We start from the raw sequence: 57,441 nt of genomic DNA on the forward strand, positions 1-57,441 counted from the left end.
TTAAGCTGAAGTGTACCTTTACCACATGGGCTTAGGTCGCCTTCGATTACGTTACGTAGGTCTTCTACTTGAGCAAGCTCAACGTCACGACCCCAGTTGATACCGAAGTAGTGCTTACCATCTACGTTTGCACCAGCGCCAAAGTCGCTCATTACAGCAACAGAGCGGTCAACGATGAATGGTAGCTCTAGGCCTACAGGACCAAGTGAACCTGGACCAGCGCCAACGAGTGCACGAATTTCTTCTTCAGAAGCCATCTCTAGTGGAGAAGCAACTTGTGGAAGGTTTTCCGCTTTCACTTCGTTCAGTTCGTGGTCGCCACGGATGATTAGAGCAATGATGTCGGCATCTACTTCATCAGAAGCTTTAACGAATAGAGTCTTAACTGTTTTCTCGATTGCTAGACCGTGTTGCTCTACCAATTCTGCGATAGTTTTCGCGTTTGGTGTATCAACCAGTTCCATCTCTTGAGTTGGTGCAGCAGCTTCTTCAGTTGGAGCAAGTGCTTCAGCTTTCTCGATGTTTGCTGCGTAATCAGATTCTGTAGAGAATGCGATTAGGTCTTCGCCGCTTTCAGCGAGTACGTGGAACTCTTGAGAACCACTACCACCGATAGCGCCTGAGTCTGCTAGTACTGGACGATACTCAAGACCCATGCGGTCGAATGCATTACAGTAAGCATCGTGCATCGCTTGGTAAGACTTTTCTAGGCCTTCTTTGTCGATGTCGAAGCTGTACGCATCCATCATCGAGAATTCACGAGCACGCATCACGCCGAAACGTGGACGACGCTCATCACGGAATTTCGTTTGAATCTGGTATAGGTTTAGCGGCAGTTGTTTGTACGAGTTAACTTCGTTACGAACTAGGCTCGTGATTACTTCTTCAGCTGTTGGGCTAAGAACAAACGGACGAGAATGGCGGTCAGTAAAGCGCAGTAGTTCTGGGCCCATTTTTTCGCTACGACCAGTCTCTTCCCATAGCTCAAACGGCTGCACTACGGGCATTAAAGTCTCAACTGCACCTGCATTATCGATCTCTTGGCGAACGATGTTTTCGACTTTACGCAGTACACGCAGACCGGTAGGTAGCCAAGTGTATAAACCTGAAGCTAGCTTACGGATCATACCTGCACGTAGCATCAGCTGGTGGCTGATAACTTCTGCGTCGTTTGGAGTCTCTTTCAGAGTAGAAAGAAGATAGTTACTGGTACGCATTCTATGGTATCCGTTTCATCATTAATAAAAGTAAATTCACTGCAGCAATTGGCGGCAGCAAATCCGATATAGCCGCATATAATATCAGCCTATTTGGGATCTCAAAAGCGTTCAATGTCAGTTACATTGATGAAAAACGCCTCAACAACGAATTTCACGTTAAGATCGAACAAATTTACCGCATATTCCTTGTTGTCTGGCTTGCCCTTCTTGTAGGCAGGACGAGGATCTTGGCCTAATACCTCTTTGATCACCTGAATAATATGCCGCGCTTGCGGATGCTGTGCCAGCTTGCTTTGTGCTTGTTGGGAAAAGTTAACCTCTAACACCTCTGGCTCTTCGGCGGCAAACCCTCCCAGTGCATCCGGAATGGAATCGGAGTAAGGGATGTAAGGCTTGATGTCGATAATTGGTGTCCCGTCGACTAAATCGACACTGCCAAGGTCTAGCCAAGTTTGCCCCTTTTCTTGAGATACACCTTTTAACTCCACCGCTGACATGCCAATTCCGTTGGGTCTGAATGTGGCACGAGATGCAAAAACTCCAATGCGTTCATTACCACCCAGTCGAGGCGGCCTCACCGTCGGCTTCCAGCCCGCTTCAAGGTTTTTGTCGAATAGAAATAAGAGCCACACATGGCTGAATTGTTCGATGTTGCGAACCGACTCTAGGCAGTTTGCCGCGTCAACAAGCTTTACTTTAGAGGTTGATGTTGGCACCAACCTAGGCTGCCTTGGTACCGCGAACTTCTCTTTATAGGGAGATTCTATAAAGCCAATAGGCTCAATGGAGTACATAGGTAGAAGGTCTCTAATTACGATTTATGGTCGGAAAATATCATAAAACGACTTGTTTTTCTTTTGATAATAATTATCATTTGCAATGTTATAACGTATCAAATAATAATTTAGGGGAAAACAGATGAAACCAAATATCCATCCTGATTACCGCACTGTGGTTTTTCATGACACCAGTGTTGATGAATACTTCTTGATAGGTTCAACCTTGAAAACGGACCGTACGATCGAATGGGAAGATGGCAATACTTACCCTTACTTCACTATCGAAGTGTCTTCAAAGTCTCATCCTTTCTATACCGGAAAACAGAGAGTGCTACATAAAGAAGGTCGTGTGGCGAACTTTACTCGCCGCTTTGGTCAATTGGGTAAGGGAGCTAAATAGATGAAGGTTGTGAAATCACTAAAAAGCGCAAAGAGCCGTCACCCAGATTGTCAAATCGTAAAGCGCAGAGGGCGCCTTTATGTGATCTGCAAAACCAACCCGAGGTTCAAAGCGGTTCAAAAATAAACAGTCAATGTGTTGTGACATACCTGTAAAAAACGAGGGGAAAGTCAAACTTTATTCATTTAACGGTTTCTCTTTTCCTTCATATGCAAGTTGATTAAATACCGAGTGATTGTTTATCGTACGATGAACTTTATTTTTAAACTAATCAAGAGGTTATATCGTAAGTTATATTAATAGTGAATGTATGATTGTGAACTATAAAGCTAGTTTTTGTGTTTATTGTGGTTTTATTTGCTAATTAATTGTTCAAATAGAGTTAAATATCATCGTTTGTTACACATTTTGTAACATTTTGAATTTCTAATTGATAATTTTGTCGCGTACCCTTCGCCTGCAATTTGAACATTTTTGTCACAATTGCATAGGAATCACTACAAGGAGGGAACTGATGAGTTCATCAGCTTCAATAAAAAACAACTCGCCAAAGAAACCTATTTTTACCCGTTTTCTCGATGGTGTTGAGTATTTGGGGAATCTATTACCCCACCCGATCACTCTTTTCGCAATCTTCTGTGTCGCAATCTTAGTGACTTCTGGTATCGCAGGGTACTTTGAAGTGTCTGTTATGGACCCTCGTCCAGAAGGTGCTCCTGGTCGTGCTGCTGACGGCATGATCCACGTTGTAAGCTTACTTAATGCTGAAGGCTTACAACTTATCGTAACTAATTTGGTTAAAAACTTTGTTGGCTTTGCGCCATTAGGTACTGTGCTAGTTGCAATGCTAGGTGTAGCGATTGCTGAGCACTCAGGTCTACTATCTGCTGCGATGCGTGGCATGGTAATGGGCGCATCTAAGCGCATGGTTACTGTAACTGTGGTATTTGCAGGTATCATTTCTAACACGGCTTCTGAGCTAGGTTACGTGGTACTGATTCCACTTGCGGCAATGCTTTTCCACTCTTTAGGTCGTCACCCTCTTGCTGGTCTAGCGGCAGCATTCGCGGGTGTATCTGGTGGTTATTCTGCAAACCTTCTAATCGGTACGGTTGACCCACTGCTTTCTGGTATTACAGAAACAGCTGCACAAATGATCGACCCGACTTACAGCGTTGGTCCTGAATCAAACTGGTACTTCATGTTTGTTTCTACTTTCTTCATCGCAATTACGGGTGCATTCGTAACGGAGAAGATTGTTGAACCAAAACTGGGTAAATACAACGACGAAGAAGCGTCTGAAGATTTATCAAACGATACAATGGGCAAGCTAACAGATGTGGAGAAGAAAGGTCTTAAGCTAGCTGGTATCGCAGTTCTAGCAGTATCAGCTCTTCTTGCTTGGACAATTGTTCCTGAAGACGGTGTTCTGCGTTCTGCAGCTGGTACGGTTTCTGGTTCTCCATTCCTGAAAAGTATTGTAGCGTTCATCTTCGTATTCTTCGCAGTTCCTGGTTTCGTTTACGGTAAAGTTACCGGCACAATGAAAACTGACCGCGACGTTATCGATGCAATGTCTAAGTCTATGTCTTCTATGGGCATGTACATCGTACTTGTATTCTTCGCTGCTCAGTTTGTTGCTTTCTTCAAGTGGACTAACTTCGGTCAAGTATTCGCAGTAGCGGGCGCAAGCTTCCTACAAGACATCGGCCTAACAGGTCCAATGTTGTTCTTCGCATTTATCCTAATGTGTGGCTTCATTAACCTGATGATCGGTTCTGCTTCTGCTCAGTGGGCAGTAACAGCACCTATCTTTGTTCCAATGCTGATGCTTGTTGGTTACGCACCAGAAACGATTCAAGCGGCTTACCGTATCGGTGACTCAACAACGAACATCATTACGCCAATGATGAGCTACTTCGGTCTTATCCTTGCTGTAGCGACTCGTTACATGAAGAACCTAGGTATCGGTACTCTGATTGCGACTATGCTTCCATACTCAATCGTATTCTTGGTGGGTTGGAGCTTAATGTTCTACGTGTGGGTATTCGTATTTGGTCTACCAGTTGGCCCAGGTGCAGCAACGTACTACACGCCATAGAATCTAATCATTGTTTTATGATTACACCGAAAGCCTGCACATTGTGCGGGCTTTTTCTTTATTGGAAGATAGCGGTTACAAGCCCGCAAAACGGTAGGTTAACCCAACCTCCAGCGACCACCCTACATCCCTTTGGATGAGAGGGCTGTTCGAGTCGTGATGAGTCAATTCCATTTTGCTAATAGCAATCCATCGTGGTGTAAATTCATAGAGCCCAATGAGCCCAGCTTGATAAACAAAGGTAGCGCCTGCATCGAACTGATTTAGCCCTGAAGCAGAAGACTCGCGGTTAGCAATGCTGTAGAGGTGATTAGAGAGTTTTTTGTCACGATAATCGACTTCGAGGTAGGGGGTAAAGGTTAACGGCTGTGTCCACGTTTCCAATGTTCTGCCTAAGTGGAGCTGAACTTCGTAGCCGTTATGCTCTGAGGTTACGTCATGTAAGTAGGTGAGCCTAGCGCCTACGGTCCCCAGTGTTATCCCGAGCTCGCCATTGCCATCTCTGTTTTGAATGCCATTGGGCAGGTCAACGAAGGTGTCTGACACTTCAGCGAAACGCCAGTTTCCAGATAGCCCGACAAAAGGTAGCAGTTGCCAGTTTGCTAAACTGCCATCAATAAAGCCTTTAGGACCAGAATAGAAGAGGTTGGATGTCGCACCAAGTTGAGGGGCACTCTTGGTAGAAAAAACACTCTCACCGTAGGTGAGGCTACCGCCAACGATGCCATATTCTTGATTGGCGAAGGACAGTTGAGTGCTTCCTAAAGTGACGGACAACGCCAAAGCGATACGACGAACCATAATCAATACTCCGTTATTGTAATAAATATCAAGAACGGAGTCGGTCGATTAAAATTTCACAGTGCTTACTGTTATTCAAAAGAGGCTCTTTCGGAGCTCTTTGAGGTAAAAGGAAGGATTAACGCTTCGCTAATAGTCGATCAAGGTGGTTGGCGAATTCACGACGGTCGGTTTGAGAAAGCGTGCTTGGGCCACCAGTCTGGATGCCACTTGAGCGCATGGTTTCCATAAAGTCACGAATGTTGAGGCGCGCTTTGATGGTCTCTTTAGTATACAGCTCCCCACGAGAGCTCAGAGCTAATGCGCCTTTAGTGATCACTTCGTCAGCCAGAGGAATGTCTGAAGTAATCACGAGATCGCCTTTCTCTGTGCGTTTTACTATTTCATTGTCGGCGATATCGAATCCGCTTGGCACTTGAATAGAGTGAATGTTGTTTCGCTTCGGTACAGGGACAACGTGATTCGCGATGAAGGTGCATTCAACACCGGTTCGCTCAGCTGCGCGTACGATGGTTTCTCGGATAACCTTAGGACAAGCGTCCGCATCAACCCATATCTTCATAGTGTTCTATTTCTCTGTTAGCTTATTTAACTGTCGATCTATTTATTTGTTAACTGAGCTTCTAGCGTGGCGACGCGAGCTGTAAGTTCCAGGATTTGTTTTTCTAGTTGACCAATGCGATCAAGTTCTGGCTCTTGTTGTGTTGCCACTTCGACTTTAGGAACACGGTTCGCGTTTTTCCAGCTTTTAATGGTCGTGATTAAGGCAGGCATGGGAACTGATGTACTCATACGAGCTTTTACTAGCGCAACGGTTGGCTCTTTGCCTTGTGCTTGCAGTCCTTCAAGCACGGATTTCAACTCTTCAGAAACATCTTTTGTCAGCATGTTGACCTCCATTTTTAGTCTTTGGTTATTTTACTCGCTCCGGTGACTGATAGCGAATCATAAAACATCCTATAGCGTGTGAGAGATCTCTTACAAACGCTGTGAGATAACGCGAATACTTCTCTAGAGAGATTGATGTGCATATGGTTAAGTTTTTGAATTTTAATTGTTTTATATAATTAACAACTTGGTTGAATTCAAAATGTGATGCAAATCTATTGTCCGAAATCCTAAATCGCGTAAATTAAACCTTGTCGGAAGGATTCTGACACGGAACAGGAAAGCACCAAGGAATTGGTTATCTTCAGGACGAAGATTTGGTTACTTAGGATTGAGTGATCAAGCATGGAGCGCAAGGACATTGTAGGGACACAGTCAGTTAACAGGAAGTTAGCTGCAACGGAATGACAATGGACACCTTTAGGATAAAGGGTTGGATTAGCATCAGGATGATGTAAAGGACACCGCTCACGGAACAAGTGATGTGCGCTAACTAGGATTGTTAGCTTTCAGGATGATTGGACACCGCTAGGACGGCGAAGTAAAGGAAAGAGCTGAAGGATTACAGCCACTATTATGGATGATGCATGGAGCATTAATTAGTAGCCGGACTGCTGCGAGTAAGACCCTAGCCCTGACACTTCGGTGTCGGGGCTTTTCTTTATCTGGACATTTCACCCATCTAGAGGCTCTTTATTTAGGAGCAATACATCTGCTTTTCTGCTAACGGTCAACACAAGGAGTGTTTTATGACGATAGCAACCTCAAGAACGCTGTTAGTACCTTATACCGAACAGCTACAGCATGACTTCATTAAGCTCAATTGCTGCCCGATTAATCGAGCAGAGATGAATGGGCCGCATTCTATCGCTTCTGCGAAGCAACTATTTCAAGAGATACTGCAAGACAACGTCGGCTTTTGCCGTGCAATTATCCATAACCAAACCCGTGAATATCTTGGGCATGTTTTTATCTCATCAGAAGAAGGTAAGCACGAGTTGGGCTTTATCTTGGATAAAGAATACTGGAATCAAGGTTTTGCGAGTGAGGTACTGAAACCTTTCTTTAATTTGGTGTGCTTTGAAGAGCGTTTAACCAATGTTTTCGCGACCGTTAATGTCGGTCATAATCCATCGATCAAGCTTTTAGAAAAACTCGGCTTTGTATTTAAAGAGACCAAACAAGATCAGTTTGGCCCCTATCATGAATATCGATACACCGCTTATTGCGACGTTACATTCTATGAGGCTGTAGCTCAAACCGCATAGAACGGAAACCTACCATGGTTAGTTTCCCTTTGTAACAGTCATCCCCTAACGCTGAAAACTCAAATTGGTAAATGGTGTGCCAGCGCCAAATGGTCGTGAGTTCATGGCGCATCTTCAGTTTATGACCACTAAAAGCAACACTTAACAGCTGCAAGTCGAGCTCTTTACACTTTCTCGCAATGGCAGCTTTCGCAAGCTCAGATTGCCTGCGCTGCTGCCAAAACAGAAAGCAAAAGAAGCACAGAAACAAAATAGCCAATAAGTTATCTATCATTTAATCCATACTTCCTTTTACTTTTTCTTCCTATTTAACCTTAGCTATAAGCTGCTTTGTTGAGGCTTATCAGCTAGTTGCTAAAGTATTACTGAGATTTAGTTGCTTGCTGTAACTCGATCAGTGCATTCGCCAATTCTGGCGATGGGTTTGAGTTCAATAGAGGTAAAAATACCATTCTCAGAGCTGGAATCATCACCAGATCAGCAAATAGCTGGTTGAATAGGTTTTGATTGCCCGTTTGTGCGAGGCGCAGCAATAATTGTTCAGCAATTGCTGGATCTTGCAGAGCGTGCCAGCTTCGGCCTGCTAAACCAATCAATACTTCTTGGTGACTTAAACGTGGGCTCGCCAGAACTTGGTTAATCACAGCATTGGTGATGCTTGGCTCTGCACCCGATAGGGCACGCACTAGCGCAGACAATAAGAACAGGTCTGGTTCATCGCTGTTGATCTCGTTCTCTGCCATCTCTTGTAAACGTTGGGCTAGCTTGTCATTAATTTGCGTGTGCTCAAGCGCGCCTAATGTTGCGTAAAGCGGCTCAGAAGGAAGTTTCTTGAAGGCTTTACGAATCGCGACACCGTTTTGTTGGCTGCCGAGACGGGCACACATATCAGTGATGCCTTGAAGGCCAACAGTCTGCCAATTGTCCCAACCTAACTCGCCGGTGAAGTAGTGCTGAGCATGTTCATAGTATTGGCTAGTAGCAAGGTCTAACTCTGCTCTTACTTGGCTATGGAATACCGCCATTTTGTCTTCAGAAGGCTTGAAGGTGTATGGGTTGTTTGACAGCTTCTCTTGTTGCTCTTCGCTGATCTCACCACTTAAACGCGTGCCCATTGCTTCTAAGACGAACTTCAAAAAGTTACCTACATCGGCTTGGTTAAGTAGGCCTCTTTCATCCAACTTGAATTTTAAGAACCAAATCCATGGTTGCTTCTGTTCATTCCAGTAGCTGATCGCTAAGTGAGCTTGTTTCTGAAGTGGAAATGGGTATGGCTGTTTCCCTTGCTCAACATCTGAGAATAAGGTGTTGTCTATTTTTTGGATACGACGACCGAGATCGTAGATATCATATTGGCAACCGCTATTCTTCAATAACTGAGTGAGCGTGTGAATGGTTTCCATAGTAATAAGCTCCTAACTTTCTTTCCTCAATAGATGGTACTCTATGCCCCAATTTCAAGGTCACTAGATAAATAACTTGGTGAAAAATGACTGCTGCCACAAAGTTACCTCCATTACTTCAACAATTAGAACAACAAATGCGCCAATGCTCTCTGTGGAGTAGTGTTGCACCGTCGGATGAAGCTCTGGCGAGCGTTGAACCTTTTGCTATCGATTCACTGCAACCCGAAGAGTGGTTACAGTGGATCTTTATCGTAAAGATCAATGCGATGATTGATGCGCAAATGCCTTTACCTAAAGGGTTTGCTATTCATCCGTATTTCGGTGAAGTGTGGAAAAATGAGGCGGACAAAGCTGAGCTGCTAGTGACGATTCAAAGCATTGATGAGGTATGTGCTTAATGTTAGAGATCATTTATCAAGATGAGTACTTTGTCGCGGTAAATAAGCCCGCGGGCATGTTGGTTCACCGCTCATGGCTAGATAAACATGAGACTCAATTTGTGATGCAGACTTTGCGTGACCAAATTGGCCAGCACGTATTCCCTCTGCATCGCTTAGACCGCCCAACGTCTGGTGTATTGGTATTTGCACTCTCAAGTGAAGTTGCTTCTGAGGTGATGCCGATGTTTGCTAACCATGAAATGCAAAAGACTTATCATGCAATTGTTCGTGGCTGGATTGAAGAGGGCGACACGCTTGATTACGCGCTTAAGGTCGAGCTAGATAAGATTGCGGATAAGTTTGCAAAAGAAGACAAGGAAGCACAAGAGGCTGTGACCGCATATGAGCCATTAGCCAAAGTGGAAGTACCTTACTCTACCGGGCGTTTTCCAACTAGCCGTTATTGCTTAGTTGAGATGCTGCCAAAGACGGGCCGTAAACATCAACTGCGCCGCCATATGGCCCACCTAAGACACCCTATTGTTGGTGATACTTCTCATGGTGATGGTAAGCATAACCGCCTGTTCCGTGAAAACTTGGATTCACGCCGTTTGTTACTGCACGCTTCAGAGTTGCGCTTTATTCACCCTTTCACTAAAAAAGAATTAGTGATGAAGGCAAGCCTCGATGAAACTTGGCTACAGTTATTTGAAGCCTTTGAATGGGATACAAATTTAGTCGATACGCAAGCACGGTCGTCTAAATAAAAGTTCGATAAAACAAAGGGCTGATAGTGATATCAGCCCTTTTAGTGTCTGTATAATCTGAGCCGGTCAACCAACGATAGTCATTAGTTGTCTTGTCTCGGGATCATTTTAGTTTTTCTAGATCCGCTTCGATCTCAGCGATCTTGCTGGACACAACCTTCTCTAAATGACGTAAGTCGGTCAGGATCTTCTGTTTTACATCCATCTCAGTGGTTGGCGTAGGTTTGGTGATCTTATTAAGCTCATCAATCACAAGCGTGAGGTTGCGGTTAATCTCAGTCACTTCTTTGTATTGATTATTGCCACCGCTAACAAGCACACTTTTTACTTGTCGTGGGTACTTAAACTTAACGCTTTTCGCGAACAACTCGCCTTTCTGCTTACGAAAATAAATCTTCAGGATATCTTTGTGTGCTTCTTGGCGAAGGGAGTAACGTTCAATCTGTTTAGGTTCGTGGATACCTAAGCCAGTGAGGTTTGGATACATAAGCGACCTCTAGTTTATGAATGTAATACTTTTATGTAATTGACTTAATCAATGTAGCAGCCTAACGACGAGCTAGATAGTTGATATCTGGGAATTGATTGTAAGTTGTGGGCAAGATCGCTCTCTATCTTTGCCCACACTTATTTGGTTATTAAACCAGCGAGTTGTACTTCATTTGTGTTCTAAGGCGCAAGCTCCGAAACATGCTCGGTTAGCCTCTCTCTGAGGGCTTGTTCTTGCTCTTCAGAAAGTCGCCCACCTGTGTCACTGGTCAGAATAAACAAATCCTCTGCACGTTCGCCGATGGTGGTAATTTTGGCACCATGGAGATTAATGCCTAACTCCGCGAAGGTTGCACCAACTTGAGCCAGCAGCCCCGGTGTATCGAGCGCTCTTAGCTCCATTAAGGTGCGTTTTTTACTCTTGGTTGGTAGGAACTCAACCAGAGTCTTGACCTTAAAGTGCTGTAAGTTGCGTGGTGTGCGACGTGTCTTAATCTTCGTTGGACGACCATCAGCCAAAACATGGGTCAGATGCTTTGCTACGGCCTTGTGTCTCGCTTCGTCAATCGCATTACCATGCTGATCCAGTACGATAAAGGTATCCAGAACATGGCCATCTTTGCTCGCCATAACCTGAGCGTCATGAACGTTGAAGTTACGCCTGTCGAGCTCGGCAACCACGGTAGCAAACAGTGCCGCTTGGTCTTTACAGTAAACGAACACCTCAGTACCACCACGTGTCGCTTTCTTACTGATCAATACTAACGGTTGGCTTGGGTCTTCTAGGCGAAGTAAGTGCTCACAGTGCCAAGCGATTTGTTTATGTGTGTGACGTAAGAAGTAATCGGCTTTAAAGCGTTGCCACAACACTTCAATCTCACGAGCGGTGAAGCCTTCTTTACGCAGCAGCGCGGATGCCATTTGTTGGTTGTGACGAATACGGTCTCGAACGTCGACCGGGTTCTCTAAGCCGCGACGAAGTGCACGCTGCGTGGAGTGGAATAACTCTGCGAGCAGGGTGCGTTTCCAACTGTTCCATAGCTCGGGATTGGTTGCACAGATGTCGGCGACGGTTAGGCAAACCAGCAGCTCGAGTGATTCTTCGTCACGTACCTTTTTGGCGAATTCAGTTATTACATCTGGGTCGTAGATATCACGACGTTGAGCGGTAACAGACATCAACAAGTGGTTTTGTACTAGCCACGCTACTTGCTTGGCTTCGGGCTTTGATAGGCCATGCTCAATACAGAAAGAGTACGCTTCGACCGCCCCAATCTCTGAGTGGTCACCGCCACGGCCTTTACCGATATCGTGGAAGATTGCCGCTAGGATCAACAGCTCTTTCTTTTGCACTCGTGGGTAGACTTCACAACAGATAGGGTGCTTGTCGTGGTTTTCAATTTGACTAAAGCGGTTGATGTGTTTGAGCAGTCGAATGCTGTGCTCATCCACGGTATAAACATGGAACAGGTCGAATTGCATCTGGCCGACGATCTGGCTCCACTGCGGTAGATACGCTGAGAGCACGCCCAATTTGTGCATCAAGCTAAACGCTTTGTGCAATGCATTGGGGTGGCGAACCAGAGTCATAAACTTCTCACGCGCTTCTGGGATAGTATGCAGGAAGCGGTTAAGCCTGCGACGTGCCGTACGCAGTTGTCGTAATGTTGGAGGGCTAACGCCTTCGATGGATGAGTCATTGGCGATATGGATAAACATATCGAGAATGGTTTCCGGCCTCGCCTGGAATAGGGCAGGCTTGCGCGCTTCTATCAATGAGCCTCGGCGTTGGAAGTCATTATCGAGAATTTCAGCTTCTTCTGTCTCACCACCATTAATGATTGCTTGGTCGAATAGCTTGAGCAGCATCTTGTTGAGCTCTGCTACGCGGCGAAGGGTTCGATAAAACTCCTTCATCATCATCTCGACGCCACGGTTACCTTCGCCTGTGTAGCCAAGGTGTTCAGCGACTTGTGCTTGATGGGCAAACGTCAGGCGATTGTCGTAGCGACGCAGCTCAATATGCAGTGCGAAGCGAACGCGCCACAAGAAGTCTTGGCATTCCACAAGCTCACGATACTCAGCATCAGTAAGGAAGCCGTACTTGCTCATTTCAAGTAAAGAGGTTGCACCGAAGTGGCGGCGTGCAACCCAGCTCAGAGTATGGATGTCTCTGAGCCCGCCTGGCGTCGATTTGATGTCGGGTTCAAGGTTGTAAGTGGTATCGTGATAGCGCGCATGACGCTCTCTCTGTTCTTGAATCTTTGCCTTGTAGAAGGTCTCACTAGGCCAAAATGAATCGGAATGAATCTTCAGCTTTAGTTCTTGAAAGGTATCTTCACTGCCACACAGTAAGCGTGATTCTTGAAGGTTGGTTGCGACGGTCAGATCATCGATACCAATATCAATACATTCTGCAATGGTACGCACAGCGTGGCCAACTTCGAGCCTTAAATCCCACAGTAAGGTAATGAACTGACTGACTTTTTCACCGAGGGCTGGTGGTAGTGTTTTTTGAGATACGATTAAGATATCAATGTCCGAAAGCGGGTGTAATTCACCACGACCATAGCCACCCACAGCAACCAACGAGATATGAGGCAGGTTACTAAAACCAAAGTGCTCCCATAATCGTCTGAGCAACAAGTCCATGTATTCAGAGCGGAGCAATACCAAGTCCGTGACAGGATGATGGTTTAGAAATTCATTTTTTTGGTACTGCGTGAAGATCTCGAGCTGATTTTTTAATTCGCAGATTTCAATTTGTTCGTCATTGAACGTAAGAGGGCATTGATAAGGCATAGTCTGCTATCCGTGCAAGCAAATGAGAATATTAAACAATCTACCAGAAGCTGGTGGAAAATCGAAATTGAGCGGATAAAAAAATATCCTCGACAATGCGAGGATATTTTTAAAGGTTTGATGCGTTTAGCTCAGTGAACTAAGCGTTTTTCATAATACGTGGAATAGTATCATCGCTACGCAGTGTTAGAACTTCACAACCTGTATCAGTTACGACCAGTGTGTGCTCCCATTGAGCCGAGTTCTTGCTGTCTGCTGTGTACACTGTCCAACTATCTTGATCATCAAGACGGCAGCCAAACTTGCCTGCGTTGATCATTGGCTCGATAGTGAAACACATACCCGCTTTCAGTACTGTGCGATCGTTGTTTTTGTAGTGTACGACTTGTGGATCTTCGTGGAACTCAGAACCGATACCGTGGCCACAGTAATCTTTAACAATAGAGAACTTCGCACGTGGGTTGTTCTTGTTGTTTGTTTTGATGTACTTCTCGATAGCGGTACCGATTTGGCCAAGTTGAACGCCTGGCTTAACTTGGCGCATACCTTCGTAAAGTGCTTCTTGAGCAACCATACATAGACGCTTGTTTGCTGGTGAAACTTCACCCACAAGGAACATCTTAGACGTGTCACCGTGGTAGCCTTGAGGACGAGTGCTTAGATCTGCATTTTCGTCGTCAGGGATGATCACCGTGATATCTACGTTAAGGATGTCGCCATCTTTAAGTACAGCAGGCTTAAATTGACCTGTGCTACCAGTTTCGTCTTGTGATGCCGGAATACCGTGACACACGATGTGGTTGATAGACGTACAGATAGACTTAGGGAAACCGTGGTAATCAAGTGGTGCTGAGTATGCGCCTCTTTCTAGAGCGTAGTCATGACAGATTTGGTTTAGCTCTTCTGTCGTCGTACCTACTTGGATGTGAGGTTCGATCATCTCTAGAATTTCAGCAGCCAGTTTGCCGGCGACGCGCATTTTTTCAATTTCTTCAGCAGTTTTAATTTTTACAGCCATTGCATATCTCTTAATTTGGTAGCACCTAAGTGTGCATATTGGGGCTATTCTATCAGTGCAGCAATTTAGCGCAACATTACCATGTCCGTACAATACTGGAGGATACTGTTAGCGTGATTAAATAATGTTCGGCTAACAGATGCAGAAGCCGCTTGATATAGACACTATTTTATAGAGGAAATTTACCTTTAGAGATCAGTATAGCAGTCGCCATTTTTCGATTTTTTTCTAGCCATAGATAGACAAAATATGGTATAAAGCGCGCCGGACATCAGGACTGTTTTCTCCAACTGGCGAAACAGGCTTTGGTATCCACTAACTTATATCTTTAAATCACACACATTCCGTCACATGTTCCGGGGTGCTTCAACAACACAGATAACGGCTGAAAAGTGGTTAGTTGTTAGGGGTCGGATTCATGGGGGATGTGGAGGCCTAACCCCATAGAGGATTTTAAAATGGCAACTGTATCAATGCGCGATATGCTTAAAGCTGGTGTTCACTTCGGTCACCAAACTCGTTACTGGAACCCAAAAATGAAGCCATTCATCTTTGGTGCTCGTAACAAAGTACATATCATCAACCTAGAAAAAACTGTACCAATGTTCAACGAAGCTCTAGCAGAAATCGCTAAAGTTGGTGAGAAGAAAGGTAAAGTTCTTTTCGTTGGTACTAAGCGCGCTGCATCTGAAGCTGTTAAAGAAGCTGCTGTAAACAGCAACCAGTTCTACGTTAACAACCGCTGGTTAGGCGGTATGCTAACGAACTACAAAACTGTTCGTCAGTCTATCAAGCGTCTGAAAGAACTTGAAGCGCAAGCTCAAGACGGTACTTTCGACAAGCTAACTAAGAAAGAAGCTCTAATGCGCACTCGTGAAATGGAGAAGCTAGAGAAGTCTCTTGGTGGTATCAAGAACATGGGCGGCCTACCAGACGCTCTATTCGTAATCGATGCTGATCACGAACACATCGCAGTTAAAGAAGCAAACAACCTAGGTATCCCAGTTTACGCTGTAGTTGATACTAACTCTAACCCAGACGGCGTTGACTTCGTTATCCCAGGTAACGACGATGCAATCCGTGCAGTACAGCTTTACCTAAACGCTGCTGCAGACGCGGTTAAAGAAGGTCGTAACAAAGACGTTGCTGCTGTAGCTGCTGAAAAAGATGGTTTTGTAGAAGCTGAATAATAGCGGCTCTGAATCACGCTTGGCTTAGCTAATATAGATTTTGAAATCTTTATTAAATGTAAGCTAAGTTATAGTTAGATCGGGGGCCTCATTTTGGCCCCTGATTTTTACCTTATTTTCGAATCAACCGAGGAATAGAGAATGGCAACTGTAACTGCTGCTCTAGTTAAAGAACTTCGCGAGCGCACTGGCGCTGGCATGATGGAATGTAAGAAAGCGCTTGTAGAAGCAAACGCTGACATCGAACTAGCAATTGAAAACATGCGTAAATCTGGCGCAGCGAAAGCAGCTAAGAAAGCTGGTAACGTTGCTGCTGAAGGCGCAATCATCATCAAAGAAGAGAACGGTGTAGCTGTTCTTCTTGAAGTTAACTGCCAAACTGACTTCGTAGCAAAAGATGCTAGCTTCACTGCGTTTGCAGAAGAAGTTGCAGCTGCAGCAGTAGCTTCTAAAGCTTCTGTAGAAGAGCTACAAGCACAGTTCGAAGAAACTCGCGTTGCTCTAGTTGCTAAAATCGGCGAAAACATCAACATCCGTCGCGTAGCTTACGTTGAAGGTGCTGCACTAGCTTCTTACCGTCACGGTGAGAAAATCGGTGTTGTTGTAGCTGGTGAAGGCGAAGCTGAAACTCTTAAGCACGTTGCTATGCACGTTGCTGCTTCTCGTCCTGAGTTTGTTAACCCAGAAGACGTACCAGCAGACGTAGTTGCTAAAGAGAAAGAAGTTCAAGTTGAAATCGCTATGAACGAAGGCAAGCCTCAAGAGATCGCTGAGAAAATGGTTATCGGCCGTATGAAGAAATTCACGGGCGAAATCTCTCTAACAGGTCAAGCTTTCATCATGGAACCTAAGAAAACTGTTGGCGAAATCCTTAAAGAAAAAGGCGCTGCAGTATCTAACTTCGTACGTCTAGAAGTTGGTGAAGGTATCGAGAAAGCTGCTGAAATGAGCTTCGCTGACGAAGTTGCAGCGGTACAAAAAGGTTAATCCTTAGCGTATTGTTTGAAAAAAGACCGTGGCAAATGCTGCGGTCTTTTTATGAATAGTGAACTATTTTTGAAGGCAACGTTAGTGGTTATGAATGCAAACTGACTTACTCAGTTTTTATCCATGACTGTTAATCATCAACTCTTTGGAAGGTAAACTCCATGACTACGAACCCTAAACCAGCGTATCAACGTATTCTGTTAAAACTTAGCGGTGAAGCGCTACAAGGCGAAGAAGGTTTTGGTATTGACCCAACGATCCTTGATCGTATGGCTCAAGAAGTAAAAGAATTGGTTGAACTAGGCGTTCAAGTTGGTGTTGTTATCGGTGGCGGTAACTTGTTCCGTGGTGCTGGTCTTGCTGAAGCTGGCATGAACCGCGTTGTTGGTGACCACATGGGTATGCTTGCAACAGTAATGAACGGCCTTGCTATGCGTGACGCGCTGCACCGTGCTTACGTAAACGCACGTGTAATGTCTGCAATTCCTCTAAAAGGTGTGTGTGACGATTACAACTGGGCAGATGCAATCAGCCAACTACGTCAAGGTCGCGTTGTGATCTTCTCTGCTGGTACTGGTAACCCATTCTTCACTACTGACTCTGCTGCATGTCTACGTGGTATCGAAATCGAAGCTGACGTAGTTCTAAAAGCGACAAAAGTAGATGGTGTATTTACTGCTGACCCAGTAGCAAACCCAGACGCAGAGCTGTATGATACTTTGTCTTACAACACAGTTCTTGAGAAAGAGCTTAAAGTAATGGACTTGGCTGCATTTACGCTAGCACGTGATCACAAAATGCCAATCCGTGTATTTAACATGAATAAGCCAGGCGCACTACGTCGCGTGGTTATGGGTGAAACTGAAGGTACATTAATCAGCGACGCTGACTAATTTTTCGGGCTTACTGGGGGCTATACTCTGGTAAGCTTTATCCTTATCACTCCAAATAAAAAGCTTTCTTGAAGAAAGAACATAATCAAGGTGAAATTGTGATTAACGAAATCAAAAAAGACGCTCAAGAGCGCATGGAAAAAAGTGTTGATGCACTAAGAAACAGCCTGCAAAAGATTCGTACAGGTCGTGCACACCCAAGCCTACTTTCTGGCCTTACAGTAGAGTACTACGGTGCACCAACGCCTTTGACTCAAGTTGCTAACGTTATTGCTGAAGACGCACGTACTCTAGCAATCACAGTGTTTGATAAAACGCTAACGCCTCTAGTTGAAAAAGCGATCATGACATCTGACCTAGGTCTAAACCCTATGTCTGCGGGTACGGTTATCCGTGTTCCACTTCCACCGCTAACAGAAGAGCGTCGTAAAGACCTAGTTAAAATCGTTCGTGGCGAAGCTGAAGGTGGCCGTGTTGCTATCCGTAACATCCGTCGTGACGCGAATGGCGATCTAAAAGCACTTCTTAAAGATAAAGAAATCTCTGAAGATGAAGATCGTAAAGCACAAGACGAAATTCAAAAGCTAACTGACGCTGCGGTTAAGAACGTAGACGAAGTTCTAGCAACTAAAGAAAAAGAGTTGATGGAAGTTTAATTTTCCATATTCTTTTCTTTCCGGAAAAACGCTGTACTCACTGTTCAGCGTTTTTTTATGCTACTCTGTTCGACTATTAGAATTTGATTCACTCTTTTATGCATAATTCTCAAGCGTTCACAGACTCTCTTCCTAAACACATTGCTGTCATTATGGACGGTAATGGTCGCTGGGCAAAAGCTCAGGGCAAGCCTCGCGTCTTTGGTCATAAAAACGGTGTTCAAGCCGTTCGCAAAACCATCTCTTCTGCTGCCAGACTCGGCATCAAAGCCGTTACACTTTTCGCATTCAGTAGTGAGAACTGGCGCCGACCAGAGGAAGAAGTGGGTATTTTGATGGAACTCTTTATCTCCGTGCTTTCAAGTGAAGTGAAAAAGCTCCATAAAAATAATCTACAACTTCGTGTTATTGGTGATAAAAGTCGTTTTAATGATCGACTACAAAAGAAAATCGAAGAAGCGGAAGCTTTGACTAGTACTAATACCGGTATGGTTATCAATATCGCTGCAAACTACGGTGGTAAGTGGGATATTCAGCAAGCGATGACTTCTATCGCTCAACAGGTAAAGTCTGGCGATATTAATGTAGAAGACATTGATGAAGCTATGATTACACAGCACCTGACGATGGCGGATATTCCAGAAGTTGATCTACTGATCCGTACCAGTGGTGAATGCCGCATTAGTAACTTCATGCTTTGGCAGTTGGCTTACGCCGAAATGTACTTTACTGAACAATTCTGGCCAGACTTTAATGAAGACAGCTTAGTAGAAGCTGTGACTTGGTTTGTAAACCGTGAGCGCCGTTTTGGCTGCACCGGTGAGCAGATTAAAGCTCTGATGGACAGTTAATAAGGATTTTTTTGGTTTGAAACAACGAATTATTACGGCGTTGATTTTAGCTCCCCTAGTTATTCTAGGAGTTTTCGAGTTATCACTTCCTACGTTTATCCTTTCATTAGCGGTTATCTCGCTATTGGGTTACTGGGAGTGGACTCAATTTGTTGAAAGCAAATCGCGTTATTTAGCGTTGATTCCAACGGTTGTGGTAAGTGCTGCAAGTTTTGCTTTTATCCCTTTTGATGCATTTAGCCTAAATAACTTATCGAGTGCTCACTACGCCATTTTAACGATAGGTTCTATTTGGTGGGTGATCGCAAGTGGTATGGCAGTGACTTATCCGAAGTCTATGCCTGTATGGAAAGACTCATCGTTTCTTCGTCATGGTTTTGGTGTGCTAACTTTATTGCCATTCTTTTGGAGTGTGGTGATTTTGCGCGCTAACGGTATTGACGTGGATCCTTACCATGGCGCAAAACTCGTGATGTTTGTGTGTCTACTGGTGTGGGCTGCAGACAGTGGCGCTTACTTTGCTGGTAAGAGCTTCGGTAAGCGTAAAATGGCTCCGGCCGTTAGCCCGAACAAGACAATTGAAGGCCTGATTGGCGGTATCATCACCGCGGTGATTGTGGCTTGGATTTTTGCTGACTTGTTCAATATCCAATTCTCAAGCCCTCTACACATGATTGTGATTACGCTTGTGACCGTTGTTATCTCTGTTCTTGGTGACCTTGTTGAAAGCATGTTCAAGCGTGTTTCAGGGGTTAAAGACAGCAGTAATCTGATTCCTGGTCATGGTGGTATACTAGATAGAATCGATAGCTTAACGGCTGCATTCCCTGTCTTTGCTCTGCTTTACTTAGCATTCTAATTAAAAGGGCAGTGAATCTGCCCTTTATTACATTTCTACGGTCATATGTGATGCGAAATCTAACTATCCTAGGCGCAACTGGCTCAATTGGTGCAAGTACACTAAAAGTCGTTGAGCAAAACCCAGACCTTTATTCAGTCGTTGCGCTGGCTGCTGGCTCGAATGTTGAAAAGATGCTGGCGTTAGTAGAAAAGTGGCAACCAAGCTATGTTGCTATGGCTTGTCCTGATGCTGCATCTCAGCTTGCTGACACCTTATCTATCAATCACCCTAACGTCCAAGTACTCTCAGGCTCAGAAGGCATGTGCAAGGTTGCTTCTTTGGATGAAGTGGATACGGTGATGGCTGCGATTGTTGGTGCGGCAGGCCTGCTTCCTACTATGTCAGCAGTCAAAGCGGGCAAGCGTATTCTCCTAGCAAATAAAGAAGCCTTGGTGATGTCTGGACAGCTGTTTATCGATGCAGTGGAAAAGTACGGTGCTGAACTTCTTCCTGTAGATAGTGAACACAATGCTATCTTCCAATGCTTGCCGCAAAACGTCCAAACCAATCTAGGTCGCTGTGATTTAGAAGCCAATGGTATAAACCATATCCTACTAACGGGCTCTGGTGGTCCTTTCCGTTATACCGATGTTGCTGAGCTGGAATCAGTGACTCCCGAACGCGCTATTGCACACCCTAACTGGTCTATGGGGCCTAAGATCTCTGTCGACTCTGCGACTATGATGAATAAAGGTCTTGAGTACATTGAGGCGAAGTGGTTATTTAATGCGTCTCAAGAGCAGCTAAAGGTCATTATCCACCCTCAGTCTGTGATCCACTCTATGGTTCAGTACAAGGATGGTTCAGTACTTGCTCAAATGGGGGAACCGGATATGGCGACACCTATTGCATTGACGATGTCGTACCCTGAGCGTACTGAAGCGGGTGTTAAGCCGTTGGATTTTACCAAAGTCGGTGAGCTGACTTTCTTAGAGCCTGACTTTAACCGTTACCCATGTTTGAAATTAGCCATTGAAGCGTGTTACTTAGGTCAGCATGCAACGACAGCGATTAACGCAGCAAACGAAATTGCGGTCGACGCTTTCTTGAACAATCAGGTTAAATTTACCGATATTGCTGTCATTAACGAACATGTTATGAGCAAAGTATGTGAACAACATAACTCTGAAGGCTTAGATAGCTTGGAAAGCCTCCTTGAGCTAGATAATATGTCTCGTCAAATAGCCATTCAATTTATTAAAGAGCAGCTAGCATGAGTGGAATTCTGTGGAACTTCGCATCTTTTATCATAGCGCTTGGCATTCTGGTCGCGGTTCATGAGTTTGGACACTTCTGGGTTGCTCGTCGTTGCGGTGTAAAAGTTGAAAAATTCTCGATTGGTTTTGGTAAATCAATCTGGAGCAAAGTTGGCCGCGATGGTACGGAATACAGCTTGTCCGTGATTCCACTGGGCGGTTACGTAAAAATGCTCGACGGTCGTGTCGATGACCTATCAGAAGATGAGCAGCAGTACGCGTTTGATAAAAAGCCATTGTGGAAACGAACCGCGATTGTTGGCGCTGGACCAGCGTTTAACTTCATCTTTGCTGTGTTTGCATATTGGTTAGTATTTTTGATCGGTGTGCCTGCGGTTAAGCCCGTGATTGGTGAGGTAACTCCACAATCTATTGCTGCACAAGCCGGAATTGAAACTGGAATGGAACTTAAATCTATTTCGGGAATCAAAACCGCAGATTGGGAATCAGTCAATATGGGTTTGATATCGCATATTGGTGACCAATCGATGACAGTAACGGTGTCTTCGCAAGACGATATCGGCTTTGAGCAGCAATTGACGTTGGATATTTCAGACTGGTCGTTCAACCCAGAAACTGAATCTGCAATGACAACGCTTGGCTTTAGACCATATTCTCCAGAGATCTCGACAGTACTAGCTCAAGTGATTGACGATGGTGCTGCTTACTCTGCTGGTCTAGAAGCGGGCGACCAAATTGTTGAAATTAATGGTCAACCCATTGAGCAGTGGCAATCAGTGGTTGAGTTAATTCGCTCGAACCCAATGACACCATTAGATGTTGTCGTATCAAGAAACGGCAGTGAGCAATCACTCGTTATGACACCGAAAAGCCGCGAGCTTTCTGATGGTTCAACAATCGGCTATGCGGGTATTGCTCCGGAAGTCGCAGAATGGCCAGAAGATTATCGCTTTGAGTTACAATTTGGTGTAATTGAGTCTGTAGGAAAAGCATTTGATAAAACAGGTCAAATCATTGGTCTGACGCTTACTATGCTGAAGAAGCTCATCGTTGGTGATGTTGGCTTAAACAACTTAAGTGGCCCGATTTCGATTGCTAAAGGCGCAGGCACAACCGCCGATTACGGTTTGGTTTATTTCCTAGGCTTTTTAGCTCTGATTAGTGTTAACTTAGGTATTATTAATTTGGTTCCGCTGCCTATGCTTGATGGCGGACATTTGCTCTTTTTCGCTATTGAGGCCGTTACTCGTAAACCAGTCCCTGAGAAAGTTCAGGAGATGGGTTATAGAGTGGGAGGGGCGATCCTCTTCTCTTTAATGGCTCTGGCAATATTTAACGATTTTACTCGTCTGTGAATGGTTTCTCACAGGCATTGGTAGTAGCAAGGAATAATTAGAATAAGTATGGCGATTAAGCAAATTCTGTTCGCAAGTCTATTAGCCACCAGTGTGGCGGCGAACGGAGCACAAAACTTTGTAGTTCAAGATATCAAGATCGAAGGTTTACAGCGTGTTGCACTTGGTGCAGCTCTACTGAAAATGCCAGTACGTATTGGCGATGAAGTAGATGAAAGCGATGTTTCTGAGATCATCCGTGCATTGTACGCTTCGGGTAACTTTGAAGACGTTAAAGTCCTTCGCGATGAAGGTGTATTGATTGTTCAAGTGAAAGAACGACCAACCATCGCAAGTATCTCTTTCTCGGGCAATAAAGCGATTAAAGAAGAACAACTTCAGCAGAACCTAGATGCATCAGGTGTTCGTGAGGGTGAAGCTCTTGACCGTACTACGCTAAGTAATATTGAGAAAGGTCTTGAGGACTTTTACTACAGTGTTGGTAAGTACAACGCGACAGTAAAAGCGGTTGTAACACCTCTGCCACGTAACCGTTCTGACCTTAAATTTGTATTTACTGAAGGCGTTTCCGCTAAGATTCAGCAAATTAACTTTATCGGTAACGAAGTGTTTACTGATGCTGAACTGCTTAGCCGCTTCAATCTCAATGTAGATGTGGCCTGGTGGAATTTCCTAGCGGATGAAAAATATCAGAAGCAAGTACTGGCTGGTGATATCGAAGCGCTTAAATCTTACTACCTTGACCGTGGTTACTTGAAGTTCAAGGTTGACTCTACGCAGGTAGCGATTTCTCCGGATAAGAAAGGTGTTTACATCACACTTGGTCTAGATGAAGGCGAAGCTTACACGGTTAAAGACGTGTCGTTCCGTGGTGAGCTTATTGGCCGCGAAGCTGATTTTGAAGCACTTGTTCCATTTGAAGATGGTGATACTTACAACGGCTCTTCTGTAACTTCACTAGAAGAAGGCGTTAAACGTATTCTTGGTGAATCAGGTTATGCGTACCCACAAGTTCGTACGATTCCTGAGTTCAATGACGAGACCAAAGAAGTTTCACTGGTTATCAACGTAGAAGCGGGTAGCCGTATTTACGTACGTGATATTCGTTTCACAGGTAACAACTCGACAAAAGATGAAGTGCTACGTCGTGAAATGCGTCAAATGGAAGGCAGCTGGCTTAACTCTAAATCGATTGATACCGGTAAGAGCCGTCTTAACCGTCTAGGTTTCTTCGAAACTGTCGATGTACAAACCGTTCGTGTTCCAGGCAGCGAAGACCAAGTTGATTTGGTTTACAACGTTAAAGAAGCAAACTCAGGTAGCATCAACTTTGGTGTCGGCTACGGTACTGAATCTGGTGTGAGTTTCCAAGTTGGCCTTCAACAAGACAACTTTGCGGGCTCTGGTAACCGTGTTGGCGTAAGTGCCATGATGAACGATTACCAAAAAAACGTGAGCTTAGACTACCGTGACCCATACTGGAACCTAGATGGTGTGAGCTTAGGCGGTAAGATCTTCTACAACGAGTTTGAAGCATCTGAAGCGGGTATCGTCGACTATACCAACCAAAGTTATGGTACGAGCTTAACCTGGGGTTTCCCTATGGATGAGCTGAACCGCATTGAGTTCGGTGTTGGCTATACGCACAACAAGATCGGTAACGTACCGACTTATATCCAGGTTGAACAGTTTGCGAGAAGTATCGACCAATACGGTGATGAGCACATCTTAACTGATGACTTCGATATCAATATCTCTTGGACGCGTAACAACTTGAACCGTGGTTTCTTCCCAACAGAGGGTAACCACCAACGTGCTTTCGCTAAAATGACGGTACCAGGCTCTGATGCTCAGTACTTCAAAATGCAGTACGATGTAAAACATTACATCCCGCTGACCAAAAAGCATGAGTTCACTCTATTGATGCGCGGCCGATTAGGCTATGGTAATGGTTATGGTCAAACGGATGGTAACGATAACTTGTTCCCATTCTACGAGAACTACTATGCGGGTGGTTTTACAACCCTACGTGGTTTTGGCTCTAACTCGGCAGGTCCAAAAGCCGTTTACGGCAGCAGCACGGGTAACAACCCAACCTACGACACCGCTACTGACGATTCAGTAGGTGGTAACGCGGTTGCTTTGGCAAGTTTAGAATTAATCGTACCTACGCCGTTTGCTTCTGATGAAGCACGTAGCCAAATTCGTACCAGTGTCTTCTTCGATATGGCAAGTGTATGGGATACCGAGTTCGTAGACCGTGGCGCACCTAACAGTGGCGGCCAGTACTACTACGATTACTCTGATCCAACGAATTACCGTTCATCTTATGGTGCCGCTCTTCAATGGATGTCACCGATGGGGCCACTGGTTTTCTCTCTAGCGAAACCAATTAAAATTTACGAAGGTGATGATGAGGAATTCTTCACATTCACCATTGGTAGAACTTTCTAATATTTAAAGGACAATATTTTGAAAAATATGATTAAAGCAGCAGGTTTAGGCCTTGTAGTTCTTAGCTCTTCTTTCTTTGCAACAGCTGCTGAAGCTGCGCAAAAAGTGGGTTATGTAAACACTGCACAAGTATTCCAGGCTCTACCTCAGCGTGAAGTTGTTCTTCAAAAAATGCAGGAAGAGTTCAAAGACAAAGCGGCTGAGCTGCAAAGCATTCAAGCGGAAGCTAAAACGAAGATTGAAAAGCTTAAGCGTGATGGCGAGCTACTAGGTCCAGACGAAGTTGAGAAGCTTCGTATCGAAGTTGGTCAACTAGACAGCAAGTACAAGATCAAAGCTCAAGCTCTAGAAAAAGCAAGCCAACGTCGTGAAGCACAAGAGAAGCAGAAGCTATTCAAAGTGATTCAAGATGCTGTAACGAAAGTTGCAGAGAAAGAAGGCTACGACATGATCGTTGATATTCAAGCGCTACAATACGGCAAGCCTGAATACAACATCTCTGAGAAAGTAATTAAAGAACTAAAATAAGTTTTATGAAGACACTGACTTTAGCCGAATTGGCAACCATTACCGGGGGGGAGCTACATGGTGACGGTACTGTAACCGTTTCTGCTGTTGCTCCTATGGATAAAGCGCAAGAAGGTAACATTACGTTCCTTTCTAACGTTAAGTACAGCAAGCACCTAGGTGACTGTAAAGCGTCAGCGATTATGGTTAAAGAGAGTGAGCGCGAACTGTGTAAGACTAACGTGATTGTGGTCAGTGACCCTTACGTTGCTTTTGCTAAGGTTGCTCAAGCGCTTGATACTACTCCAGCACCGGCTGCGGATATTGCTGATTCAGCTTCGATTGCGAGCGATGCAACACTTGGGCAAAATGTGTCTATTGGTGCGAACGCTGTGATTGAGTCTGGTGTTGTTCTTGGTAACGATGTGATTATCGGTGCGGGTTGCTTTATCGGTAAAAACGCCAAGATTGGCGCTGGCACTAAGCTGTGGGCTAACGTAAGCATTTATCATGAAGTGGTTATTGGTGAAGCTTGTTTAGTTCAATCAAGTACTGTGATTGGTTCTGATGGCTTTGGCTACGCGAACGAGAAAGGCGAGTGGGTTAAGATCCCTCAAGTCGGTTCTGTTCGCATTGGTAATCGCGTAGAGATCGGTGCGTGTACCACGATCGACCGTGGTGCGTTAGATGATACCGTTATTGAAGACAACGTTATTATTGATAACCAAATGCAAATCGCACACAACGTTCACATCGGATATGGTTCTGCTCTTGCGGGTGGTACTATCATCGCAGGCAGCACGACGATAGGTAAGTACTGTATTATTGGTGGTGGCAGTGTAATCAATGGTCACATTGAAATCACTGACGGCGTTACGATTACCGGTATGGGAATGGTAATGCGCAGCATCACTGAGAAAGGCATGTACTCTTCGGGTATTCCTTTACAGCCAAATAAAGATTGGCGTAAAACAGCAACGCGTGTTCATCGTATTGATGAAATGAACAAGCGTCTGAAAACCGTTGAAAAACTTATCGAGAAGAGCGCGGAATCATAATTCCAGCATTTCTAATAAAAGGCTCGCGTACAGCGAGTCTTTTTCGTTTATAATCTTTCTAATTAAATAAAGAATACATATAGGAATACGACTTTGACTACTGAACAGACAACGATGAACATTACTGAAATTCAGGAACTATTACCTCATCGCTACCCATTCTTAATGGTTGATCGTGTGACTAGCTTTGAAAAAGAAAAAACACTGACTGCAATTAAGAATGTTTCTGTTAACGAGCCTCAGTTTACTGGCCACTTCCCTCAACTTCCTGTATTTCCAGGTGTGTTGATCTTAGAAGCGATGGCACAAGCAACAGGCCTTCTTGCATTTAAATCTTTCGGTGCACCTTCTGGTAACGAGCTTTACTACTTCGCAAGTGTTGATAAAGCGAAATTCCGTAAGCCAGTAGTACCTGGTGACCAGCTGGTTATCGAAGTTGAATTCCTTAAAGAGCGTCGTGGTATCGCATCATTTAACGGCGTAGCGAAAGTTGACGGCGAAGTAGTATGTTCAGCTGAACTTAAATGTGCTCGTAGAGAGTTTTAATATGATTCATGAAACAGCAAAAATTCACCCGGCTGCAGTTATCGAAGGTGATGTAACGATTGGCGCAAACGTAACGGTTGGCCCTTTTACTTACATTGCTGGTAATGTAACCATTGGTGACGACACAGAAATCATGTCGCATGTTGTGATCAAAGGTCACACCACGATTGGCAAAGAAAACCGCATTTTCCCACACGCTGTGATTGGTGAAGAGAACCAAGACAAGAAGTACGGTGGCGAAGATACAACGGTTGTGATTGGCGATCGCAACGTGATTCGTGAAGCGGTTCAAATCCACCGTGGTACGGTTCAAGATAAAGCAACCACAGTGATCGGTAATGACAACCTGCTTTGTGTTAACGCTCACGTAGCGCACGACGTTATTGTTGGTAACCACACTCACATTGGTAACAATGCTATTTTAGGTGGTCACGTGACGGTTGGCGATTACGCTGGTGTTATGGCGCTTTCTGCAATTCACCCGTTCTGTTCAATTGGTGCTTACGCCTACATCGGCGGTTGTTCTGCTGTTGTTCAAGATGTACTGCCGTATGTACTAGCGCAAGGTAACCATGCAGCACCATTCGGCCTTAACCTTGTAGGTCTGAAGCGTAACGGGTTCGAGAAACCAGAGATTCGTGCACTGCAAAAAGCGTACAAAGAGCTTTACCGCTCTGGCAAAACACTTGAAGAAGCGAAAGCAGCTTTAGTTGAAATGGAGAAAGAGTTTGCTTCGGTAACTCCTATGCTAGAGATGCTAGAGAACTCTGAGCGCGGTATTATTCGTTAATACCAAGTGTGATTGATATAAAAAAGATCGCTACTTTTAAGGCGATCTTTTTTGTTTTAGGCGAGAAGGGAATTGGAAAACTATGGCACAGCAAGAAGCACAAACCAATAACTCAGGCTTTGTTTCCAACGAGCCACTGCGGGTAGGTATTGTTGTCGGAGAACTCTCTGGCGATACCCTTGGCGAAGGTTTTATTAAAGCGATTAAAGCTCAATATCCGAATGCAGAATTTGTTGGTATTGGCGGGCCAAAAATGAAAGCGCTAGGCTGTGAATCTTTGTTTGAGATGGAAGAGCTTGCCGTGATGGGCTTAGTTGAAGTACTTGGTCGCTTGCCTCGTCTGCTAAAAGTAAAAGCAGAGCTGGTTAAATATTTCATTCAGAACCCACCAGATGTGTTCGTAGGCATAGATGCCCCTGATTTTAATTTGAGATTAGAGCTAGACCTTAAGAACGCAGGTATAAAAACGGTTCATTACGTTAGCCCTTCAGTATGGGCATGGCGTCCAAAACGTATTTTTAAGATCGATAAAGCAACCGACCTAGTACTGGCGTTCCTACCATTTGAAAAAGCGTTCTACGATAAATATAACGTTGCCTGTGAGTTTGTGGGCCATACACTGGCAGATGCCATTCCACTCGAGCCAAATCAAGCGGAAGCACGAGAGCTGCTTGGCCTAGAGCAAGACAAGCAGTGGTTAGCGGTTCTACCGGGCAGTCGTGGTGGCGAAATGAAGCTTATCGCGCAACCGTTCATTGAAACCTGTAAACGTATCAAACAAAAGTACCCAGACATCGGTTTCGTGGTGGCAGCTGTTAATGAAACTCGCAAGCAACAGTTTACTGAGATTTGGAAGGCGACAGCACCAGAGTTAGATTTTGTCATTGTGCAGGATACAGCTCGTAACGTGATCACTGCAGCGGACTCTGTACTATTGGCATCTGGCACGGTCGCTCTTGAGTGCATGCTGCTTAAGCGTCCAATGGTTGTAGGCTACAAAGTGAATAAATTGACTGGCTACATTGTGAAGAAGCTGGCTATCACCGAGTTTGTGTCACTGCCGAATATTCTGGCGGGGGAAGAGATCGTGAAAGAGCATATTCTTGAAGAGTGCCACCCGGACTTCTTGTTCCCATCTGTCGACAAAATGCTATCTGCAGATAACAGTGCGCTGCTTGAACGCTTTACTGAAATGCATCACTGGATCCGTAAAGATGCTGACAAACAAGCCGCCAACGCGGTGCTGAAATTGATCGGTCGAGAGTTTGTTGAATCATAACGTGCTAGTTTCAAAGGCACGAGCTTAAAAGTTACAAAGAGAATTGTCATGGCAGTAAAAGAGAAAAAAGAGCTTCCACCTTTCGAATACCCTCAAGGCTACCAGCTATTTGCTGGCGTCGATGAAGTAGGGCGTGGGCCATTGGTTGGCGATGTAGTGACAGCTGCAGTTATCCTAGACCCGAATAATCCCATTGAAGGCTTGAACGACTCAAAGAAACTGTCTGAGAAAAAGCGCCTTGCTCTGCTTCCTGAAATCAAAGAGAAAGCACTGGCGTGGTCTGTTGGTCGTTGTTCCCCACAAGAAATTGATGAGTTGAACATCCTGCAAGCGACTATGGTTGCGATGCAGCGAGCGATTGCAGGTTTGAGCGTTCAGCCTGATATGGCTTTGATTGATGGCAACCGTGTACCTGAATTGCCAATGGCCGGTATTGCAGTGGTTAAAGGTGACTTGCGCGTCGCTGAAATTAGTGCAGCATCTATTATCGCTAAAGTAGTTCGTGACCAAGAGATGGAAGAGCTTGATAAGCTTCATCCGGAGTTTGGTTTTGCTAAACACAAAGGTTACCCGACTAAGGCGCATTTCGAGGCAATTGAAAAGCACGGTGTTACCGAGCACTACCGTAAGAGCTTTAAGCCAGTAAAACGTATTTTAGGCATTGATTAAGTGCTACACAGATAAGCGTTCATCTTCGAATAAATTTGCTTACTTGCTGCAGAAAAAAATAGAATACACTCAGTTGTAATCCTAGGCCCTAGCCTAGAACTCAGGAAAAATAATGTCAGATCCAAAATTTGTTCACCTACGCGTACACAGTGACTTTTCTATGGTGGATGGCCTGTCTAAGGTGCCACCATTAGTTAAGAAAGTCGCTGAAATGGGTATGCCCGCCCTAGCACTTACCGATTTCACTAACCTGTGTGGTTTGGTGAAATTTTACGGTACTGCCCATGGGTGTGGGGTTAAGCCAATTATTGGTGCTGATTTCCTCATGCAATCTCCAGAATTTGGAGATGAACTGACGAAACTGACGGTGTTGGCGTCTGATAACAAAGGTTATAACAACCTTACCTTGCTGATTTCAAAAGCTTACTTGCGTGGTCACGTGCAACATCAGCCGGTGATCGACAAAGAGTGGTTAATCGAAAACGCTGAAGGATTGATCATCTTATCCGGCGCTAAAGAAGGTGAGATCGGTAAGGCATTGCTGAAAGGTAACCGTGATCTCGTCGCGAGCAGTGTCGAGTTTTACAAGACTCACTTCCCCGATCGCTTTTATTTAGAGTTGATTCGTACAGGGCGTGCCGATGAAGAGTCTTATCTGCACTTTGCACTAGAACTTGCTGAGCAACAAGACTTACCGGTTGTAGCAACCAACGAAGTGGTGTTCTTAACTGAAGACTTGTTTGATGCCCATGAAATCCGTGTAGCGATCCATGATGGTTACACCATGGTCGATCCGCGTCGTCCAAAAAACTACAGCGCGCAACAGTATCTTCGTAGCGAAGAAGAGATGTGTGAACTGTTCTCCGATATCCCAGAAGCGCTTGAAAACAGCGTTGAGATTGCTAAGCGTTGTAACGTCACTGTTCGTCTTGGTGAGTACTTCCTCCCGAACTTCCCAACCGAAGGTTTAGCGATTGAAGACTTCTTGATTAAAAAATCAGAAGAAGGCCTTGAGCGTCGTTTAGCATTCCTTTTTCCTGATGAAAAAGAGCGAGCGGAGCGCCGCCCAGAATATGACGAGCGCCTAAAGGTTGAACTGGAAGTTGTTAACAACATGGGTTTCCCCGGCTACTTCTTGATCGTAATGGAGTTCATCCAGTGGTCTAAAGATAACGATGTGCCAGTAGGCCCAGGTCGTGGTTCGGGTGCTGGTTCATTGGTGGCGTACGCGTTGGATATCACCGATCTTGATCCACTTGAATACGATCTACTGTTCGAACGCTTCTTGAACCCAGAACGTGTCTCGATGCCCGATTTTGATATCGACTTCTGTATGGATAAGCGTGACCAAGTAATTGATCACGTTGCCGAAATGTATGGTCGTGATGCGGTATCTCAGATCATCACCTTTGGTACCATGGCAGCAAAAGCGGTAATTCGTGACGTAGGCCGTGTACTTGGCCACCCATTTGGCTTCGTGGACCGTATTTCTAAGCTTGTACCGCCAGATCCGGGGATGACACTAGAGAAAGCCTTCCTTGCTGAACCTGCATTACCAGAGCTTTACGATGGCGATGAGGAAGTTCGTGAACTGATCGATAAGTGTCGTATCCTTGAAGGTTGTACGCGAAACGCCGGTAAACACGCAGGTGGTGTTGTAATCTCACCAACTACGATCACGGACTTCGCACCTATCTATGCCGATGCTGAAGGTAATTTCCCAGTAACGCAATTCGATAAGAATGACGTTGAAACCGCTGGTTTGGTTAAGTTTGACTTCTTGGGTCTACGTACTCTGACCATCATCGATTGGGCGTTGGGCCTAGTGAACCCACGTTTAAAGAAGGAAGGCAAAGAGCCGGTTCGTATTGAATCGATCCCTCTGGATGACCAAGCGTCGTTCAACCTATTACAAAACTCTGAAACCACTGCGGTATTCCAGCTGGAATCACGTGGTATGAAAGACCTAATCAAACGTCTTCAGCCTGACTGTTTTGAAGATATCATCGCATTGGTAGCCTTGTTCCGTCCTGGCCCGCTGCAATCAGGCATGGTTGATAACTTTATCGACCGTAAGCACGGTCGAGAAGCGGTCTCTTACCCAGATGAAACATGGCAACATGAATCGCTAAAAGATACGCTAGAGCCGACTTACGGCATCATCCTGTACCAAGAACAGGTAATGCAGATCGCACAGATCCTAGCGGGTTACACGCTGGGTGGCGCGGATATGCTGCGTCGTGCGATGGGTAAGAAAAAGCCAGAAGAGATGGCTAAACAGCGTGGTACCTTCAAAGAAGGTGCGGAAGCCAACGGTGTTGATGGCGAACTTGCCATGAAGATCTTTGACTTGGTAGAAAAGTTTGCGGGTTACGGTTTTAACAAATCGCACTCAGCCGCTTACGCTCTGGTTTCTTACCAAACACTTTGGCTGAAAACACACTACCCAGCAGAGTTTATGGCCGCGGTAATGACGGCGGATATGGATAACACCGAGAAGGTTATCGGCCTTGTTGATGAATGTTTCCGCATGAAGCTAAAACTGCTGCCACCTGATATTAACTCGGGCCTCTACCGATTCAATGTTGATGACGATGGTGCGATTGTTTATGGCATCGGTGCGATCAAAGGGGTAGGTGAAGGACCGATTGAAGCGATCATTGAGGCGCGAAACAAGGGCGGTTACTTTAAAGATTTATTCGATTTCTGTGCGCGTATTGATTTAAAGAAAGTTAACAAGCGTGTTATCGAAAAGTTGATTCTATCGGGTGCGTTAGATAGATTAGGCCCTCATCGTGCAGCGATGATGGCTTCATTGGCTGATGCGGTTAAAGCGGCAAGCCAATATCACCATGCCGAGTCCTTTGGGCAATCGGATATGTTTGGTGTATTGACGGATGCACCGGAAGAAGTGGAGCACAAGTACACCCAAGTACCGAGATGGCCTGAAAAGGTTTGGCTCGAAGGTGAACGTGAAACGCTAGGTTTATACCTGACGGGCCACCCGGTTAACGCGTACATCAAAGAGTTAGCGAAATACACTAGCTGCCGTTTGAAAGACGCGACGCCAACACGCCGTGATCAATCATTAACGATTGCCGGCCTGGTGATTGCGGCACGGGTGATGACTACCAAGCGCGGTACTCGAATTGGTTTGATGACCATTGACGATCGATCTGGGCGTATGGAAGTGATGTTGTTCTCAGATGCGCTCGATCGTTACGCAGAATTGCTCGAAAAAGACAAAATTGTGGTCGTTTCTGGACAGGTCAGCTTTGATGACTTCAACGGTGGGCTTAAAATGTCCGCGCGCGAGGTCATGGACTTAGGAAGCGCCCGTGAAAAATATGCTCGTGGGGTATCGATATCTATCGATGAATCCCAAATTAATGGTCAATTTTTTGAACGATTTAGTCAAATCTTAGAACCTTATAGAGCCGGAACGGTCCCAGTCAATGTATACTACCAGCGTGCCGACGCTAGAGCGCGGTTAACATTGGGCACAGAATGGCGCGTGACGCCAAGTGATACATTACTAGACGAATTAAAACAGCTGCTTGGAAATAGCCAAGTAGAACTCGAATTTAACTAAAATTTAGCTTCGCAAATGCGGAGCTGAATCAACAAGGATTCATAGATGAGCCTGAACTTTCTAGAATTTGAAAAGCCTATCGCTGAACTTGAAGCAAAAATCGAAGCGCTACGTGACGTTTCGCGTCACGGTGGTGACACAGCGGTAGATCTAGACAAAGAAATCGAACAACTAGAGAAAAAAAGCTTAGAGCTTAAACAGAAAATCTTTAGCGACTTAGGTGCATGGCAGGTTGCTCAACTTGCTCGTCACCCACAACGTCCTTACACAAAAGATTACCTGGAGCATGCATTCACAGAATTTGAAGAGATGGCGGGCGATCGCGCTTACGCTGATGACAAAGCAATTGTGGGTGGTATGGCTCGTCTAAATGGCCGTCCTGTTATGGTTATTGGTCACCAGAAAGGTCGCGAAACTAAAGAGAAAGTGATTCGTAACTTTGGTATGCCAAAGCCAGAGGGTTACCGTAAGGCACTTCGCCTAATGGAAACCGCTGAGCGTTTCAACATGCCTATCATTACTTTCATCGATACGGCTGGTGCATACCCAGGTGTAGGCGCTGAAGAACGTGGCCAATCTGAAGCTATCGCTAAAAACCTTAAGGTTATGGCAGGTCTTTCTGTTCCTGTTATCTGTAACGTTGTGGGTGAAGGCGGTTCTGGTGGTGCACTAGCGATTGGTGTTGGTGACTACGTGAACATGCTTCAGTACTCTACGTACTCAGTAATCTCTCCAGAAGGTTGTGCTTCAATCCTATGGCGCGATTCAGATAAAGCACCACAAGCTGCTGAAGCGATGGGCCTAATTGCTCCTCGTCTTAAAGAGCTTGAGCTTATCGATGAGATTATCCCTGAGCCGCTAGGTGGCGCACACCGTGATCCAGTGCAAACCGCTCAGAACATGAAAGACATGCTAGTGAAACAGCTAGAAGAGCTAGAGCAGTTTGATAACGAAACGCTTCTTGAGCGTCGTTACCAGCGTCTAATGAGCTACGGTTACTGCTGATAAGCTGCCTTATTCGAAGGCGGACTTTATGTAACAAGATGATGAAAGGGTTGGACTCAGTGCCAACCCTTTTTTATTATTTAAATATTATCTTTCAAACACCTTCTTGGTTCATTAAGCCTCATGACTCACTTAATCGAAACGTTTACCTCTGTATTTGACCAAAGCGCAATCAAGCCTCACCGGCTGGTGGTTGCCTTTAGTGGTGGGGTTGATTCACGTGTGTTGTTGGAGTTGGCTGCGCAATACACCAAAACTCATGAAATCGATTGTCTGGCGATCCATGTTCATCATGGCTTAAGTGAGAATGCCGATCATTGGGCAGAGCAATGCCAAGCGTGGTGCGATGCTTTGTCTATTCCATTAGCTATTGAGCGAGTAACGTTGGATGTTAACAATGGTGAAAGCATAGAAAAGCTCGCCCGAGATGCACGTTACCAAGCTTTTGAAAAACATATCAGGCAAGGGGATGTACTTGTTACTGGTCAACACATCGATGATCAGGTTGAGACTTTCCTGTTAGCGTTAAAGCGTGGCAGTGGTCCGAAAGGGCTGTCTTCCATGGCGAAAGTGATGCCATTTTCAGGTTCTTATATTGTTCGCCCTATGTTATCGGTGACTCGGACGGAGATTGAAGCATCTGCTCACGATTTGGGGTTAACTTGGGTTGAAGATGAAAGTAATCAGGACGTGCGTTTCGACCGTAACTTTATTCGCCACCAAGTGACTCCGGTGCTAACTGAGCGTTGGTCTAGTTTTCGAGAATCGGTCAGTCGCAGCGCCCAGCTCTGTGCCGAGCAAGAGATGTTGCTCGATGAGTTGTTAGCTTCTCACTTACAGCAAGCCCTCGGTGGTGACCATAGCTTGAGCATTGAGGTTTTATCTGAGCAATCGGCTTTACTAAGAGCGCGCTTGTTGAGAATGTGGTTAGGTTATTGCCAGCAAGCGATGCCGAGCCAAAAGCAACTTCAGCTTATCTGGGATGAAGTGGCGTGTGCTCAGGCGGATGCCAACCCTAAATTGGTGTTAAACGGTGTTGAAGTGAGGCGTTTTAACCATAAGCTTTACTTGGTACAAGAGTCTAAAGACGTATCGCTCTGGCAAGGTGATATTACTATTGGTGAACCCTTGGCTTTGCCTGATGGTTTAGGAGAAATCAGCTTAACTGCGGGCAGCTCTGAGTGTAAACCTAACAGCTACTCGCAAGCATTTAACTTACCGAACAATAACGCGACATTACGGGTGATTTTTAATCCTGAAGGGTTGTCAGCTCACCCTGTTGGGCGAGGGCATAGCAGAAAGCTAAAGAAACTCTTTCAAGAGTACCAAGTACCTAGCTGGTTACGACGCAGAACGCCAATATTAATGGATGGCGAGCGAGTGATCGCTGTTTTAGGCTTATTCGTAGATAAAAACTACGAAGGTCAAGATTGTGAAGCGCTTTGGAGCAACTAGAAAAAGTTTGTGTCACAATTCACCGTCACTTTAATAAAAATAATTAATGGAATATGCAATGAAGAAAATTACACTAGGATTAGTTCTTGGACTTGGACTATTGAGTGGTAACGCTCTGGCAGGTGATGTTGCTGCAGGACAAGCAAAAGCAGCAATCTGTGCAGCATGTCATGGCGCTGATGGTATCGCAGTGATCCCGGGTTACCCAAACCTTAAAGGTCAAAACGAGCAATACATTGCTTCGTCAATTAACGCATATAAGAACGGCCAGCGCACCGGCGGTCTGGCTGCTGTAATGCAGGCTCAAGCTTCAATGCTGAATGATGAAGATATTGCTAATCTAGCTGCTTACTACGCAAGCCTTAAGTAAAACCCTCTTAAAGCGCTGATTAAACAAGATGATAAATTTCGAGCCAGAGCCTCAAAGCTCTGGCTTTTTTCATTGAATGTTTACTATAGCTATCCGATAATGAGCCATTCGCACAGTTTAAGGGATGAACATGAAAAAGATTGAAGCCATTATCAAGCCATTCAAACTTGATGATGTACGTGAAGCGCTTGCAGAAGTAGGCATTACGGGTATGACAGTATCTGAAGTTAAAGGTTTCGGACGCCAAAAAGGTCATACTGAGCTATACCGCGGCGCAGAATACATGGTCGACTTTTTGCCTAAAGTTAAGTTAGAGATTGTTGTTACTGACGACGTCGCTGACCAGTGCGTTGATACCATTATTGAGACGGCTCAAACTGGTAAAATTGGCGATGGTAAGATCTTCATTACTGACGTTGAACGTGTGGTACGTATTCGTACTGGCGAAGAAGACGAAGACGCCGTATAAAAAAACTATTACCCTAAAAGGAGCGTTTATCGCTCCTTTTTCATTTCTGGTAGGGTGTTGTATGTTCAAGAAAACCATCATAGTTATCACGCTGTTGATAACACTTGCCGTTGTAAGTTTTCACTTTATTTTTGTTATCCCGAATAAACCAAATCTAATCACGTCTTCTCCAAATACCAGCAATGACATCTACAGTTGCTACCAAAACTCTGAACCTAAAGCGCTGGATGTGTCTGACGGCTTAAGTCTCACCGTGTGGAATATTTATAAGCAAAACCGTAGTCACTGGCAGACGGAACTCAATAAGCTGACAGCGGGAAGCGATTTAGTACTGCTACAAGAAGCGAGCATGACGGATGGACTTCGTCAGTGGGTAACGAGTGGTCAATGGGGAAGTACTCGAGTAAATGCGTTTGAGGCATTTGAAAAAAGTGCTGGTGTGCTCAACCTCGCGACTCATTTGCCTATCGAGGCTTGTGCTTATACTCATGAAGAGCCTTGGCTGCAGTTGCCTAAGTCTGCTCTGTGGTCCCGTTACAAGTTGAGTAATGGTGAAGAGTTGGCGGTGATCAACATCCACGCCGTAAACTTTACCTTTGGTACGGAAGATTATGAAGCTCAGCTTAAGAGTTTGACTAACAACCTACAAAAGTACCGTGGACCAGTTATTTTTGCTGGTGACTTTAACAGCTGGAGTGAGGCTCGCTTTACCGTATTAAAAGAAGCATTGGAAAAGGTAGGTTTGGCTGAGGTCGCTTTTAACCCTGATAATCGCACTCAGTTCATTACGGGGCTAGTGCTAGACCATGTGTTTTATCGTGGGCTAGAGGTAGAAAAAGCAAAAGCGCCCATAACGGACGCTTCTGATCATAATCCAATGTTAGTCACCTTTAAGGCTAAATAGCGTAAAGATAAGACTCAGTAACGGTTATCTACGAAACTAAAATGTAGATAGCCCAGATTAGGTAATAGCCAATCCACGGCAAGCCTGAAATTACCAGAGCTTGTCCACGCTCAAACTCTGTCCACGTTAATACAGCAGCGTAACCAAGTACGATGTACCAAGGCAGTAGCAGTGGTAAAGAGCTAGCAAATTGTGACCAATCACTAGTAAGCGGTAACTTGATTAAGCCGTTTAGGCTGTTTAAGTCAGCAGCGTAGTTCATCACATGACCGTGCTTTAGGATTAGGCTTGCGTAGCTCGCAATATCACCTAAAACTGCTGGGAAGATGATAACCGATGCCGCTGCAAACCATCGCCAAAAGCTATGCTGATGTTGACTAGGTTTGGTTGCAAGGTTAAACCAAAATGCCAACAGAACGATAGTGAGCGTGCGGCTAAACACATCGCTGATGATTTCACTGGCGAGTAGGGTATTACTATCAAGTAACGCCAACTGGTCTGGGTTTGTTTGAGCTAATTGTTTAGATAGCTCTGCACTTAACCAAGCAAAATCTACGTTCGAAAAATAAGCACCCCAAAATAAAAATGGGCTGAGCATTAATACGACGTAGGGTTGCCATCCCCAAGCACTTCGCTGATAAAGCGCTAAGAAACAAGCTGTTGGTGAACGGAATATATCCAACAGCATGACGAGTGGGTTACTTGACGGGTTCATACACTTACCTTAGTTACATCAACATACAGCTTCAGTTTTTGTCCTGGCTGTAAGTATTTCTTGTTCTGCAAAGTGTTCCATTTTACAACATCTGAACTTTTTACCTTGAACTTTGATGCAATACCGCTGACTGTGTCACCTGATCTTACGCTATAGAAGATAGTACGGATGATGGCACCGTCAGAACCGTTCTTCCAAATGACCAACTCTTGACCAACTCGTAACGTGTCGCGTGGGCCCATACCGTTCCACTTCGCTAGTGACTGGTGAGATACCTTATTGGCACGCGCAATGGTCCATAAGCTGTCACCACTTTTTACTTTGTGGGTTAGCTTATATTGACCGCGACTCTTTGACTGTGTGCTTGCTAGGCGGTTAGAAGCGCTGAGTGCGTAAGTCTTATCATCTTTAGTCGAAGTAGGGATCAGTAGGTGTTGACCAATACGAATATTGTTGTTGGTTAAACCGTTCGCTGAGCGAATCACTTTGCTGGTGGTGTTGTATTTGTTTGCCAGTACGCTGATGCTGTCGCCTGATTGAACCTTGTAACGTACTAGCTTCATGCCTTTGCCTTTGTTGGCCGTGACTTCTTTGTTGAATTTTTCAACTGAGTCTAGGGGAAGCAGTAATTGTTGGTGTTTTTCTGGTGCCGTTGCCCACTGGTTATAGGCAGGGTTATAGCCTTGCAGTTCTTTTACTGGAATGCCTGCGTAGTTAGCTGCGATTGCTAAATCCAGTTGCTCTCCTGGATTTACTAGAGTCAGTACTGGCTTGTTTGGAATTGCTGGGATATCAATACCGTACTTCTCTTGGTTGGCAATCACGTCTGCCAATGCGAGCAGTTTAGGTACGTAGCTGCTGGTCTCTTTTGGCAGGTCCAGTGAGAAGAAGTCGATTGGTTTGCCAAGCTTCTTGTTCTTACGGATAGCACTGTTTACACGACCACCGCCACTATTGTATGCAGCGATTGCGTGTTGCCAGTTACCATCAAAACGTTTGTTAAGATCGGTTAAGAAGTCTAATGCCGCATCGGTAGAGGCAGCAACGTCACGGCGACCATCGTACCAAAAGTTCTGCTCTAGTCCGTAGGCTTCGCCAGTGCCAGAAATGAACTGCCATAGGCCAGCAGCGCTGCCGTGAGAATAAGCGAATGCATCAAACGAGCTTTCAACAACCGGCAACAGTGCCAGTTCTAAAGGCAGGTCTCTTTCTTCAATTTTGGTGGTGATCAAGTAGAGGAAAGGTTCTGCTCGCTTGGAGACGGTTTTTAGATGACTAGGGTGTTTTAGATACCATGTTCGGTAGTAGTCGACCTTCTTTTGGTCTGGTACTTCCATTTCAAGTTGCATCGCAATGCGTTTCCAAACATCTTCTTGTGTTTGTGGAGTAACGACAGGTGCTTCAACTTTTGGTTCTTCTTTGGTCGCTTCAGGTGAAACGTTCGCTTGAGAAACTTTTGTAGGAGATGTGTTGGTTTGCTCGGAAGCTTGGTCTGGATTCTCTGACTGAGTTAATTGGCAACCAGATAGTAGTAATACCAAAGCCCAGCTGTACTTAACTCGCATGTTACAGCCTTTTTAATAAACGGCCGATGATAATACTTGCCACTCCCTATAAGTGACAAGTCTGTATTTGTTAAAATTCGTTCTTCCACGCACGTAAAGCGGTAAATACCGACAAAGGATCGGTCTGTTCAGTGCGATTAGATACTGATTTCACTACACTTGGTTCGGTGTAACGCAAGAAAGGGTTCACAAACTTCTCTTGTCTCAAATTTGTGGGGATGGTCGACTTATTTTGTGCGCGAAGTCGGTTCACTTGGTCGCGATATTGCTGCAAATGTTGGTTATCTGGCTCAACTGCAAGCGCGAAAGCGATATTGGCTGCTGTGTACTCATGTGCACAATAGACCTCGGTTTCTTGAGGAAGCGCCGTAATCTTATTTAACGCATCAAACATCTGTTGCGGAGTGCCTTCCATGATACGACCACAGCCCGCAGAGAACAGTACATCGCCACAAAATAGCTTTGCATCACCAACGTAACCGATATGGCCCGCCGTGTGCCCACTAAGCCCAAGCACTAAGAATACTTCGCCGAATAGCTCCAGTTGGTCTCCATCATCCACTGGGTGTGTCAATGTTGGGATAGGCTCATTCTTAGGGCCTACAACATCAACACCTGGAAATTGTCTAACTAACTCTGGAACGCCACCAATGTGATCGTGGTGGTGGTGCGTAATCAAGATTGCATCTAAAGTTAGCTCATGGTGTGCTAAGTACTCTAATACTGGAGCTGCATCGCCGGGGTCGACGACAGCACAACGGCGATCGCTATTTTCAATCAGCCAGATGTAATTGTCGTTAAATGCAGGTATGCTTTTGATATGTAACATTATTGGTTCTCCAGTCACTTTCAGTGCGACAGAATAAGTGAGACAGATTATTGATGAAGCCAGCACGTAGCAGAAAGAAGTTTGAGCGTCCTTACACTTGGGCACAATTGCACAATGGGGACTGGTTGAGAGAATCAATTCAAACTCGACTCGATGAGTGGTGCCCAAAGTTATTTGGTTACCATATGCTCAAGCTCGGCGGTCTCAGCAGTGAGATTTCTAGCTGCACATGCAACATTCAACATCAAGTAAACCTAGATATCCAGAACCCATTACATAATGTGATAGCGGATGGCTATAATTTGCCCTTTTTGGAGAAAAGTTTTGATGTTGTGGTACTGAGTCATCAATTAGATTATAGCAATGACCCACATCGGTTATTAAGAGAAGTCGACCGAGTGATGATGGACGATGGCTACATTATCATCACTGGCTTTAACCCATTCAGTGTCACAGGGCTTGCCAGTTTAATGCCTTGGCGTAAGAACAGTTTACCGTGGAGTGGGCGAATGTATACACCAAGTCGTGTAAAAGACTGGTTGGGCGTTCTGAACTATGAAGTGATTCATTGTGATACTTATGCATTGTTCCCGATGAGTAAGTATCAAGCGATGTGGACCTGGCTTGAAAATGCTTTGGGAGGTTGCGCCTCATTTGCTGGAAGCCAATACTTTATTGTCGCTCGCAAGCGCACCTATCCATTGAAACCGATTAAGCCACACTGGCACCTTAAACGACGCTTCTCTCCGGTCGGTGCAAGCTTTAGAACAGATACTCGCTGTACGTTGCATTCCATTCGTGCGCTGCGCCCGCTAAAAACAGAAAAAGCCGACTCGTAGTCGGTTTTTTGCTATCGGATATCTTTATCCGTTCCCAATATTAGCTTGGCTGATAGCCTGTGTCTTCTTGGGTTGGGTTTTCGGCAGCGGTACGCGCCAGCTCATCACACATTTCATTCTCTCGGTGACCTGCGTGTCCTTTCACCCAACGCCAATCGACAGTGTGACGTGCTGTCTCTTTATCGAGCTTTTGCCAAAGATCGGCATTTTTTACCGGTTTTTTGTCCGCGGTTTTCCAGTCACGCTTTTTCCAGTTATGTATCCACTGAGTGATGCCTTGACGAACGTATTGGCTGTCGGTAGTGAGAATCACAGAACACGGCTCTTTTAGGGTCTGCAGTGCAACAACAGCAGCGAGCATTTCCATGCGGTTGTTGGTCGTTAGGGTGTAGCCTTGCGCGAGCGTCTTCTCAACTTTCTTGTAGCGAAGTACGATGCCGTAGCCGCCAGGCCCTGGATTGCCTAAACAAGAACCATCAGTGAAAATTTCAACTTGTTTCGTCATGATTTGATACTATTACCTCAAGCACATTATCGGCATAGTCTGACACAGTTATCCTTATGAATACCAGTAGCACTCCAGAACAAACCGCGAACGAAAAAAACAGTTCGAATGAAAACAAGCGCATCGTCGTACTCGATACCGAAACAACCGGTATGAATACCGAAGGTGGTCCTCACTACATGGGTCACCGCATCGTTGAGATCGGTGCCGTAGAGATCATCAACCGTAAGTTAACTGGGCGCCACTTCCACGTTTACATCAAGCCAGATCGTGCGATTCAAGAAGAGGCGATTGGCGTTCACGGTATTACTGATGAATTCTTGGTTGATAAGCCGGAATATCAAGACATCCACAAAGAGTTTCTCGACTTCATCAAAGGCGCTGAGCTGGTGGCTCACAACGCGCCCTTCGATACCGGCTTCATGGACTACGAGTTTGAGAAACTGGACCCTACTATCGGTAAGACAGACGATTACTGTAAAGTTACCGATACCCTGGACATGGCGAAAAAGATATTCCCGGGTAAAAGAAACAACCTAGATATCTTATGTGAACGTTATGGCATCGATAACTCGCACCGTACCCTTCACGGCGCTTTGCTCGATGCGGAGATCCTAGCCGACGTCTACTTATTGATGACGGGTGGACAAACGTCACTGCAATTTAATGCTGGTCAGCAAGAAGGCGGCGTAGAAAGTATCCGAAGAGTCGAAAGTGGTCGAAAATCCCTAAAGGTTTTACGAGCAACGGCCGATGAAGTAGAAGCGCATCAAAGTCGTTTAGATCTCGTCGAGAAAAGCGGAAGCTGCCTCTGGCGTCAGTAGGGAGAAAGTATGTTAAGGGTATTGGCCACCGGTTGTTTGCTGCTGTTAAGCTTTGGCTTGCACGCGGCAACAGAATCCGTAATGAGTTTATTGGACAACCGATTCCGAGTTGATCCCAGCATAGAACAAATTACCTTTATAATTTATCGAGCCGATAACTCTAAACCTGTCGTCTTAGTTCGTCCTGATGGCAAGAAATACTACTCTTGGCGTAACGCTGATAATGTCCGTTGGTATGAAGAATCCTCAATGGACATTGTCTCTATTGATAAGCCGATGCCGGGCCCATGGCAAGCGGTAGGTAAGGTCTCTCCTAAGAACAATATCAAGCTACTGTCTCATCTTGTTTTGGATGCGAATGAATTTCCAAACAAGCTGTACCAGACAGAGCGTATTAAATTCACTGCCCGTCTCACCTCTGATGGTAAGCCCTTGGTGCTGCGTGATTTCCTTGATCGTGTGAAGCTCAAAGTGACATTTACTAAGTTTGTCGAAAACGAAGAATCCTTAGTGAGAGAAGCGCGCCCAGTCCCTGTTGTGATGGGTGAGTTTGCTGACGATGGCGTTGATCTTGATGAAAAAGCAGGGGACGGCGTCTTCACTGTATCTTTACCTATCGATATAGAGCCGGGCAAATACCGCGCGCGCATCACTTCCGGCAATGGCGTGTTTTTACGAGCGCAAGAACAAGAAGTTTTGGTTTATCCGACACCTATCACCACCACCTTTATCCAGTCTCGCAAAGATGGCTTACCTCATACTATCGTGGTCTCTGGCGAGCAGGGAATGATAGAGCCGAGTTCGTTAGCGGTGCACGTAGAGCATAAAGCACCAGATGAATACGTGATGTATAAGCAAGGGCAAGCGGATGTCGATGCGATGAAGGTGCCTTTGGAGATCCCTTATAATGGTGAACTTGGGATTTATAACTGGTCTGGAATGGTTTATGCCACCGATGCTTCTAGCCAGCGCCCATTGACGTTCCCTATTTCCGAGCACTCTTACAGTGTGGTTCAAGATATTGATTTAGCGGAATCCCGCCGCCTGCAAGAAGAAGCGTTAGCCGAGCAGAAGCGTATCGCTACTGAGATGATGATACTCAAGAAGCGAGAAGAAGACAGACAACGCAGTATGATTATTATTGGGGTAGGTAACGTGGTTGCTATTCTATTGGGTCTACTGATTTGGTTTGTGGTTCGTAAAGTGACTGCCAAGAAGAGAGCTCAACCAGAGATGCAACTTAAGGCTCCTAAGTAACCATCTGCAGGATTGAGTTATTTTGAGAGAGCTACTCAATCTCGCACTCGGAACATGTGACATGTTCATCATATCTAGAATAAAAAAACGGGACTCATAGGAGTCCCGTTTTGTTTTTATAGCTAAATCTAGGCTACGTTATCAATCGATTGGCCTGGATACTGGGGCTTTGCTGCTAGTTCCTCTGGCGAGAAGTCATCAACGTTGATGGTGTACAGTCGATGTTGCTCTGCACTTTCCAACAATGCTGCTTCTTGCTCAGTCAAAATGCCTTTCTCAAGACCTAATTGAGCGACCAAATCAAGTCGTAGGAAGGCGCGTTTTTGATGCGTCTCTTTGCAGACTTTGTCGAACAGCGGCTCAGCTTGAAGAATAACCTCAAGTGCTTTCTCAATCTTACCTACTGCGTTGTACTGAGTATCCGCTAAGTATTGACCACGGCCGATTCGTGAGCGTGTAGCACTCGGTGTTTGTAGGATGTGTGCGACTTGGCTATCCAGTTTGTCGTTTGGTGCACGACGGATACGGCCAAATGGCATCAACACAACACGTAGCAGGCGGCCAACTACAGGGTTAGGGAAGTTAGCTAAGAACTCATCAATTGCCACTTCAGTTTGACGCAAGCTGTCTTGCATCCCCCAGTGTACTAGCGGTAGATCTTCTGCGTTGCTACCTTCGCTCTCAAAGCGTTTTAGTGTTGCAGAACCTAAGTAAAGTTGACTCAGGATATCACCTAGACGAGCAGATAGGCGCTCTCTGCGTTTTAGTGAGCCGCCTAGTACTGCCATTGAGATGTCAGACAGTAGCGCTAGGTTAGCACTGTAACGGTTCAGTTGTTGGTAATAGCGTTTTGTCTGCTTATCTGTGCTATTTGCTGGTGTTGGTGTGTCCGAACCTCGGCCATCAGTTAAACCAAACCACAAACTACGAACTAGGTTACTTAGCGTAAAGCTAACATGGCCCGCTAATGCTGAGTCAAACTTATCAAGAGCATCGCTGCTTTCAGAGTAAGCCGCTTCCATTTCATTAAGTACGTAAGGGTGACAACGAATTGCACCTTGACCATAGATGATCATCGAACGAGTCAGAATATTTGCACCCTCAACGGTAATCGCAATTGGAGAGCCTTGGTAGCCACGAGCTAGGAAGTTCGATGGACCTAAGCAAATACCTTTACCACCTACGATGTCCATTGCATCGATGATGCTGCGTTGACCACGGTGCGTACAGTGATACTTAACGATTGCAGAGATAACCGAAGGCTTTTCACCAAGGTCAATACCAGCAACGGTCAGGTTACTTGCTGCATCCATGACATAAGCATTACCACCGAGGCGTGCTAGTGGCTCTTCAACCCCTTCCATGCGACCAATTGGTTGTTTGAATTGGCGACGGATACGAGCGTAAGCGCCCGTTGCAAGTGCCGCTGTTTTGATACCACCCGTTGAGTTTGATGGCAGGGTGATACCACGGCCAACTGACAGACATTCAACTAGCATTCTCCAACCTTGGCCTGCCATTTTCTGACCACCAATAATGAAATCAATAGGAACGAAAATATCGTTACCTTGAGTTGGACCATTTTGGAAAGGAACGTTAAGCGGGAAGTGGCGGTTACCAATCTCCACACCTTTCAAATCGGTTGGGATAAGGGCACATGTGATGCCAAGGTCTTGTTGGTCACCCAGTAAGCCGTCTGGGTCACGCAGTTTAAAGGCCAAGCCAAGTACGGTCGCAACTGGTGCGAGAGTGATGTAGCGCTTGTTCCAAGTTAGGCGCATCCCTAGAACTTCTTCACCTTGCCATTCGCCTTTACATACCACACCGTAGTCTGGGATAGAGCCAGCATCAGAGCCTGCCTCTGGGCTAGTTAGGGCAAAACAAGGGATCTCTTTACCTTCTGCCAAGCGTGGAAGGTAGTGGTTTCTTTGTTCTTCTGTACCGTAGTGTTGCAACAGCTCACCTGGGCCTAACGAGTTAGGTACACCAACCGTTGATGACAGCACGCTGGAAACGCCCGTTAGTTTCTGTAGAACGAGAGATTGAGCGTAAGCTGAGAATTCTAAACCGCCGTATTTTTTCTTGATGATCATGGCGAAGAACTTATGATCTTTCAGGTATTGCCACACTTCTGGCGGTAAATCTGCAAGCTCATGGGTGACTTGGTAATCATTGACCATTTCACACACCGTGTTTACCGGGCCGTCTAGGAACGCTTGTTCTGCTTCAGACAGTTTTGGATCAGCGATGTTTTGTAGCTTTTTCCATTCAGGCTTGCCTTTAAATAACTCTGCTTCCCACCAAACGGTGCCGGCTTCCAGTGCTTCTTTTTCTGTCTGAGACATTGCCGGTAGTACTTTCTTAAATACAGAAAGCGCTTTTTGGCTGATGAGAGTTTGACGAATGGCTGGCACAGCAAAAATAGCAACCGCTAATAGGTAACAAAGCCAGCCAGTAACCGCTACGTCGCCGAATAGCGTTAAAGCTACCATCGTTCCAGTTAATGCGATTAATGCGCGTACCAAGCTAACTCTGTGGTAGAGACAGACACCTAAGATAGCTGTCATGCCGAGTAGGGAGAGCAATATGTTCATGATCGATTTCCTTTTCAGAGATCACTTATTGTTATTAAGTTTTAGGTAAGAGGTCTAACCAGTCAAGTGTAAACAAAATATTAAATATTTGTAAAACTCAAAGTTGGGTAAAAAGTGATCTGAGTAGAGTTAAAGTTCTAATTGTGAGAGGTTGGTGGCGATTATTTGGACGAATCGGCAATGACTGACTAATTAAGGTGGCAATCTTTGGGCTTAAGTGTCGACACTATTTCATGTTTGTGGGTAAACTCAGGTAAAAGAGGGAAAAAACCTCAGCTCTCATGTCGCGCACGTTAAGCTGCGTCATAAAAATAAGAGATAAGCCTTATGTACCAAGACCTAATCAAAAGTGAATTGAACGAAGCTGCTGACGTTCTTAACAAGTTTTTGAGTGATGACCATAACATTGCTCAAATTGAAGCGGCGGCAAAATTGATTGCTGACTCATTCAAACAAGAAGGTAAAGTACTTTCTTGTGGTAACGGTGGCTCACACTGTGATGCAATGCATTTCGCAGAAGAACTGACAGGCCGATACCGTGAAAACCGCCCAGGTTACGCAGGTATTGCAATTTCAGATCCTAGTCACTTATCTTGTGTAAGTAATGACTTCGGCTACGATCACGTATTTTCTCGTTATGTAGAAGCGGTAGGCCGTAAAGGCGATGTGTTGTTTGGTTTATCAACTTCAGGTAACTCAGGCAACATCCTAAAAGCCATTGAAGCAGCTCAAGCGAAAGGCATGAAAACGATCGCACTGACCGGTAAAGACGGCGGTAAAATGGCAGGCTGTGCGGATATCGAAATCCGAGTACCACACTTTGGTTACGCAGACCGCATCCAAGAGATTCACATTAAGATCATCCATATTGTGATTCAGCTTGTCGAAAAAGAGATGGAATAACAGTTTTACAGACATTTGGAGCCTAGGTTTTTGGCTCTGTTGGTTTTAATAGGGAGTAGATTAAACCATGTGTGAATTGCTCGGTATGAGCGCGAATGTGCCAACGGATATTTGTTTTAGTTTTACTGGTCTTATGCAGCGTGGGGGCAACACTGGCCCACACCGCGATGGCTGGGGAATTACCTTCTATGAGGGTAAGGGTTTTCGTACTTTTAAAGATCCTAACCCTAGCTGTGAATCTAAGATCGCAGAGTTGGTTCAAAACTACCCCATTAAAAGCCAAGCTGTTGTCAGCCATATTCGTCAAGCCAACCGTGGTGGTGTGAATCTAGAAAATACACACCCTTTTACTCGTGAACTCTGGGGAAGGTATTGGACCTTTGCTCATAATGGCCAGTTATCTGATTACGATGATCTTGTTAGCGGCCGCTTTAGACCTGTTGGCGAAACAGATAGCGAGCTTTCGTTCTGTTGGCTGCTGAAGCAACTTGAAGAGCGTTTTCCTGAGCCGCCACAAGATATGGAAGGGATGTTCCGCTTCGTTGCTGAGTGTTGCGATAAGCTGAGAGAGAAAGGCGTTTTCAATATGTTGCTGAGCGATGGTGAGTACGTAATGACATACTGTACTAACCATTTATATTGGATAACGAGACGTGCGCCTTTTGGTAATGCAAGCTTAATTGACGAAGATGTTGAGATTAACTTCCAAGAAGAAACCACACCGAATGATGTAGTGACGGTGGTGGCGACTCAACCTCTGACCGCCAACGAAGAGTGGTTTAGAATGAAGCCTGGTGAATACGCGCTGTTTCATTCCGGTGAGCTGATTGGCAACAATCACAAAGAGTTGGAAGATGTCGCTTATGCGCCTAAAAAGGTCGCGAGCCAAGCGCCTACTGAACCATTGAGCTAAACATCTCATTGCTTGATTCGATAAAAAAGGCCGTTAACTGCACTCGTCAGTTAACGGCCTTTTTGTATTCTTGGAATTACTCTTCTGCGTAACCGTGTTTACCTAGTACTTTTCCGTCTAGCACCGCTTGTCCATTTACCATTGATAAACGACCTTCTGCAAACCACTTACAAACCATCGGATAGATTGCGTGCTCTTGAGTGAGTACTCGCCCCGCTAGCAGGTCGGCATCATCGTCCTCAAACACAGGCACTTTGGCTTGTAAGATCACAGGACCACCGTCTAGCTCTTCGGTAACAAAGTGCACACTAGTTCCATGTTCTTTGTCTTTAGCATCAATCGCTCGCTGGTGGGTATGTAAACCTGGGTATTTCGGTAATAGAGAAGGGTGGATATTGACCATTTTTCCTGCGTAGTGTCGAACAAATTCCGAACTCAAAATGCGCATGTAGCCTGCCAGTACGATCAAGTCTGGTTGGTATGCATCGATTTGTATCATTAGTTCATGGTCAAACTCTTCACGAGAGCCGAAATCTTTTGGATTTACTGAGTGTGCATCGACACCAGCGGTCTTAGCTCGCTCTAAGCCAAAGGCCTCTGCCTTATTTGAGAAGACAGCTTTAACTGAAGCATCAATCATATTGCTATCGCAGGCATCTAAGATCGCCTGTAAGTTGCTTCCGCTTCCTGAAACTAACACAACGATGTTTTTCTGAGAGTGAGTGGTTTTCTGAGAGTGATTGTTTTTCATAAAGTGGGTCATACGATTGATTAACTGGAGTTTATACCAATCACAGTAAGTAAGTGCTCATAAATAGCGCAGGAAAAAGGCTTGAGAACAAGGCAGAGATTTTAGATAAGTAGTTATCCTACAATCAAAATTTCTAACGACGTGATCGAGCGTTTTAACAAGCTAGGATGACCAGTTACTTACTACGATTGGTATCTATATTACCTACATAAACTAAGGTTTTCTGCGGGCCAAATAGCAAAATGAGGACCATTAGGTCCTCATTGATTAACTAAGTAAGTGAACGTATCACTTATTTGATTTCAACTTGCTCTTCGCCTGCTTCAGCGTTTGCGATCTCACCGATAACCCAAGCGTTTTCGCCTTCAGCTTTCAGTAGTTCAACAGCAGCGTCTGCTTGGTCTTTAGGTAGAGCTACAACTAGGCCAACACCACAGTTGAAAGTGCGGTACATTTCAAACGTTTCCACGTTACCTTTCTCTTGTAGCCAGTTGAAGATAGCAGGCCATTCCCAGCTCTTACCATCAATCACAGCTTTAGTACCTTCAGGAAGTACGCGAGGGATGTTTTCCCAGAAACCACCACCAGTGATGTGCGAGATAGCATGAATGTCATGCTCAGCAATCATCTTAAGTGCTGATTTGATGTAAATCTTAGTTGGTTCTAGTAGGTGTTCACCGATAGTGCGACCTTCTAGCTCTTCACTCTTATCAGCACCAGAAACTTCTAGAACTTTACGAATTAGAGAATAACCGTTTGAGTGTGGACCACTTGAGCCAACAGCGATAAGTGCGTCGCCTGCAGCTACTTTAGTACCGTCGATGATGTCAGCTTTTTCTACAACGCCAACACAGAAGCCAGCAACATCGTAGTCGTCGCCTTCGTACATGCCCGGCATTTCAGCGGTTTCACCACCGATAAGTGCACAACCAGCTTGAACACAACCTTCAGCGATGCCAGAAACAACGTCTGCTGCTGTGTCTACATCTAGCTTACCTGTTGCGTAGTAGTCTAGGAAGAATAAAGGCTCACCACCTTGAACGATTAGGTCGTTCACACACATTGCCACTAGGTCGATACCAATGGTGTCGTGTTTTTTCAGATCCAAAGCAAGGCGAAGTTTAGTACCAACACCATCAGTACCTGAAACAAGTACTGGCTCTTTGTATTTCGTTGGAAGTTCACATAGGGCGCCAAAGCCACCAATACCGCCCATTACTTCAGGGCGACGAGTGCGTTTAACAGCACCTTTAATACGGTCTACTAGTGCATTACCTGCGTCGATATCAACACCAGCGTCTTTGTAGCTTAGAGAAGAAGTATTACCACTCACGGGATAGTCCTCGAACTTAAGTTGGATGTGAAAACGGCGTTATTCTAACAGGGCTTGAATATGAAGAGCAAACGTTTGCGCGGTTTTTTTTATTAGAATAAAGATTCTGAAATAACCTTAGAGTTCGTGTATAATCTACAGGTTTGTTTAAATATTGCCGGAGTTGGAAATGAAAGTTGTTGAAGTGAAACACCCGCTAGTAAAACATAAAATTGGCCTGATGCGTGAAGGTGAGATTAGCACTAAGCGTTTTCGTGAGCTAGCGACAGAAGTGGGTAGCCTTCTAACATACGAAGCGACATCAGACTTTGAAACTGAACGTGTAACTATTAATGGTTGGGACGGTCCAGTTGAAGTTGACCAAATTAAAGGTAAAAAAGTAACAGTAGTGCCAATCCTACGTGCTGGTCTAGGCATGATGGACGGTGTTCTTGAGCATATCCCAAGCGCACGTATCAGCGTTGTTGGTATCTACCGTGACGAAGAAACGCTTGAGCCAGTACCATACTTCAACAAGCTTGCATCTAACATCGATGAGCGTATCGCTCTAGTGGTAGACCCAATGCTTGCAACGGGTGGTTCTATGATCGCAACTATCGACCTAATGAAAGAGAAAGGTTGTAAGCACTTCAAGATTCTTGTGCTTGTAGCGGCTCCTGAAGGTATTGCAGCTCTAGAAAAAGCGCACCCAGATGTTGAACTTTACACTGCAGCAATCGATGAAAAGCTAAACGACAAGGGCTACATTGTTCCTGGTCTTGGCGATGCTGGTGATAAGATCTTCGGTACTAAGTAATTCGGTTTTTAGATTAAGTGGGTTCCGTTGTTTTAATTTACTGAATTCACTTCATTACCCGTATTAATAAAAAAGGGAGAGCATTCGATGCTCTCCCTTTTTTGAACTTCCATTTTGTCGGAATCTAACCAGACTCAACTGTTAGTCGATTTGAGCCTTGTCTACCACAGTGTTGTCACCTAGCTCTTCAGGAAGTACTAGGTTAAGTAGAATCGCCACGATACCGCATAAGCTTACGCCCTGTAGGCTGAAGTCGCCGATACCAAAAGCCATTCCGCCAATACCGAATACTAGGGTAATACCAACAATGACAAGGTTACGTGATTTGTGCAGGTCAACGTTGTTCTTGATTAGCGTGTTAAGACCTACGGTTGCGATAGAGCCAAACAGAAGAATCATGATACCGCCCATCACTGGAACCGGAATCGTTTGAAGTAATGCGCCTAGCTTACCAACCAATGCAAGAACGATAGCGGTTACTGCAGCCCAAGTCATGATTACAGGGTTAAACGCTTTCGTTAGCATAACCGCGCCAGTTACTTCACTGTAAGTTGTGTTTGGTGGAGCGCCCAACATAGATGCTGCTATTGTTGCCACGCCGTCACCTGTGATTGTGCGGTGCAGGCCTGGCTTCTTAAGATAGTCTTTACCCGTCACGTTGGAAATCGCCAGCATGTCACCTACGTGCTCAACGGCAGGTGCAATCGCAACAAACACCATGAAGAAGATAGCGTTGATGTTGAATTCAGGCATGGTGAAGTTTGGTAGTGCCAACCACGATGCTTGAGCAACCGGTGTGAAGTCGACTGCGCCGTAAACCAGGCTCGTAATGTAACCTGCGATAATACCGCCGAAGATAGGCAGTAGCTTTAGGAAGCCTTTCGAAAATACACTGATGATGATGGTTACGAGCAGTGAGATTGATGAGATCCACAGTGCTGCGTCTGCATCAACCAGTTGAACGGCGCCATCGCCGGTCTTACCTAAAGCCATGTTTACCGCAACGGGTGCTAGGCCTAAACCAATCACCATAATTACAGGGCCAACCACTACAGGTGGAAGCAGCTTATGAATAAAGCCAACGCCTCTCACTTTGATCAGAGCGCCCATTAAAACATACACAACACCTGCTGCCATTAGGCCACCCATGGTTGCACCAATCCCCCAAGTTTGGATACCAAACATAATAGGAGCGATGAATGCAAAAGAAGACGCTAAGAAGATTGGCACTGAACGGCGTGTAATAAGTTGGAATAAAAGGGTACCGATACCTGCGCCAAAGAGTGCAACGTTGGGATCAAGTCCTGTCAGTAGCGGCACGAGTACAAGCGCACCAAAAGCCACAAACAGCATTTGTGCACCTTGCAATGCATTTTTCATGATATGTCCTTAGATTGGTCGTTATATGAAAAGTGAAAAATAAAATTCGCGCGATTCTATCACTTAGCAATCGATTGCTACACAAAATAGATCAAATTTATTTATCATAGTGATGTTTTATATCGAACAAGGTCCGAAAATTCAGTTTTTAAGTTAGCGCTTTATCATGGTCAGGTGATATTTTGTGGTTATTAAACACAGTGGGCGCTAACGACCTTGCCCCTCAATCCATAGTTGCTTATCATCAAGGCACAAGCTTTGAATATTAGGATCAATATGCGCTACATAGCATTGTTGTTGATGGGACTATTAGCCTTCCCGAGTTACGCCTTAACTCAAGTAGATATCTTTAGTGCTGAAGTTGCGATTAACACCGAAGACAAACAACCAGAACAAGTGGCACGAAATACCGGTATGGAGCAGGTATTGATACGTGCGACTGGCCAAACTGATGTTGCTTCAAATGAGACCATCCAAAAGGCGATGCGTAAGAGTGCGCAGTACATGTCTCAAATGAGTTTTGGTGAGAGCAATGACCAATCAACATTGCGTATGCGTTTTAATGGCGCTCAAATCCGTTCTCTACTGACTCAAGCACAACTGCCGTACTGGCCTGAAACTCGCTCAAACATCTTGGTTTGGCTAGTGGAGGAAGACAGCTTCGATAAGAACATTGTGTGGGAGCACTCGAACTCACAGCTTGCTGCTCAAATGCAAGCAAGTGCAAAAGATCGTGGTTTACCTCTGACTTTGCCTGTCGGTGATTTCGACGATATCACTGGTATCGCGACCTCAGATTTGTGGGGCAGCTTTGTTTCACCAATTAGCAGAGCAAGTCAACGCTACCCAGTAGATGCGGTGTTAGTGATTAAAGCTCAATCTTCAGGGTTGCGTTGGACGCTGTACGACCAAAAACCAAGTCAATTGACTAGCGCGCCAACGGCACCAATCACTGGTTCTGTGTCGGGTAACAGCGTGACGGCTTCTAAGAAGCTCGTTGACCAAATCAGTAACTACTACGCAGGTAAAAGCGCGGTGACGGTGGCGAGTGAGTCATCAGAGTCGATTTTAACTCAGTTTATTAGCCTGAATAATGCTCAAGACTTCTTCCAGTTAGAGAATGCACTTAAGCGTCTAAACTCGGTTGCTAGCTTAGATATTCTTAAGATTCAAAACAACGAAGTGACGTTCCGTATTCACTTGCTGTCGACTCAACAAGAGTTTGAGCAAGAGGTTGCAAGTATTCGCCAAGTTGCGAAGGTTGAAGAGTCCTACATCGAACCAGAAGTAAGCCCTGAATTTGAAACACAAGACAACACCATGTCTGTAGGCGATGATTCAACAGCTGCCCTTGATACTGAAGCGACAGCAACTGACGCAGATACTGACGTTCAAGTAATTAAAGGTAATGAAGTATCAAGTGATGATTCATTGGCTGGCTCGGAGGCTAACTCTGAAGGTACAGGTACCGAAGAGTTAGAAGCAACTGCACCGCTGCATGCAGAGCCAAGCTTGGTATACGAGTGGAATCGCAGCTAAGCCATTGCTTGCGCTTATCGCTAATACGAAAATGTAAGTAGCGAAGAGAAATAAAAAGAAAGCCCTGCTAGAGAAATCTCGCAGGGCTTTTTGTTTGTGTTACTTGCTAGCTCGTTGCTTGGTTAGCTAGTTACTCAGAAATATCGAACTGAATCTTATTACTCGAACTTCGCTTTCTCGTTCTTTTCTACTTCAGAAAGGCGTTTAAGCTTGATGCCTAGCTCTTTAGCGCGGAAACGGGTAAATAAGATATTTCCGGCGAAGCCCATCGTGGTCAGCAGTAGCTCAACAGCTGCCAATAAGCGTTCACCACCATCTACGTATAGAATGGTTAATGCGTGTAGGAAGTAGAGCATTAAGATGAAGTTCGCCCAAGCGTGCGTATAAGGCTTGCCGATTAAAATACCAGGTAATGGCAACAGTAGCGGAACAGCCCAAACGATAGCCAGCGTGATATTATTTAGGTGAGGATGCGGTGAAAGCGTCATCTGCCAAGCCACAACCCAACCTAACAGCAATAGGTTGCCTGCTAATGCTAGGTAGCGAAATAGCTTTGTCTTAGGAGACATCGCCTTCTCTGACATGTACATCATTGAGAGATTCCCTTCTGATTTATCGCGATGTGCGCGAGGCGTTTACCTAGGTTCTGCGCCAACTCAATTTCTTCTTTGCTTAGTGAAGCACTCTCACCTGTGCTGCTTGCGCCATAGGGCGTGCCACCGGTTTGAGTGGTATGCAGTGCAGGCTCTGAGTAGGGGATGCCGACCACTAACATTCCATGGTGAAGCAGTGGCAGCATCATGCTCTGCTGTGTTGTTTCTTGCCCACCATGCAGTGATGAAGAAGAAGTAAATACACAAGCTGGCTTATCGATAAGATCGCCATTGATCCACAATGATGTAGTGCTATCCCAAAAGTGCTTCATCGGCCCAGCCATGTTGCCGAACCAAACCGGACTGCCAAGCGCCAAGCCATCGCAAGAACGGAGCTCTTGCAGTGTGGCGATTGGGTCTGTGGGTTGATAGCGAGAGTCTGGCTGCTCTTCTACTGTGTACACGTCATTAACCGTTCTTAGCATGGCTTCACACTCAGGAATGGACTCCACCCCCCGTGCTATCTGCCTTGCTAGAGCTTGTGTGTTGCCGTGACGACTGTAGTAGAGAACAAGAATGTTGATGCTCATAGCCGCTTACAGAATCTCTAGTACTTGCTCTGGTGGACGACCAATCTTGGCTTTATTGTTCGCAACAACAACTGGGCGTTCAAACAATTTTGGATTAGCAGCCATTGCAGAAAATAGGTCTTCATCAGATACAGAAGCATCGCCAAGGTTCGCTTCTTTGTAGTCTGCCTCTTTGGTGCGCATCATTTCGCGAACGCTGCTAAAACCAAGCTGAGTGAACAGTACTTTTAGCTGTTCAACAGTTAGAGGTGTGTCTAGATACTTGATCACTTCAGGTTGTACACCGTTTGTTTCAAGTAATTCAAGCGTTTGACGGCTCTTTGAGCAGCGTGGGTTATGATAAATCACGACAGACATGGTTCTTCCTCATTATTATTTTTTATTTAATTTTCAGCAGAGGCCAGCTAATTGGCCTCTTCACTGTATACGTTGAGCTTTTTTCTTTTGGCGACTCGCCGAGTATTGAACGCCTTATTGCAGTGCTAAGAAGCGCTCGCGCTGAATCATCAGCTGATCAATTCGAGCGTCGTAGCGGGCTTGCTTCAAACTACCGAGCTCTGCGATTTGACTTGCTTGCGTGTAGTACTGAATCGCTTTGTTCCAGTTGGCTTGCAATGCCAAAATTTCAGCTCGTGCGGCAAGGTCTTCATCACTATTGCCAAGGCTAGTATTCGCTTTTGAAAGCAGGTGCCAGCCATTGGTGTCATTCGGATTGTCATGCGTATAACGTTGTAATACGCGAACAGCCTCTGCAAAGTCTTCTTTTTCAATCAAGGCATTTGCGTAGTTGATTGTGAGTACCGGGTTGTTTGGCTGACGAACCAATGCCGATTTAAGCTCTTTAATGGCAAGCTCAGGCTTTTTCTGCTCAATGTGAAGGTCGGAAATCGCATCTAAGTAGAACAGGTTAGTCGGGTCGCTGGTAATCAGTTTGGTTAGAATCGGTTCTGCTTTATCTAACTTTTTCGAATCGAGGTAAACCAGTGCTTGTCCATACTCTAACGACGGAACTATCTCTTTTGGTGCCTTTTTCAATTGGCGTGAGAACCAATCGAGCGACGCCTCATTATTGATACCGGCATAGCGTGCCACGATGCGAGCTCTTGCCAAGTGGTAATCCAGCGATGGCGCAAGTTTCAGCGGTGGGTAGCTACGAGCACGTGCGCGCGAATCGGTAATACGATCTTCTGGCAACGGGTGAGTGAGCAACATTGGAGGTGGTGTGCTTGCATAGCGGTATTCATCCGCTAAACGGCCAAAGAAGCGTGGCATTGCGTTCACGTCAAATCCAGCTTTTGCTAGCGTGTTGATACCAAAGCGGTCGGCTTCTTTTTCATTACTACGGGTGTAGTTAATTTGGCTTTGCATGTTACCCGCGGTGGTTGCGGTTAAGGCTGCAATACCCGCCTCAGGAGCGGCAATAGCCAGCAATACAGACGCTGCAAGCGCTGCGATAGTCGCAGGAGAACGGCGTGCTTGATCTTCCATACTACGCGCTAAGTGACGCTGCGTAACGTGTGCGATTTCGTGCGCTAATACAGACGCAAGTTCACTTTCTGATTGTGCGTGCAGGAATAGACCTGAGTGCAGTGCAACATAACCACCAAAGAAAGCAAAAGCGTTGATGTTGCGGTCACGGATCATAAAGAACTGGAAAGGTGTCTTTACGTCATTGGCATTCGCGACAAGGCGATGGCCTAGTGTGTCGATATAAAGGTTGAGAACTGGATCGTTGATAACAGGCTGGCTGCTTCTGATGATGCGCATGTAGGCATCACCATAGATGAGTTCTTGATCGATAGTGAGCGTGCCGCCAGCCGCCGTGCCGATGTCCGGTAAATCCAAGCTGTTGGTGTTAGCCAACGTTGGGGTGCTTAATGTGGCTGCGATGCATAAGCAAGCAATTGAACGAGCGCGTTTAAACATATTAGTCAGTAATACTCCGTTTCTTCTGACAGTAAGACAAGGGCAATGCAAATTGGTTCTTTATCTGGTTTAACCTTTGTTAAGTGCGTGCGCTATCCTGAAGGAAGATGAATCAATGATGG

The 57,441-nt window shown here is 45.3% G+C and carries 56 protein-coding genes (1 of these 56 running past the window's edge); 34 read left to right on the plus strand and 22 right to left on the minus strand.

Translation table 11 applies throughout. The features are described from left to right. Positions 1–1,217 carry the 5' portion of a proline--tRNA ligase gene (locus F0228_RS08475; protein WP_004738559.1) on the minus strand. Its footprint begins 502 nt before the window's first position, so only the first 1,217 of its 1,719 coding nucleotides appear in the window; its start codon is at positions 1,215–1,217; its stop codon lies off the left edge, out of view. A 101-nt stretch (positions 1,218–1,318) separates the two neighbouring features. Next, the gene (gene tsaA, locus F0228_RS08480; protein WP_171731047.1) at positions 1,319–2,014 is read right to left on the minus strand and encodes a tRNA (N6-threonylcarbamoyladenosine(37)-N6)-methyltransferase TrmO; all 696 of its coding nucleotides are present in this window, start codon (positions 2,012–2,014) and stop codon (positions 1,319–1,321) included. A gap of 124 nt (positions 2,015–2,138) precedes the next feature. Here tsaA and F0228_RS08485 point away from each other — a divergent pair, with 124 nt between their 5' ends. The 3 genes from F0228_RS08485 to F0228_RS08495 all read left to right on the plus strand — a co-directional run bounded on the left by F0228_RS08485 (position 2,139) and on the right by F0228_RS08495 (position 4,500). Beyond that, positions 2,139–2,399, plus strand: coding sequence for a type B 50S ribosomal protein L31 (locus tag F0228_RS08485; protein WP_008222928.1), 261 nt, complete (start codon positions 2,139–2,141; stop codon positions 2,397–2,399). Further along, complete coding sequence (ykgO, locus tag F0228_RS08490; protein ID WP_005380299.1) at positions 2,400–2,525, plus strand: type B 50S ribosomal protein L36; 126 nt, start codon at positions 2,400–2,402, stop codon at positions 2,523–2,525. Positions 2,526–2,913: 388 nt separating this feature from the next. Beyond that, complete coding sequence (locus F0228_RS08495; RefSeq protein ID WP_061032596.1) at positions 2,914–4,500, plus strand: AbgT family transporter; 1,587 nt, start codon at positions 2,914–2,916, stop codon at positions 4,498–4,500. Between the two features lie 75 nt (positions 4,501–4,575). Here the strand turns inward: F0228_RS08495 and F0228_RS08500 are convergent, their stop codons facing one another. The 3 genes from F0228_RS08500 to F0228_RS08510 form a co-directional block, all read right to left on the minus strand. Further along, complete coding sequence (locus tag F0228_RS08500; protein WP_171731046.1) at positions 4,576–5,301, minus strand: MipA/OmpV family protein; 726 nt, start codon at positions 5,299–5,301, stop codon at positions 4,576–4,578. A gap of 118 nt (positions 5,302–5,419) precedes the next feature. Beyond that, positions 5,420–5,863 carry a YaiI/YqxD family protein gene (locus F0228_RS08505; protein WP_008222931.1) on the minus strand — a complete coding sequence of 148 codons (444 nt, stop codon included), beginning with the start codon at positions 5,861–5,863 and terminating at the stop codon, positions 5,420–5,422. A 38-nt stretch (positions 5,864–5,901) separates the two neighbouring features. Then, positions 5,902–6,189, minus strand: a complete 288-nt coding sequence (locus F0228_RS08510; RefSeq protein WP_061032598.1) for a hypothetical protein — start codon at positions 6,187–6,189, stop codon at positions 5,902–5,904. Positions 6,190–6,938: 749 nt separating this feature from the next. Between F0228_RS08510 and F0228_RS08515 the strand changes: the two genes are divergently transcribed. Beyond that, positions 6,939–7,457, plus strand: a complete 519-nt coding sequence (locus F0228_RS08515) for a GNAT family N-acetyltransferase (RefSeq protein ID WP_004738571.1) — start codon at positions 6,939–6,941, stop codon at positions 7,455–7,457. On the opposite strand, the gene F0228_RS08520 is transcribed toward F0228_RS08515, so the two are convergent. After that, positions 7,423–7,731 (minus strand): DUF3301 domain-containing protein, encoded by a 309-nt coding sequence (locus F0228_RS08520; protein ID WP_032498839.1) that lies wholly within the window; start codon positions 7,729–7,731, stop codon positions 7,423–7,425. The two genes, F0228_RS08515 and F0228_RS08520, sit on opposite strands and share 35 nt — an antisense overlap. 88 nt (positions 7,732–7,819) lie before the next feature. After that, the gene (locus F0228_RS08525) at positions 7,820–8,860 is read right to left on the minus strand and encodes a DUF3549 family protein (protein ID WP_171731045.1); all 1,041 of its coding nucleotides are present in this window, start codon (positions 8,858–8,860) and stop codon (positions 7,820–7,822) included. A gap of 86 nt (positions 8,861–8,946) precedes the next feature. Between F0228_RS08525 and F0228_RS08530 the strand changes: the two genes are divergently transcribed. Then, positions 8,947–9,261 (plus strand): YqcC family protein, encoded by a 315-nt coding sequence (locus tag F0228_RS08530; protein WP_105057493.1) that lies wholly within the window; start codon positions 8,947–8,949, stop codon positions 9,259–9,261. Beyond that, positions 9,261–10,010, plus strand: a complete 750-nt coding sequence (gene truC, locus F0228_RS08535) for a tRNA pseudouridine(65) synthase TruC (RefSeq protein WP_171762110.1) — start codon at positions 9,261–9,263, stop codon at positions 10,008–10,010. The genes F0228_RS08530 and truC overlap by 1 nt, the downstream gene beginning before the upstream one ends. Before the next feature lie 103 nt (positions 10,011–10,113). On the opposite strand, the gene F0228_RS08540 is transcribed toward truC, so the two are convergent. The 3 genes from F0228_RS08540 to map form a co-directional block, all read right to left on the minus strand. Further along, on the minus strand, positions 10,114–10,497 hold the full coding sequence (locus tag F0228_RS08540) for a DUF3461 family protein (RefSeq protein ID WP_004738577.1): 384 nt from the start codon (positions 10,495–10,497) through the stop codon (positions 10,114–10,116). Between the two features lie 182 nt (positions 10,498–10,679). After that, positions 10,680–13,301 carry a bifunctional uridylyltransferase/uridylyl-removing protein GlnD gene (gene glnD, locus F0228_RS08545; protein WP_171731043.1) on the minus strand — a complete coding sequence of 874 codons (2,622 nt, stop codon included), beginning with the start codon at positions 13,299–13,301 and terminating at the stop codon, positions 10,680–10,682. 139 nt (positions 13,302–13,440) lie between these two features. Next, the gene (gene map / locus F0228_RS08550; RefSeq protein WP_008224626.1) at positions 13,441–14,319 is read right to left on the minus strand and encodes a type I methionyl aminopeptidase; all 879 of its coding nucleotides are present in this window, start codon (positions 14,317–14,319) and stop codon (positions 13,441–13,443) included. Positions 14,320–14,777: 458 nt separating this feature from the next. Here map and rpsB point away from each other — a divergent pair, with 458 nt between their 5' ends. The 21 genes from rpsB (at position 14,778) to F0228_RS08655 (ending at position 37,467) form a co-directional block, all read left to right on the plus strand. After that, positions 14,778–15,509, plus strand: a complete 732-nt coding sequence (rpsB, locus tag F0228_RS08555) for a 30S ribosomal protein S2 (protein ID WP_032546326.1) — start codon at positions 14,778–14,780, stop codon at positions 15,507–15,509. Between the two features lie 141 nt (positions 15,510–15,650). Beyond that, positions 15,651–16,496, plus strand: a complete 846-nt coding sequence (gene tsf, locus F0228_RS08560) for a translation elongation factor Ts (RefSeq protein ID WP_017063361.1) — start codon at positions 15,651–15,653, stop codon at positions 16,494–16,496. A gap of 161 nt (positions 16,497–16,657) precedes the next feature. Further along, on the plus strand, positions 16,658–17,389 hold the full coding sequence (gene pyrH, locus F0228_RS08565) for a UMP kinase (protein WP_004738586.1): 732 nt from the start codon (positions 16,658–16,660) through the stop codon (positions 17,387–17,389). Between the two features lie 98 nt (positions 17,390–17,487). After that, a complete protein-coding gene (gene frr, locus F0228_RS08570; RefSeq protein WP_004738588.1) occupies positions 17,488–18,045 on the plus strand; it encodes a ribosome recycling factor in 558 nt (185 codons plus the stop codon). Positions 18,046–18,143: 98 nt separating this feature from the next. Continuing rightward, entirely contained in the window at positions 18,144–18,896 is a 753-nt protein-coding gene (locus tag F0228_RS08575; protein ID WP_004738590.1) for an isoprenyl transferase, read from the plus strand. A gap of 16 nt (positions 18,897–18,912) precedes the next feature. Further along, positions 18,913–19,755 carry a phosphatidate cytidylyltransferase gene (locus tag F0228_RS08580; RefSeq protein WP_171731042.1) on the plus strand — a complete coding sequence of 281 codons (843 nt, stop codon included), beginning with the start codon at positions 18,913–18,915 and terminating at the stop codon, positions 19,753–19,755. Positions 19,756–19,805: 50 nt separating this feature from the next. Then, on the plus strand, positions 19,806–21,014 hold the full coding sequence (ispC, locus tag F0228_RS08585; protein WP_061032605.1) for a 1-deoxy-D-xylulose-5-phosphate reductoisomerase: 1,209 nt from the start codon (positions 19,806–19,808) through the stop codon (positions 21,012–21,014). Beyond that, positions 21,011–22,369, plus strand: a complete 1,359-nt coding sequence (gene rseP, locus F0228_RS08590) for a sigma E protease regulator RseP (protein WP_102423120.1) — start codon at positions 21,011–21,013, stop codon at positions 22,367–22,369. The genes ispC and rseP overlap by 4 nt, the downstream gene beginning before the upstream one ends. A 48-nt stretch (positions 22,370–22,417) precedes the next feature. Beyond that, on the plus strand, positions 22,418–24,823 hold the full coding sequence (bamA, locus tag F0228_RS08595; protein ID WP_061032607.1) for an outer membrane protein assembly factor BamA: 2,406 nt from the start codon (positions 22,418–22,420) through the stop codon (positions 24,821–24,823). Positions 24,824–24,850: 27 nt separating this feature from the next. Beyond that, on the plus strand, positions 24,851–25,351 hold the full coding sequence (locus F0228_RS08600; protein WP_008224002.1) for an OmpH family outer membrane protein: 501 nt from the start codon (positions 24,851–24,853) through the stop codon (positions 25,349–25,351). A 5-nt stretch (positions 25,352–25,356) separates the two neighbouring features. After that, positions 25,357–26,388: a UDP-3-O-(3-hydroxymyristoyl)glucosamine N-acyltransferase gene (gene lpxD / locus F0228_RS08605; protein ID WP_116871744.1), complete on the plus strand. Its 1,032-nt coding sequence runs from the start codon at positions 25,357–25,359 to the stop codon at positions 26,386–26,388. Positions 26,389–26,481: 93 nt separating this feature from the next. Then, complete coding sequence (gene fabZ / locus F0228_RS08610) at positions 26,482–26,934, plus strand: 3-hydroxyacyl-ACP dehydratase FabZ (protein ID WP_004738598.1); 453 nt, start codon at positions 26,482–26,484, stop codon at positions 26,932–26,934. 1 nt (position 26,935) lies between these two features. After that, on the plus strand, positions 26,936–27,724 hold the full coding sequence (gene lpxA / locus F0228_RS08615) for an acyl-ACP--UDP-N-acetylglucosamine O-acyltransferase (RefSeq protein WP_171731041.1): 789 nt from the start codon (positions 26,936–26,938) through the stop codon (positions 27,722–27,724). An 82-nt stretch (positions 27,725–27,806) separates the two neighbouring features. Then, entirely contained in the window at positions 27,807–29,003 is a 1,197-nt protein-coding gene (gene lpxB, locus F0228_RS08620; protein WP_105057487.1) for a lipid-A-disaccharide synthase, read from the plus strand. 48 nt (positions 29,004–29,051) lie between these two features. Next, positions 29,052–29,672 (plus strand): ribonuclease HII, encoded by a 621-nt coding sequence (rnhB, locus tag F0228_RS08625; protein ID WP_008224012.1) that lies wholly within the window; start codon positions 29,052–29,054, stop codon positions 29,670–29,672. A 112-nt stretch (positions 29,673–29,784) separates the two neighbouring features. Beyond that, positions 29,785–33,264, plus strand: coding sequence for a DNA polymerase III subunit alpha (dnaE, locus tag F0228_RS08630; protein WP_105057486.1), 3,480 nt, complete (start codon positions 29,785–29,787; stop codon positions 33,262–33,264). A 45-nt stretch (positions 33,265–33,309) separates the two neighbouring features. Further along, the gene (accA, locus tag F0228_RS08635) at positions 33,310–34,269 is read left to right on the plus strand and encodes an acetyl-CoA carboxylase carboxyl transferase subunit alpha (RefSeq protein WP_008224015.1); all 960 of its coding nucleotides are present in this window, start codon (positions 33,310–33,312) and stop codon (positions 34,267–34,269) included. Positions 34,270–34,392: 123 nt separating this feature from the next. After that, on the plus strand, positions 34,393–35,724 hold the full coding sequence (gene tilS / locus F0228_RS08640) for a tRNA lysidine(34) synthetase TilS (RefSeq protein ID WP_171731039.1): 1,332 nt from the start codon (positions 34,393–34,395) through the stop codon (positions 35,722–35,724). Between the two features lie 58 nt (positions 35,725–35,782). After that, complete coding sequence (locus tag F0228_RS08645) at positions 35,783–36,094, plus strand: cytochrome c (RefSeq protein WP_061032613.1); 312 nt, start codon at positions 35,783–35,785, stop codon at positions 36,092–36,094. Between the two features lie 130 nt (positions 36,095–36,224). Then, positions 36,225–36,563 carry a nitrogen regulatory protein P-II gene (gene glnB / locus F0228_RS08650; RefSeq protein ID WP_008224020.1) on the plus strand — a complete coding sequence of 113 codons (339 nt, stop codon included), beginning with the start codon at positions 36,225–36,227 and terminating at the stop codon, positions 36,561–36,563. A gap of 61 nt (positions 36,564–36,624) precedes the next feature. Further along, positions 36,625–37,467 carry an endonuclease/exonuclease/phosphatase family protein gene (locus F0228_RS08655; RefSeq protein ID WP_008224022.1) on the plus strand — a complete coding sequence of 281 codons (843 nt, stop codon included), beginning with the start codon at positions 36,625–36,627 and terminating at the stop codon, positions 37,465–37,467. A 28-nt stretch (positions 37,468–37,495) separates the two neighbouring features. Here the strand turns inward: F0228_RS08655 and F0228_RS08660 are convergent, their stop codons facing one another. The 3 genes from F0228_RS08660 to gloB form a co-directional block, all read right to left on the minus strand. Beyond that, positions 37,496–38,182: a YIP1 family protein gene (locus F0228_RS08660; RefSeq protein ID WP_008224026.1), complete on the minus strand. Its 687-nt coding sequence runs from the start codon at positions 38,180–38,182 to the stop codon at positions 37,496–37,498. Next, positions 38,179–39,747: a LysM peptidoglycan-binding domain-containing protein gene (locus F0228_RS08665; protein WP_105057483.1), complete on the minus strand. Its 1,569-nt coding sequence runs from the start codon at positions 39,745–39,747 to the stop codon at positions 38,179–38,181. The genes F0228_RS08660 and F0228_RS08665 overlap by 4 nt, the downstream gene beginning before the upstream one ends. Before the next feature lie 70 nt (positions 39,748–39,817). Beyond that, entirely contained in the window at positions 39,818–40,576 is a 759-nt protein-coding gene (gene gloB, locus F0228_RS08670) for a hydroxyacylglutathione hydrolase (RefSeq protein WP_061032617.1), read from the minus strand. Between the two features lie 53 nt (positions 40,577–40,629). Here gloB and F0228_RS08675 point away from each other — a divergent pair, with 53 nt between their 5' ends. Next, a complete protein-coding gene (locus F0228_RS08675; RefSeq protein WP_008222934.1) occupies positions 40,630–41,415 on the plus strand; it encodes a class I SAM-dependent methyltransferase in 786 nt (261 codons plus the stop codon). Positions 41,416–41,455: 40 nt separating this feature from the next. Here the strand turns inward: F0228_RS08675 and rnhA are convergent, their stop codons facing one another. Beyond that, a complete protein-coding gene (gene rnhA, locus F0228_RS08680; protein WP_008222935.1) occupies positions 41,456–41,920 on the minus strand; it encodes a ribonuclease HI in 465 nt (154 codons plus the stop codon). A gap of 56 nt (positions 41,921–41,976) precedes the next feature. Between rnhA and dnaQ the strand changes: the two genes are divergently transcribed. Continuing rightward, on the plus strand, positions 41,977–42,744 hold the full coding sequence (gene dnaQ, locus F0228_RS08685) for a DNA polymerase III subunit epsilon (protein ID WP_004738617.1): 768 nt from the start codon (positions 41,977–41,979) through the stop codon (positions 42,742–42,744). 9 nt (positions 42,745–42,753) lie between these two features. After that, positions 42,754–44,001 carry a TIGR03503 family protein gene (locus F0228_RS08690; RefSeq protein WP_171731038.1) on the plus strand — a complete coding sequence of 416 codons (1,248 nt, stop codon included), beginning with the start codon at positions 42,754–42,756 and terminating at the stop codon, positions 43,999–44,001. A 128-nt stretch (positions 44,002–44,129) separates the two neighbouring features. On the opposite strand, the gene fadE is transcribed toward F0228_RS08690, so the two are convergent. Next, positions 44,130–46,595 carry an acyl-CoA dehydrogenase FadE gene (gene fadE, locus F0228_RS08695; protein WP_061032621.1) on the minus strand — a complete coding sequence of 822 codons (2,466 nt, stop codon included), beginning with the start codon at positions 46,593–46,595 and terminating at the stop codon, positions 44,130–44,132. A 327-nt stretch (positions 46,596–46,922) separates the two neighbouring features. Here fadE and lpcA point away from each other — a divergent pair, with 327 nt between their 5' ends. Both lpcA and F0228_RS08705 read left to right on the plus strand, forming a co-directional pair. Next, complete coding sequence (lpcA, locus tag F0228_RS08700) at positions 46,923–47,498, plus strand: D-sedoheptulose 7-phosphate isomerase (RefSeq protein ID WP_008222941.1); 576 nt, start codon at positions 46,923–46,925, stop codon at positions 47,496–47,498. A 67-nt stretch (positions 47,499–47,565) separates the two neighbouring features. Continuing rightward, positions 47,566–48,411, plus strand: a complete 846-nt coding sequence (locus F0228_RS08705; RefSeq protein WP_008222942.1) for a class II glutamine amidotransferase — start codon at positions 47,566–47,568, stop codon at positions 48,409–48,411. 76 nt (positions 48,412–48,487) lie between these two features. On the opposite strand, the gene purN is transcribed toward F0228_RS08705, so the two are convergent. After that, complete coding sequence (gene purN / locus F0228_RS08710; protein ID WP_008222943.1) at positions 48,488–49,162, minus strand: phosphoribosylglycinamide formyltransferase; 675 nt, start codon at positions 49,160–49,162, stop codon at positions 48,488–48,490. A 292-nt stretch (positions 49,163–49,454) separates the two neighbouring features. Then, positions 49,455–50,495 carry a phosphoribosylformylglycinamidine cyclo-ligase gene (purM, locus tag F0228_RS08715; RefSeq protein ID WP_008222945.1) on the minus strand — a complete coding sequence of 347 codons (1,041 nt, stop codon included), beginning with the start codon at positions 50,493–50,495 and terminating at the stop codon, positions 49,455–49,457. A gap of 169 nt (positions 50,496–50,664) precedes the next feature. Here purM and upp point away from each other — a divergent pair, with 169 nt between their 5' ends. Beyond that, positions 50,665–51,291, plus strand: coding sequence for a uracil phosphoribosyltransferase (gene upp, locus F0228_RS08720; RefSeq protein WP_004738627.1), 627 nt, complete (start codon positions 50,665–50,667; stop codon positions 51,289–51,291). A 141-nt stretch (positions 51,292–51,432) separates the two neighbouring features. On the opposite strand, the gene F0228_RS08725 is transcribed toward upp, so the two are convergent. Beyond that, positions 51,433–52,671, minus strand: a complete 1,239-nt coding sequence (locus F0228_RS08725; protein WP_061032623.1) for a uracil-xanthine permease family protein — start codon at positions 52,669–52,671, stop codon at positions 51,433–51,435. Between the two features lie 276 nt (positions 52,672–52,947). Here F0228_RS08725 and F0228_RS08730 point away from each other — a divergent pair, with 276 nt between their 5' ends. After that, the gene (locus F0228_RS08730) at positions 52,948–54,210 is read left to right on the plus strand and encodes a DUF2066 domain-containing protein (protein WP_171731037.1); all 1,263 of its coding nucleotides are present in this window, start codon (positions 52,948–52,950) and stop codon (positions 54,208–54,210) included. Positions 54,211–54,368: 158 nt separating this feature from the next. On the opposite strand, the gene F0228_RS08735 is transcribed toward F0228_RS08730, so the two are convergent. The 4 genes from F0228_RS08735 to F0228_RS08750 form a co-directional block, all read right to left on the minus strand. After that, positions 54,369–54,803, minus strand: a complete 435-nt coding sequence (locus F0228_RS08735) for a DUF2069 domain-containing protein (protein WP_171731036.1) — start codon at positions 54,801–54,803, stop codon at positions 54,369–54,371. After that, a complete protein-coding gene (gene wrbA, locus F0228_RS08740; protein ID WP_171731035.1) occupies positions 54,800–55,393 on the minus strand; it encodes an NAD(P)H:quinone oxidoreductase in 594 nt (197 codons plus the stop codon). The genes F0228_RS08735 and wrbA overlap by 4 nt, the downstream gene beginning before the upstream one ends. Before the next feature lie 6 nt (positions 55,394–55,399). Continuing rightward, complete coding sequence (gene arsC / locus F0228_RS08745; protein WP_061032626.1) at positions 55,400–55,750, minus strand: arsenate reductase (glutaredoxin); 351 nt, start codon at positions 55,748–55,750, stop codon at positions 55,400–55,402. A 114-nt stretch (positions 55,751–55,864) separates the two neighbouring features. Further along, positions 55,865–57,319, minus strand: a complete 1,455-nt coding sequence (locus tag F0228_RS08750; protein ID WP_061032627.1) for a M48 family metallopeptidase — start codon at positions 57,317–57,319, stop codon at positions 55,865–55,867. Between the last annotated feature and the right edge of the window lie 122 nt (positions 57,320–57,441).

The sequence above is a fragment of the Vibrio sp. 99K-1 genome (genome assembly GCF_013114585.1).
Taxonomy (GTDB): Bacteria; Pseudomonadota; Gammaproteobacteria; order Enterobacterales; family Vibrionaceae; genus Vibrio; species Vibrio chagasii_B.

Excerpts from the sequence above, each read along its gene's own strand:
- rnhB (WP_008224012.1), top strand. The coding sequence starts at position 29,052 with ATGGCAGTAAAAGAGAAAAAAGAGCTTCCACCTTTCGAATACCCTCAA.
- glnB (WP_008224020.1), top strand. The coding sequence starts at position 36,225 with ATGAAAAAGATTGAAGCCATTATCAAGCCATTCAAACTTGATGATGTA.
- F0228_RS08655 (WP_008224022.1), top strand. The coding sequence starts at position 36,625 with ATGTTCAAGAAAACCATCATAGTTATCACGCTGTTGATAACACTTGCC.
- F0228_RS08495 (WP_061032596.1), top strand. The coding sequence starts at position 2,914 with ATGAGTTCATCAGCTTCAATAAAAAACAACTCGCCAAAGAAACCTATT.
- tilS (WP_171731039.1), top strand. The coding sequence starts at position 34,393 with ATGACTCACTTAATCGAAACGTTTACCTCTGTATTTGACCAAAGCGCA.
- bamA (WP_061032607.1), top strand. The coding sequence starts at position 22,418 with ATGGCGATTAAGCAAATTCTGTTCGCAAGTCTATTAGCCACCAGTGTG.
- F0228_RS08505 (WP_008222931.1), bottom strand. The coding sequence starts at position 5,863 with ATGAAGATATGGGTTGATGCGGACGCTTGTCCTAAGGTTATCCGAGAA.
- F0228_RS08510 (WP_061032598.1), bottom strand. The coding sequence starts at position 6,189 with ATGCTGACAAAAGATGTTTCTGAAGAGTTGAAATCCGTGCTTGAAGGA.
- wrbA (WP_171731035.1), bottom strand. The coding sequence starts at position 55,393 with ATGAGCATCAACATTCTTGTTCTCTACTACAGTCGTCACGGCAACACA.
- F0228_RS08705 (WP_008222942.1), top strand. The coding sequence starts at position 47,566 with ATGTGTGAATTGCTCGGTATGAGCGCGAATGTGCCAACGGATATTTGT.
- F0228_RS08735 (WP_171731036.1), bottom strand. The coding sequence starts at position 54,803 with ATGATGTACATGTCAGAGAAGGCGATGTCTCCTAAGACAAAGCTATTT.
- rpsB (WP_032546326.1), top strand. The coding sequence starts at position 14,778 with ATGGCAACTGTATCAATGCGCGATATGCTTAAAGCTGGTGTTCACTTC.
- lpxB (WP_105057487.1), top strand. The coding sequence starts at position 27,807 with ATGGCACAGCAAGAAGCACAAACCAATAACTCAGGCTTTGTTTCCAAC.
- F0228_RS08530 (WP_105057493.1), top strand. The coding sequence starts at position 8,947 with ATGACTGCTGCCACAAAGTTACCTCCATTACTTCAACAATTAGAACAA.
- lpxA (WP_171731041.1), top strand. The coding sequence starts at position 26,936 with ATGATTCATGAAACAGCAAAAATTCACCCGGCTGCAGTTATCGAAGGT.
- map (WP_008224626.1), bottom strand. The coding sequence starts at position 14,319 with ATGGCTGTAAAAATTAAAACTGCTGAAGAAATTGAAAAAATGCGCGTC.
- lpcA (WP_008222941.1), top strand. The coding sequence starts at position 46,923 with ATGTACCAAGACCTAATCAAAAGTGAATTGAACGAAGCTGCTGACGTT.
- F0228_RS08690 (WP_171731038.1), top strand. The coding sequence starts at position 42,754 with ATGTTAAGGGTATTGGCCACCGGTTGTTTGCTGCTGTTAAGCTTTGGC.
- F0228_RS08750 (WP_061032627.1), bottom strand. The coding sequence starts at position 57,319 with ATGTTTAAACGCGCTCGTTCAATTGCTTGCTTATGCATCGCAGCCACA.
- dnaQ (WP_004738617.1), top strand. The coding sequence starts at position 41,977 with ATGAATACCAGTAGCACTCCAGAACAAACCGCGAACGAAAAAAACAGT.
- fadE (WP_061032621.1), bottom strand. The coding sequence starts at position 46,595 with ATGAACATATTGCTCTCCCTACTCGGCATGACAGCTATCTTAGGTGTC.
- pyrH (WP_004738586.1), top strand. The coding sequence starts at position 16,658 with ATGACTACGAACCCTAAACCAGCGTATCAACGTATTCTGTTAAAACTT.
- purN (WP_008222943.1), bottom strand. The coding sequence starts at position 49,162 with ATGAAAAACAATCACTCTCAGAAAACCACTCACTCTCAGAAAAACATC.
- ykgO (WP_005380299.1), top strand. The coding sequence starts at position 2,400 with ATGAAGGTTGTGAAATCACTAAAAAGCGCAAAGAGCCGTCACCCAGAT.
- tsaA (WP_171731047.1), bottom strand. The coding sequence starts at position 2,014 with ATGTACTCCATTGAGCCTATTGGCTTTATAGAATCTCCCTATAAAGAG.
- F0228_RS08525 (WP_171731045.1), bottom strand. The coding sequence starts at position 8,860 with ATGGAAACCATTCACACGCTCACTCAGTTATTGAAGAATAGCGGTTGC.
- F0228_RS08730 (WP_171731037.1), top strand. The coding sequence starts at position 52,948 with ATGCGCTACATAGCATTGTTGTTGATGGGACTATTAGCCTTCCCGAGT.
- F0228_RS08520 (WP_032498839.1), bottom strand. The coding sequence starts at position 7,731 with ATGATAGATAACTTATTGGCTATTTTGTTTCTGTGCTTCTTTTGCTTT.
- glnD (WP_171731043.1), bottom strand. The coding sequence starts at position 13,301 with ATGCCTTATCAATGCCCTCTTACGTTCAATGACGAACAAATTGAAATC.
- F0228_RS08665 (WP_105057483.1), bottom strand. The coding sequence starts at position 39,747 with ATGCGAGTTAAGTACAGCTGGGCTTTGGTATTACTACTATCTGGTTGC.
- gloB (WP_061032617.1), bottom strand. The coding sequence starts at position 40,576 with ATGTTACATATCAAAAGCATACCTGCATTTAACGACAATTACATCTGG.
- rseP (WP_102423120.1), top strand. The coding sequence starts at position 21,011 with ATGAGTGGAATTCTGTGGAACTTCGCATCTTTTATCATAGCGCTTGGC.
- F0228_RS08600 (WP_008224002.1), top strand. The coding sequence starts at position 24,851 with ATGATTAAAGCAGCAGGTTTAGGCCTTGTAGTTCTTAGCTCTTCTTTC.
- F0228_RS08500 (WP_171731046.1), bottom strand. The coding sequence starts at position 5,301 with ATGGTTCGTCGTATCGCTTTGGCGTTGTCCGTCACTTTAGGAAGCACT.
- F0228_RS08540 (WP_004738577.1), bottom strand. The coding sequence starts at position 10,497 with ATGTATCCAAACCTCACTGGCTTAGGTATCCACGAACCTAAACAGATT.
- F0228_RS08485 (WP_008222928.1), top strand. The coding sequence starts at position 2,139 with ATGAAACCAAATATCCATCCTGATTACCGCACTGTGGTTTTTCATGAC.
- lpxD (WP_116871744.1), top strand. The coding sequence starts at position 25,357 with ATGAAGACACTGACTTTAGCCGAATTGGCAACCATTACCGGGGGGGAG.
- tsf (WP_017063361.1), top strand. The coding sequence starts at position 15,651 with ATGGCAACTGTAACTGCTGCTCTAGTTAAAGAACTTCGCGAGCGCACT.
- upp (WP_004738627.1), top strand. The coding sequence starts at position 50,665 with ATGAAAGTTGTTGAAGTGAAACACCCGCTAGTAAAACATAAAATTGGC.
- F0228_RS08645 (WP_061032613.1), top strand. The coding sequence starts at position 35,783 with ATGAAGAAAATTACACTAGGATTAGTTCTTGGACTTGGACTATTGAGT.
- dnaE (WP_105057486.1), top strand. The coding sequence starts at position 29,785 with ATGTCAGATCCAAAATTTGTTCACCTACGCGTACACAGTGACTTTTCT.
- rnhA (WP_008222935.1), bottom strand. The coding sequence starts at position 41,920 with ATGACGAAACAAGTTGAAATTTTCACTGATGGTTCTTGTTTAGGCAAT.
- F0228_RS08675 (WP_008222934.1), top strand. The coding sequence starts at position 40,630 with ATGAAGCCAGCACGTAGCAGAAAGAAGTTTGAGCGTCCTTACACTTGG.
- F0228_RS08660 (WP_008224026.1), bottom strand. The coding sequence starts at position 38,182 with ATGAACCCGTCAAGTAACCCACTCGTCATGCTGTTGGATATATTCCGT.
- F0228_RS08725 (WP_061032623.1), bottom strand. The coding sequence starts at position 52,671 with ATGAAAAATGCATTGCAAGGTGCACAAATGCTGTTTGTGGCTTTTGGT.
- accA (WP_008224015.1), top strand. The coding sequence starts at position 33,310 with ATGAGCCTGAACTTTCTAGAATTTGAAAAGCCTATCGCTGAACTTGAA.
- F0228_RS08515 (WP_004738571.1), top strand. The coding sequence starts at position 6,939 with ATGACGATAGCAACCTCAAGAACGCTGTTAGTACCTTATACCGAACAG.
- arsC (WP_061032626.1), bottom strand. The coding sequence starts at position 55,750 with ATGTCTGTCGTGATTTATCATAACCCACGCTGCTCAAAGAGCCGTCAA.
- F0228_RS08575 (WP_004738590.1), top strand. The coding sequence starts at position 18,144 with ATGCATAATTCTCAAGCGTTCACAGACTCTCTTCCTAAACACATTGCT.
- ispC (WP_061032605.1), top strand. The coding sequence starts at position 19,806 with ATGCGAAATCTAACTATCCTAGGCGCAACTGGCTCAATTGGTGCAAGT.
- truC (WP_171762110.1), top strand. The coding sequence starts at position 9,261 with ATGTTAGAGATCATTTATCAAGATGAGTACTTTGTCGCGGTAAATAAG.